Consider the following 57,671-nt stretch of genomic DNA (forward strand, 5'->3'; position numbering starts at 1 on the left):
CTCCGCCCCGGACCCCGCGCCTCAAACGCCGGCGAGGCTGGAGGTGCCCCCGGCGAGGCTGGAGGGGCTCCCGGCGCGGCGGCGAGGCCGGCTCGGCGCCGGGCCGCAGGGGATCCCGTCAAGGCCCTGCTGCACCGTCACCGGGAGCTGTGCGAGCGGGCCGTGGATCCGCTGGAGATCGCCGCCGGGCTGGAGGCCCACGGCATCACCGACCGCACCGCCGCGCGGTTCCGCCACCGGGACGTCTTCTCGCTCGCCGAGGAGCTGTACGCGCGCAGCCCCCACGAGGCGGTCTCCGCCGCCGCGCCCGCCCTGGTCCCGGCGGGTCCCGCAGCCTTCCGGCGGTTCGGCTACGCGCTGCTGCCCGCCGCCCTCGCCTGCGCCGCGGCCGCCGCCGGGCAGGAGTGGGCCGGAGCCGCCGCCGTGGTGGCCGTGGCCGCCGCCCTGGTGTGGCCCGGGAGGGCCGCCGGGGGCCGGTTCCCCTACGTGGCACACCTGCTGGCCGCGGTCGTCGCCGGCTGGGCCGTGCACCGGCACGGCACCACCCTCGCGGTCGGCCTCGCGCTGGCCGTCGCCCCCGGGCACCTGGCCGCCGCCGCCTTCGCCGCCGGGGCCCGGGCCCGGCTCGACGCGAGCCGCGCCCTGGAGGACTTCGCGGACCGGGCCCGTCCGCTGCTGCTGGCGGTCGTCGTCGTGTTCACCGCGGCCGCCGCCACGGTCGCCGCACTCGCCGGGACACCGCTCCCGGTGGCCGTTCCGCTCGCCCTGCTGTTCTTCCTGACCCGGCTCCTGCTCCGGCACGGAGCCCACCGCGCCCCCGTCGGCGCCGCCCTCGCCCTCGCCCTGGTCCCCGTACCGGCGGCGGTCCTGGCCGCCGCTGCAGGACTCCTCGTGCACGCCGTTCTCGCCCTGTCCCGCGCGTCCGCGCATGCGCGGCCCTGACGTCCCCGGGACGTCCCCAGACCTTCGGAGCCGACGCCGAGGCGCATTACCCGTACCCCGCCCCACCCGACCGTCCACCCGTCCGCAAGGAGAAACAGACATGACCGGCCAGCCAACCAACCAAGGGGTCACGCGATGAGGGTGCTGCTGATCGGAGCCAACGGATACCTCGGCCGCTACGTCGCCGACCGGCTGCTCGCCGACCCCGCCGTCCAGCTCACCGCGCTCGGCCGCGGCGACGACGCCGACGTCCGCTTCGACCTTGCCACCGGCAGCCCCGGCGCGCTCACCCGCTTCCTCGACGCCGTCCACCCGGGCGTCGTCATCAACTGCGCCGGAGCCACCCGGGGCGGGGCCCGGGAACTCACCCGGCACAACACCGTCGCCGTGGCGACGATCTGCGAGTCGCTGCGCCGCAGCGGCTGCGGGGCCCGGCTGGTACAGCTCGGCTGCGCCGCCGAGTACGGGCCCAGTCAGCCCGGATCGTCCACGGCCGAGGACGCCGTGCCGAGACCCGGTGGACCGTACGGCGTGAGCAAACTCGCCGCCACCGAGCTGGTCCTGGGCTCCGGACTGGACGCCGTCGTCCTGCGGATCTTCTCGCCCGTGGGTCCCGGCACCCCCGCCGGATCGCCGCTCGGCCGGCTCGCCGAGGCGATGCGCCGCGCGATGCAGGCGGGTGACGGCGAGCTGAAGCTCAGCGGGCTCGGCGTGCAGCGCGACTTCGTGGACGTACGGGACGTGGCGCGGGCCGTGCACGCCGCCTCGCTGTCCGCCGCCCAGGGCGTGGTCAACATCGGCACCGGCCGCGCGGTCCGGCTGCGCGACGCGGCCGCCGTCCTGGCCCGGGTCGCCGGGTACGGGGGCGCCCTGCACGAGCTGGACGTCCCGCACGGCGGACCGCAGCAGGCGCACGGGCACCCCGGCCGCCCGGCCGGACTCGCCACCATCGGCTCGCCCCGCTCCGAGGCCACCGCCGAGCAGATCGCCGCCGCGGCCCCCCAGCCGTACCCCTACCCGGACGGCTGCGGCGCCTGGCAGCAGGCGGATGTCCGTACCGCCCGGGACCGGCTCGGCTGGCGGCCCCGGATCAACCTGGAGGAATCCCTCGCGGACATCTGGATGGAGGCGGCGTGCCGTATCTGACGACCCCGCCGGGTGCCATGACCGCCGCCGCGACCGAGGCCGGCCGCCTCGGTCTGGGCATCCCCGGCTACGCGCACCCGCTGCTCGCCCCCGTCGAGTGGGCCGAACTGACCCGCCCGGGCACGCCGCTGCACTGGGCCGTGCTCAACGTGGCGGACGGCCCGGGCGGGCGGCCCGACCCGCACTGCACGGAAGCGGCCGCGAAGCTGCGGCGCGCGGGCGGCACCGTCCTCGGCCATCTCGCGATGCGAGACGGATCGCGGTCGTTCGGGGAGCTGATCTCCGACGCCCACCGCTTCCGGGACTGGTACGGGGTCGGTGGCTTCTACCTCGCCGGGGCCCCGGCCGACCGGGCGGACCTGGCCTCGGTGTGCCGGGTCGTCGACACCCTGCGCGGTCTGGGCGGGGACCTGCGGATCGTGCTCGGGCACGGCACGCATCCGTACGAGGGCTATGTGGAGGCCGCCGACCAGCTGGTCACCTTCTCCGGGTCCTGGGCCGACTACCGCTGGTCGCACGTGGCGGAGTGGACGGCGGACCACCCGGCGGAGCGGTTCTGCCACCTGGTCCACGGGGTGCCGCGCACGCACCTGGAGGAGGCGATGCGGATCGCCCGCTGGCAGGGAGCGGGCACGATCTGGTTCACCGACCGGCGCGGTGCGCGCGGCAGCGACCCGTGGGCCTCCATGCCCGCGTACTGGGACGAAATCGTCTCACGCATCGGGACAGGTGTCTTGGAATGAAGACGGGCGTGGCAGTGTTACGGGGAGAACAACCATTCAGTTCGCTCCCTGCACCTGCGGGGATGCTCCCACCTCCGGAGTGCCCGTGTCGCTGCCACCGCTGGTCGAGCCAGCAGCTGAGCTCACCGTTGACGAGGTCCGCCGGTATTCGCGGCACCTGATCATCCCGGACGTCGGGATGGACGGCCAGAAGCGCCTGAAGAACGCCAAGGTGCTGGCCGTGGGCGCCGGCGGTCTCGGCTCGCCCGCCCTCATGTACCTGGCCGCGGCCGGCGTCGGCACGCTGGGCATCGTGGAGTTCGACGAGGTCGACGAGTCGAACCTGCAGCGCCAGATCATCCACAGCCAGGCGGACATCGGCCGTTCCAAGGCCGAATCGGCCCGCGACAGCGTGCTGGGCATCAACCCGTACGTGAACGTGGTCCTTCACGAAGAGCGGCTCGAGGCCGAGAACGTGATGGAGATCTTCAGCCAGTACGACCTCATCGTCGACGGCACGGACAACTTCGCCACCCGCTACCTGGTCAACGACGCCTGCGTGCTGCTGAACAAGCCGTACGTGTGGGGTTCGATCTACCGCTTCGACGGACAGGCCTCGGTCTTCTGGTCCGAGCACGGCCCGTGCTACCGCTGCCTCTACCCGGAGCCCCCGCCGCCGGGCATGGTCCCGAGCTGCGCCGAGGGCGGCGTGCTGGGCGTGCTCTGCGCGTCCATCGGGTCCATCCAGGTCACCGAGGCCATCAAGGTCCTCACGGGTGTCGGCGAGCCGCTGGTCGGCCGCCTGATGATCTACGACGCCCTGGAGATGCAGTACCGCCAGGTCAAGGTCCGCAAGGACCCCGACTGCGCGGTCTGCGGTCCGAACGCGACCGTCACCGAGCTCATTGACTACGAGGCCTTCTGCGGCGTCGTGTCGGAGGAGGCCCAGGAGGCGGCCGCCGGTTCGACGATCACTCCCAAGCAGCTCAAGGAGTGGATCGACACCGACGAGCCCATCGAGATCATCGACGTCCGCGAGATCAACGAGTACGAGATCGTCTCGATCCCCGGCGCGAAGCTGATCCCCAAGGGCGAGTTCCTGATGGGCACCGCCCTCCAGGACCTGCCGCAGGACAAGCGCATCGTCCTGCACTGCAAGACGGGTGTCCGCAGTGCGGAAGTCCTCGCGGTCCTGAAGTCCGCGGGCTTCGCGGACGCGGTGCACGTCGGCGGCGGCGTGATCGGCTGGGTCCACCAGATCGAGCCCGAGAAGCCCGTCTACTAGCCCGGGCCACCGGCAGCAGCCCGAAGGGGCCGCACCTCGATCGCGAGGTGCGGCCCCTTCGGCGTGCGCTCTCCCGGGGCCGGATCAGACGGCCGGCGGCGGCTCCGACGCCCCGGGCGGCGCCGTCGGGTCGGCCGCCGCGGTGCACACGGTGCCCTCGGCCGGCGTCTTCCCGTCCAGCAGGTACGTGTTGACCGCCTTCTGCACGCACGGGTCGCCGCTGTTGTACGCGCCGTGCCCCTCGCCCTTGTAGGTCAACTCCACGCCCACGCCGGGGCCGAGCCGCTCCACCATCTTGCGGGCGCCCTCGTACGGGGTGGCCGGGTCGCCGGTGTTGCCGATCACCAGGATCGGGTCGGAGCCCGGTGCGGAGACATCGGGGGTGTCCCAGGTGCCGGCGACCGGCCAGCCGGTGCAGGACATCATGGCCCAGCCGAGGAGGTCCCCGAAGACCGGCGAGGCGGCGCGGAAGGTCGCCAGCTTCGCCTTCGTCTGCTCCAGGGTGTAGCGCTCCTTGTCGTCCACGCAGTTGATGGCGGTGTTCGCGGCGCCGATGTTGCTGTAACGCCCCTGCTGGTCCCGGCCGTTGAGTGCGTCCGACAGGGCCATCAGCAGTTGCCCCTGGCCACCCTCCGCCTCGTCGAGGCCCTGTTCCAGCAGCGGCCACAGCTCCTTGGAGTACAGGGCCTGCGCGATGCCGTTGGTCGCCTGGGTCTCGGTGAGCATCCGTCCCCCGATGCCCGGGATGGGTTTGACGGCCAAGGCCTTCTGCAGCTTGATGATGTTGTCCTCGATCTCCTTGGGCGTGCTGCCCTGGAGCCGGCACTCGTCGCCGCGGTCCACGCAGTCCTGGGCGAAGTTGCCGAGGGCGAGCTGGAAGCCCTTGGCCTGGCCCAGGGCGCTCTCCTCGGCGGTCTTGGTCGGGTCCACGACGGCGTCGAAGACGGCCCGGCCGACGTTCTTCGGGAACAGGTGGGCGTAGACCCCTCCGAGTTCGGTGCCGTAGGAGATGCCGAAGTAGTTCAGCTTCTCGTCGCCGAGGGCCTGACGGAGGCGGTCCAGGTCGCGGGCGGCGTTCTCGGTTCCGACGTGGGGGAGCAGTTCGGCGGAGTTCTTCTCGCAGGCCGCCTGGTACTGCCGGATGTTCTCGACGAAGGCCTTCTCCTCCTCCGGGGTCTCGGGGGAGGAGTCCTCGCCGAAGTACTGGTCCAGCTGCTTGTCGTTCTTGCACAGGACGGGGTCGCTGCCGCCCACCCCGCGGGGGTCGAAGCTGACGAGGTCGTACCGGGCGCGCAGGGCCTCGTACTCCTTCGCGGCGCCCGGCAGCGTACTGATCCCGGAGCCGCCGGGGCCGCCGAAGTTGAAGATCAGCGAGCCCAGCCGGTTCTTCTGGTCGCGCGCCTTGGCCCGGATCAGGGCGATCGGGATGGTCTCGCCCTCGGGCTTCGCGTAGTCGAGCGGGACGTCGAGGGTGGCGCACTGCCAGTCCTTCGGCGGGGCCTGACCGCCGCCCTGGGCAGCGGTCGGAGCCTCGCAGTCACCCCACTTCAGGGGCTTGACCTCCGGGGTGCCGTCGGCCGTCGTCTTCTTTCCGTCGCCGTCGTCGGAGCAGGCGGCCGTGGTGAGCAGCCCGGCGGCGAGCGCGGCGGCGGCGGTGACCCGCCAGGCGTGTGTCGGCATGTCCCCATCCTGTGCGCCCGGCGGCGACCCCGCCCGCGCGCTGACCCGAACGGGGGGCGCACCCGGCGGTCGGCAGCGCAGTGTCCGGCAGCCGTGTTGTCCGGGGGCGAGAACTCCCGGTGGAACCGGTCCGGGCGCGAGGGGGTGGCAGGATGAGGCGGTGTCCGACTCTCTGCGTGAACTCTGGCTGCGCGGCGTCGCCTTCAACCCGGCGGCGCCCTCCGACGTACTGATACGCCTGCTGGATCAAACGACCGGTGAGCTCGGCCGGCTGGTGTGCAAGGACCGCGACCTGCCCGACGCCGTCATCGACGCAGCCCTGTCCCACCCGGAGTGGCGGATCCGCGGCGCGCTCGCCCGCAACCAGCACGTGGACCCTTCGCGACTCGCCCCCTTGGCAACGGACCCGTCGGGACTCGTCCGCGCGCGACTCGCCAACCCCCACCTCCGGCCCTGGTCCTTCTGGGTCCGACCGCTGCCGGACGACATCCTCGTCGCCCTCCTGACCGCCCAGGACGGGGGAGAGGACGGCAAGGTCACCGCGAGAGAGATCGTCTCGGAGCTCGAATCGTCCCGGCAGATCCCGCTGCCCTTCTTCCGCTCCCTGGCCGGGCACGAGGACCCCGCACTCCGGATGAAGGCCACTTGGCGGTGGGAGTCGCTCACTCCGGCGCAGCGGGCGGGGCTGCTCGACGATCCGGACCCCGCGGTCCGTGAAGCGGCGGAGGACAGGAACTGGAAGCTGGACCCCGAACGGGTGGAGGCCGAGCTGCCGTCCATCCGTCCGAGCAGCAGGCCGTTCGTGCTCGACAGGTGCGCCCTGTCGCCCGCGCTCGTCGAGCAGTGCTTCGCGGACGGCACGGTGCACCCCCTGGCCCGGAACCCCCACACTCCGGCCGACGCCGTCGCCCGGCTCGCCCGGCATCCCGAGGCGAAGGTCCGCGAGACGGTCGCCTCCCGGCCCGACCTGGGACCGGACCTGGTGGCGGAGCTGAGGGAGGACCCGGACGAGGACGTGCGGTTGCGCGCCCGCCTTCACCCCTTTCCCCGCACCTGGGCCGAGTACGACGTGATCGACCTGGTCATCGGGCACGGTCCCGAATGCATCTGCCCGATCACCGAGCCCGAGCCCGACCCGGCCGGCGTGCCGTCGCCCGACTGGTTCGCCGCCTGCGCGGTGTCCGGGGAACCGGTGCTCCGCCGGGTTGCGGCGAGCTGGCCCGGCCTGCCCGCGGAACTCGTCGAATCACTCGCGCAGGACGGAGACGAGGAGGTCCGGATCCGGCTGGCCTGCCGCCACCCGCTGGCTCCGCCGCACCTCCTCCTGGAGGTCTTCGTCACCCGCCCGGACCACCGTTCGCACCTGCTGACGCTGCCCGGCTTCCCGCGCACCGGCCGGACCCACCTCATCGACCACCCGGATCCCGAGGTACGCGCCCTGGCCGCAGCCGATCCGACCCTGCCCGAACCCCCGGTGGAGGATGCCGAGGAGTCGGTGCGCCGGGCGGCCGCCGCGAATCCGATCCTGACGCCCGAAGTCCTGGAGGCCCTGCTCGCGGACCCCCGCACCGCGGAGGGCGCCGCGGCCAACCCGTCCCTCCCCGTCCCGCGCATGCACGCGCTCCTCGACCGCTGCCTGAACGGCGCCGCCGCCGCACCGGCGCCGTACGTACCGGCCGGAGGCGAAGCCGAAGCTGAAGCTGGGGGCGAAGGCGAATCCGCAGACCGGGCCGGAGGCTAAATCGCTTCCTTGCGGGTCAGGAAGTTGAACGAGATCCACCCCGGCAGCACCGGCAGCCAGAAGGTCATCAGGCGGAACAGCAGCACCGCCGAGATCGCGACCTCCTTCTCCAGCCCGGCCGCGATCAGCCCGAGGGTCAGCGTGGTCTCCACCGCTCCCATGCCGCCCGGCGTGGGAGCCGCCGAGCCCAGCGCGTTGCCCGCGAGGAACACCACCGCGATGCTCGCGTAGCTGATGGCCTCGCCGCCCCCGAACGCGCGGATCGACGCGTCGAGACACATCACGAAGCAGCCCGTCAGCAGCAGCATTCCGCCGATGCCGGTCATCAACTTCTTCGGTCGCTGGAGCACGTCCAGCATGCGCGGCACCACGCCCGCGAACAGCGCCCGGACCCGCGTCACCACGAACTTCCGCATGAACGGGACCGCCGTCACCACCAGCACCAGCACGGCCACCGTCAGCAGACCCGCGATCACCGCCCGGGACGGGGTCATCTCCGGGGTCTTCTCGGTCCCGGTCAGATAGCCGAAGGACAGCAGCAGCACGATGTGGCTGGCCAGTCCGAACAACTGGGAGGCGCCCACGCTCGCGACCGCCAGCCCCGGCCGGACCCCCGCCCGCTGCAGGAAGCGCGTGTTCAGCGCGACACCGCCGACGGCCGCCGGGGCCACCAGCTTCACGAACGACCCCGCCACCTGCGCGACCACGGTCCGCAGGAAGGACACCCGCTCCGGCACGAAACCCAGCAGGCTCATCGCCGCCGCGAAGTACGTCAGTGCCGAGAAGGCGAGCGCCGCCCCGACCCAGCCCCACTCCGCCTGGCCGATGATCGTCGCGAAGTCCACGTGGGCCAGCTGCGTGAGCAGGAAGTACGCACCGAACGCGCCCGCGATGAACGAGACCAGCGTGCGCGGCCGGATCCGCTCCAGCCGGGCCGGCTCCACCGGAGCCTGCGGGCGGATCAGCAGCACCTGGTGGCGGATCTGCGTCAGCAGGTCCTCCTCGCGCGCCCCGTCCAGCGCGTCCTCCAGGGCCTTCTTCTCGGCCTTGCGGTCGGCGGCGGCCGACGCGGAGATGGGGGTCGCGGAGGCCGCGGACTCCGCCTCGCGCGCCGCCTTCGCCGCCCGCGAGGACTCCAGTACGGCTTCCCGCTGCCGATCGGCCCGCTCCCGGGCCAGTTTGCGCAGGGTCGCCCGGGTGGAGCGGCTGAGCGCGATCGGCTGGAGCAGCGGCAGGCAGTCCGCCACCGCGTCCGGGCCGAGCACCGACACGGCCGAGGCCACCGCGCGCTCCGCGCCGACCCGCAGGCCGACCGTGGTCAGCAGCTGGGCGATGTCCATCCGCAGCACCAGGTCGCCCGCCGCGATCTCACCGCCGCGCAGGTCGGTGAGGATGACATTGCCGGAACGATCCACCACCAGGGCGTCCCCGGTGAGCCGCCGGTGGGCGATCCGCCGCGACTGCAGGGCCCGTACCTGCTTCCACGTGCTGTGGATCAGCTCGTCGGTGATCTCCTCGTCGGCGAGCGCGTCGAGCGGCCGGGCGTCCAGGTGCTCGTACACGAGCATCACCGCGTCCGGGCCGAGCTCGGAGGTGGCGATCAGCTTCGGTGCGTTCGCCCCGGCCGCGATGGCCGCGTACGCGAGCAGCGCCTCCTGCTCCAGCGCCTGGCGCAGCGACTGCAGGCTGCGGCCCGTGGTGATGCCGCGCAGGGTGAGCCGGCGCCAGACCCGGTAGAAGAAACCGTGGGCCTGCTGCTCGCGGTCGACGATCGTGACGTCGAGCGGCGGCCCGTCCTCCAGGGGCACGTGGTAGCGGCGCCCCCGGTCGTTCGCCTCGGACGGCTCGGGGCCCTCGGGCAGCTCGGCGCGCATCGCGCTGACCGGCTGGAAGCCGACCCGGCGCAGCCCGGCGAGCAGGTGCTGCCCGGTGGGGCGCACGTTGGGCGAGCCGACGGCGTACAGGGTCCCGTAGGCGACGCTCCAGCCGATCAGCACGGTGAGGATGATCGAGAAGGGGGTGGTGTACCCGTTGACCAGCATGGCCAGGGCGTTCAGCAGCAGGACCACCCACAGCGCGACGCGCCAGTGGGGTCTGCGGGTCATGCCGACCGCGGTCATGTACGCGATGACGGGTGCCAGGTAGCCGTGAACCGGGTCGGTGAGGGTCCCGCCGGCCGCGGGGCGGGTGAGGGCGTCCTGGATGGTGTCGGGGGCGGCCTGCGAGACCCACAGGTCGGTGGCGAGGGTGACGCCGTGAGCCAGGACGGCGGCGAGCACGCCGTCGGCGATGCGCAGCCCGTCGCGTTTGATCAACCGCTCGATGGCGAAGGCGACGGGCAGCAGCAGCACCGCGATGCTGGACACCAGCGCGGCGACCTTGATCAACAGGGCGGGCGCCTGGCCGGTGCCCTTGCTGATGTCCTCCTCCAGGCCGACGGTGGTGCCGTGGGCGAAGGCGGCGATGGCGAGGAGGACGGCGATGCCGAGGATGCCGACGAGCAGGCGTACGAGGTCGGAGGGGCGGTGCACGCGGGCGGCGAGCAGCGGTTCGTCGACCTCGACCCGGTCGGCGGCAGTGGCGGCGTGGCCGTGGGACCCCTCGACCTCCGGGCCCTCCGCCGCTCCCGGTTCCCCGGACGCTCCTGCCGCATCGGCCCCGTCGGCGCGCGGGGGCTCAGGACGGGGCTCCGGGACGGGCTCGCGGTGGGAGGCGGGGCCGTCGTCAGGGCGTGCGCCGTCGTCGGGGCGTGCCCCGTCGTCCGTCGCCGCGCCGTCCGGAGGGCTCACACCCTGCTCCTTCGTCGTCACTTCCATCTCTTCTTGATCACGTATCACCAGTCACCGCCCGGAAGATGGTGGCACGGACCGACGGGCCTGCGGGGCATCAGGGTGCGCGCCGGTGCGGAAGCGAGACCTCCGCCGGAGTGCGGCCGACGTACTGCACCATGTGCCGAATGAGTGAGGAGCTGCCCGCCTACGCGGAGCGCGTGCTGGAGGTGGTCGAGCGTATTCCGCCCGGCCGGGTGATGACGTACGGGGACGTCGCCGAGTGGCTCGGCGAGGGAGGACCGCGTCAGGTCGGGCGTGTCATGGCCCTGTACGGGGGAGCCGTGCCCTGGTGGCGCGTGGTGCGGGCGGACGGGCTGCCGCTCCCCGACCACGAGGTGCGCGCCCTGGAGCACTACCGGACCGAGGGCACCCCACTGCGCCTGACGGCGGGCGGCGAGCCGCGGCTGGACATGCGCCGGGCGCGCTGGGACGGGTCCTCCGGACAGGCCGGCGGGCAGGACGGCACACGCGACGAGGCTCACACCTGACAGCTTCGGCCATGCGGGGCCGGGGCGGGCGATCGGGCGACGGTCCGAACGCCCGTCCGGGGTACCCGGGGGGACTGCGCGGCGTCGGCGGGTTGCCGTAGCGTGGCCCCTTCGGCTTCCGACTCGGCTGCTGCCTCGGCCTCCGCGCGAGCCGTCACGGCAACACCGCCACACCCCGCAGACCCACCAGGACCGGCACCCCACGTGATCACCTCTTCCTCCGACCGCACCGAACGGCGGCGTACGCGGACCCCCGACGCGTACCGCCTCGTGCGCACCGGGCCGGAACGGGTGGATCCCCCTGAGCTGGACGCAGCGCAGCGGGCCGTGGTTGACCACACCGGCGGACCACTGCTGGTCCTCGCCGGACCCGGCACCGGCAAGACGACCACGCTGGTCGAGGCCGTCACCACCCGGGTGGAAGCGGGCACCGACCCCGCCCGCATCCTCATTCTCACCTTCAGCCGCAAGGCGGCGGTGGAACTGCGCGACCGGGCCGCCCTGCGCCTCGGCGGCGCACGGGCCCCGCAAGCCACCACCTTCCACTCCTTCTGCTACGGACTGGTCCGTGCCCACCAGGACACCGACCTCTTCGCCGACCCGCTGCGGCTGCTGTCCGGCCCCGAGCAGGACGTGATGGTCCGCACCCTCCTGGAGGGCCAGCGCCGGATCCGCTCCATCCGCTGGCCGGACGACCTGCGGGCGGCGCTGACCACGCGCGGCTTCGCCGACGAGGTCCGTGCGGTGCTGGCCCGCGCCCGCGAACTGGGTCTCGGCCCGCAGGCGCTCTCCTCGTTCGCCGAGCGCATCGGCCGTCCGGACTGGAAGGCGGCGGCGGCGTTCCTCTCCGAGTACCTGGACGTCCTGGACATGCAGGGCACGCTGGACTACGCGGAGCTCCTGCACCGCGCCGTGCTCCTCGCGGAACGCACGCCGTCCCTCGCCTCGGCCCACGACGTGATCTACGTCGACGAGTACCAGGACACGGACGCCTCCCAGCTGCGGCTGCTGCGGGCCCTGACCGGCCCCGGCGGCACCCTCGTCGCCTTCGGTGACCCCGACCAGTCGATCTACGCCTTCCGCGGCGCCGACATCAACAACATCCTGGACTTCGAGTCGGCCTTCCCGGGCGCGCGGGTCAAGGCCCTGACCGTCGGCCGCCGCTCCGGCGCGGCCCTCGTGGCCGCGACCCGCCTGCTCACCACCCGGATGCCGGTCCCGCGCCTGCCGTCCGAGGCGGTGCGCGCCCACCGGAACCTCGCGCCCGTGCGGGAGGGCGGCCGGGTGGAGGTCCTCACGTACCCGACGGCGGGTGCCGAGCTCGACAACATCGCGGACATCCTGCGCCGGGCCCACCTGGAGGACGGCGTGCCCTGGCAGGACATGGCCGTCCTGGTCCGCGCCGGCGGCCGCACCCTCCCGGCGATGCGCCGCGCCCTGATCTCGGCGGGAGTCCCCACCGAAACGGACGCCACGGACACCCCCCTCCGCCACGAACCGGCGGTCGCCCCCCTCCTGACGGCCCTTCGCATCACGGCCACCTCGGCGGAAACGGAGCCGCGCGAACCGTCGGCGGGGCGAGCCTCCGACGACGCCGGCCCCGAGGCCCCCACCGGCTCCGCCGAGGCCGAGGACCGGGCCGACGCGGTCGGGCCGGACCCGCAGACCCCCGTCGGCCCCACCGCGGGCGAGCCGGGCCCGGACCGGAACCCCGAGCCGGCCGACAGCCTTGCGCTGCCCCTGGCCGCCGGCGCGGACGCCACCGGGGCCGAGCCCGACGCCGTCGGGGCGGGCCCGGAACCGGGCCCCGAGGCACCGGCCGGCCCCGCCGGCGCATCCCCGGTTGCCCCGTCCGACCCGCACGCTCAGCCCGCCGCGGGCGTGCCGGGCGCGGACCGGGATCCCGAGGCGGCCGACAGCCCGGCGGTGCCGCTCGCGGCCGACGCCGTCGAGCCCGGGACCGATCCCGAGGCGCCCGTCGGTCCCGCGGACGGCCCGGGGGCCGGGGCCGGGGACTTTGCCGACCCCGTCGCAGGCGTCACCGTCGAGGCGGCCCTCACCCTGCTCGCCTCCCCCCTCGGCGGGATGGACGCCGCCGACCTGCGGCGGCTCGGCCGCGCCCTGCGCGACGAGGAGCGTGCCGCAGGAGTCAAGGTGCCCGCGCCCTCCGACGTACTGCTCGCCCGCGCCCTCGCCGAGCCCGAGCGGCTCACCGCGCACGACCCCGCCTACGCCCGCGGCGCGCAGCGCCTCGGCCTGCTCCTGCGCAAGGCCCGCGAGCTGCTCCAGGGCGGCGGCACCGCCGAGGAGGCCCTCTGGGTCCTCTGGGACGGCACCCCCTGGCCGCAGCGGCTGGAGCGCAGCGCCCGCCGCGGCGGCGCGGCCGGCCGCAACGCCGACCGCGACCTCGACGCCGTCTGCGCCCTCTTCGACACCGCCGCCCGCGCCGAGGAGCGCACCGGAGGCCGCGGCGCGCTCAACTTCCTCGAACAACTGGAGGCGGAGGACATCGCCGCCGACACGTTGACGGCCCGCGCCACCCGCTCCGACGCCGTCCGCCTGATGACCGCCCACCGTTCCAAGGGCCTGGAGTGGTCCCTCGTCGTCGTCGCCGGCGTCCAGGAGGGCCTGTGGCCCGACCTCCGCCGCCGCGGCTCCCTGCTGGAGGCCGACCGCATCGGCCGGGACGGTCTCGCCGAGCCCCTCACCCCCGGCGCGCTCCTGGCGGAAGAGAGAAGGCTCTTCTACGTCGCCGCCACCCGCGCCCGCGACCGCCTCGTCGTCACCGCGGTCAAGGCCCCCGCCGAGGACGGCGACCAGCCCTCCCGCTTCCTCACCGAGCTCGGCGTCGCCCCCCGCGACGTCACCGGCCGCCCGCGCCGCCCCCTCGCCGTCGCCGCGCTCGTCGCCGAGCTGCGCGCCACCACCGTCGACCCCGACGCCTCGCCCGCCCTGCGCGACATGGCCGCCCGCCGCCTCGCCCGCCTCGCCGCGCTCTCCGACGACGAGGACCGCCCCCTGGTCCCCGCCGCGCACCCGCAGCGCTGGTGGGGCCTGTACGAGCCCACCCGCAGCAGCGTTCCGCTGCGCGACCGGGACCGGCCCGTCGCCCTGTCCGGCAGCGCGCTGGAACAGCTCGCCAACACCTGCTCCCTCCAGTGGTTCCTCGGCCGCGAGGTCAAGGCCGACGCCCCCTCCACCGCCGCCCAGGGCTTCGGCAATGTCGTCCACGTCCTCGCCGACGAGGTCGCCTCCGGTCGCACCCCCGCCGACCTGGCCGTCCTCATGGAACGCCTCGACTCGGTGTGGGACGCCCTCGCCTTCGACGCCCCCTGGAAGTCCCGCCAGGAGAAGGACAACGCCCGCGCCGCCCTGGAGCGCTTCCTGCGCTGGCACACCACCGACCGCGGGGGCCGGGAGGCCGTCGCCACGGAGCACGAGTTCGACGTCACACTCGAAGCCGGTGACGTCGCCGTTCGCATCCGGGGCTCCATGGACCGGGTCGAAGCGGACCCGCAGGGCCGTGCGTACGTCGTCGACTTCAAGACCGGCAAGTCCGCGCCCACCCGCGACGAGGTGGCCCGCCACCCCCAGCTCGCCGTCTACCAGCTGGCCGTGCGCGAGGGGGCCGTCGACGAGGTCTTCGACGGCCTGCGCCCCGCCCCCGGCGGCGCCGAGCTCGTCCAGCTCCGCCAGGGCGCGCCGATCCGCGAGGGCGGCGACACCGTGCCCAAGGTCCAGGCCCAGCAGCCGCTCGACGGCGAGTGGGTCGGCGACCTGCTGGCCACCGCCGCCGGCCGGGTCCTGGACGAGCGGTTCGCGCCCGCCGCCGGCCGCCACTGCGACCACTGCTCCTTCCGCAGCTCGTGCAGCGCCCGCCCGGAGGGCCGCCAGACGGTCGAGTGAGCCGAGGGCCTTTCTCTCGGACCGGACCGGGCCCTGCAGGCGGTCGGGCGAGCTCGGCGGTCGGGGTTGTCGGTGGGGGCGGCTAGCCTTTTTGGGTGCCCGCGCGTCCGCCCGCCCTCTCCGACCCCGAGCAGCTCAAGGAGCTCCTCGGGATCCCTTTCACGCCCGAGCAGATGGCCTGCGTCACCGCCCCGCCCGCCCCGCAGGTCGTCGTCGCCGGTGCGGGATCCGGCAAGACCACCGTCATGGCCGCCCGCGTGGTCTGGCTCGTCGGCACCGGCGCGGTCGCGCCCGAACAGGTCCTCGGCCTGACCTTCACCAACAAGGCCGCCGGTGAACTGTCCGAGCGGGTACGCAAGGCACTGGCGCGGGCCGGCATCACCGACCCCGATCCCTCCCCGGCCGACGCCGACGCGGCCGTCGGCGAGCCGCGCATCTCCACGTACCACGCCTTCGCCGGGCAGCTCCTGAAGGACCACGGCCTGCGCATCGGCCTGGAGCCCAGCTCCCGGCTGCTCGCCGACGCCACCCGCTTCCAGCTCGCCGCGAAGGTGCTGCGCGAGGCCCCCGGCCCGTACCCCTCGCTCACGAAGTCCGTCCCCGACCTGGTCGGGGACCTCCTCGCGCTCGACGGGGAGCTCTCCGAGCACCTGGTCGAGCCCGAGCGGCTGCGCCTCCACGACACCGAACTGCTGGGTGTGCTCGCCGGCACCAAGCTCACCAACGAAGACCTCCGCAAGGTCCCGGAGGCCGTGCGAGGCCGCCTCGAACTGCTGGAACTGGTCGCCCGCTACCGCACCGCCAAGCGCTCCCGCGACCTCTTCGACTTCAGCGACCAGATAGCCCTCTCCGCGCAGCTCGCCACCACCCGGCCCGAGGTGGGGGCGATGCTGCGCGAGGAGTTCCGGGTGGTCCTGCTCGACGAGTACCAGGACACCTCCGTCGCGCAGCGGCTGCTGCTGTCCGGCCTCTTCGGCGCGGGCTCCGGCCACGCCGTGACCGCCGTCGGCGACCCCTGCCAGGCGATCTACGGCTGGCGCGGGGCCTCCGTCGCCAACCTCGACGACTTCCCGGAGCACTTCCCGCACGCCGACGGGACCCCCGCCACCCGGCTCTCCCTCAGCGAGAACCGGCGCAGCGGCGGCCGCCTGCTCGACCTGGCCAACGGCCTCGCCGCCCCGCTGCGCGCCATGCACGAGGGCGTGGAGGCGCTGCGCCCGGCGCCGGGCGCGGAGGCCGCCGGGCAGGTCCGCTGCGCCCTGCTGGAGACTCACGCGCAGGAGCTCGACTGGCTCGCCGACTCCGTCGCCCACCTGGTCCGCACCGGGACGGAGCCGCGCGAGATCGCTGTACTGTGCCGCTCCGCCGGGGACTTCGCGCAGATCCAGGCCGTGCTGGTGGACCGGGACGTCCCGGTGGAGGTCGTCGGGCTCTCCGGGCTGCTGCACCTGCCCGAGGTCGCCGACCTCGTCGCCGTCTGCGAGGTCCTCCAGGACCCCGGAGCCAACGCCTCCCTGGTCCGGCTCCTGATCGGCCCGCGCTGGCGGATCGGCGCCCGCGACCTGGCCCTGCTGGGCCGCCGGGCGCGGCTCCTCGTGAACCGTTCGCCCGCCGGCTCCGACCCGGACGAACGCCTCGCGGCGGCCGTGGAGGGCGTGGACCCGGCCGAGATCGTGTCGCTGGCCGATGCCCTGGAGACCTTCCTCGACGGCGCCGGACAGGCCCCGGACGACCTCCCGTTCTCGGCGGAGGCCCGGATCCGCTTCGCGCACCTCGCCCAGGAACTGCGCGACCTGCGGCGCTCCCTCGCGGACCCGCTGATGGACGTCCTGCACCGGGTGCTGACCGCCACCGGCCTGGAGGTGGAGCTGTCCGCCTCCCCGCACGCGCTGGCGGCCCGCCGCCGCGAGACCCTGTCGAACTTCATGGACGTGGCGGCCGGCTTCGCCGCCCTGGACGGCGAGGCCACACTGCTGGCCTTCCTGGCCTTCCTGCGCACGGCCGCCCAGTACGAGAAGGGCCTGGACCACGCCCTGCCGGGCGGCGAGAACACGGTCAAGGTGCTCACCGCCCACAAGTCCAAGGGCCTGGAGTGGGACGTCGTGGTGGTCCCGGACCTGTGCGCGGGCGCCTTCCCGAAGGAGAAGCCGCCGGAGGCCTGGACCTCGTACGCGAAGGTGCTCCCGTACGCACTGCGCGGCGACGCCCCCACCCTGCCCGGGGATCCTGCCTGGACCTCGGCGGGTCTGAAGTCCTTCAAGGCCGAGCTGAAGCACCACAAGTCGGTGGAGGAGCTCCGCCTCGGCTACGTGACCTTCACCCGGCCACGCTCCCTGCTGCTGGCCTCGGGCCACTGGTGGGGGCCGAGCCAGAAGAAGCGCCGCGGCCCGTCGCAGTTCCTTCAAGCCCTGTACGAGCACTGCGCGGCCGGTTTCGGCGAGATCGAGGCCTGGGCGGACGAGCCCGACCCCACCGCCGAGAACCCCGCGCTGTCCGGCGAATCCACGCCGGACCACTCCTGGCCCCTCCCGCTCGACCCGTACTCACTGACCCTGCGCCGCGCGGCGGCCGCCCTGGTGGAGTCCTACCTCGCGGCTCCGCCCCCGGAGGAGGACGACTCCTACCTCTGGCCCCCGGACTGCGAAGACCCCTCGTACGAGGAGGAACCCTGGCCGGACGACGCCCCCGGGCCCGACTACCCGTGGGACGAATCCCCACCCGCGCCCGCACCGCCGGCCGGGCCGCCCACCGACGCCCCCGCCGCGCCGCTGGACGACGACCTCTGGCCGGAGGCGGCCCTCCGGGTCCCCGCCCCGCCGGACGAAGACCTCTGGCCGGAGACCGACGCCCGGCCCGCTCGTGGCGGCGGCGCAGCCCTGCCGCCGGGCACCGGCGCGGCCCGCAACGGCGGCGGCGCAGCCGGACCGGACCTGTCCCCCGAGGAGGCGCGGGCCGTCGCCTCCTGGGACCGTGACCTCGACGCCCTGGAGGGCGAGCTCCGCCGTGCCCGCGCTGCCGTCCGCGACGTCGAGCTGCCGTCCGCCCTGTCCGCCAGCCAGCTGCTCCGGCTCGCCGCCGACGAGCAGGGCTTCGTACGCGACCTCGCCCGCCCCATGCCGCGGCCCCCGCAGCCCGCCGCCCGCCAGGGCACCCGGTTCCACGCCTGGGTCGAGTCCCGCTTCGACGAGCTGCCGCTGCCGTTCCTCGACGTGCTCGACCCCGTCACCGACCTCCCCGGCGCCGGCTCCGACCAGGAGATCGCCGACGAGGCCGACCTCGACTCCCTCAAGGCGGCCTTCGAGCGCAGCCCGTACGCGGACCGGCCCCCGCACCGCATGGAGGCCCCGGTCCAGCTCACCCTCGCCGGCCGGGTCGTCCGCGGCCGGATCGACGCCGTCTACCGGAACGAGGACGGCTCGTACGAGATCGTCGACTGGAAGACCGGCCGCACCACCGAGGCCGATCCCCTCCAGCTGGCCGTCTACCGCGTGGCCTGGGCCGAGGCCACGAACACCCCCCTCGACCGGGTCTCCGCCGCCTTCCTGCACGTCCGCAGCGGCCGCGTGATCCGCCCCCGCAACCTCCCGGACCGAGCCCGCCTTGAGCGGATCCTCCAAGGCGAATCGGACCCGGACGGTGACCATCAGGCGGACAGCTAGGCTCGTGGGCATGAGCGACACCCCGCCGGACAACGTCGTCCGCACGTACATCGACACCCACCGCGCCGCCTTCCTCGACGACCTCGCCGAGTGGCTCCGGATTCCCTCCGTCTCGGCCCAGCCCGAGCACGCGGGCGACGTACGCCGCAGCGCCGAATGGCTCGCGGCGAAGCTCAAGGAGACCGGCTTCCCGGTCGCCGAGGTGTGGGAGACCCCCGGCGCGCCCGCCGTCTTCGCGCACTGGCCGAGCGAGGACCCGGACGCCCCGACCGTCCTCGTGTACGGGCACCACGACGTGCAGCCCGCCGCCCTCGCCGACGGCTGGCACACCGACCCGTTCGAGCCGGTGATCCGCGACGGCCGCATGTACGGGCGCGGCGCCGCCGACGACAAGGGCCAGGTGTTCTTCCACACCCTCGGGGTGCGGGCGCATTTGGCGTCCACCGGCGCCGCCGCCCCCGCCGTCCACCTCAAGCTGATCGTCGAGGGCGAGGAGGAGTCCGGCTCCGCCCACTTCCGCGATCTCGTCGAGACCCGCGCCGCCGAGCTCGCCGCCGACGTCGTGATCGTCTCCGACACCGGCATGTGGTCCGAGACCACCCCCACCGTCTGCACCGGCATGCGCGGCCTCGCCGACTGCGAGATCGACCTGCACGGTCCGGACCAGGACATCCACTCGGGCGCCTTCGGCGGGGCCGTGCCCAACCCGGCCACCGCCGCCGCCCGCCTGGTCGCGGCCCTGCACGACGCCGACGGGCGGGTCACGATCCCCGGCTTCTACGACAACATCGCCGAACTCACGGACGCGGAGCGCGCGCTCATCGCCGAGCTGCCCTTCGACGAGTCCGAGTGGCTGCGTACGGCCAAGTCCCACGCGGCCGCGGGCGAGGCCGGGTACTCCACGCTGGAGCGCGTCTGGGCCCGCCCCACGGCCGAGGTCAACGGCATCGGCGGCGGCTACCAGGGCCCCGGCGGCAAGACCATCGTGCCCGCCTCCGCCCACCTGAAGCTTTCCTTCCGCCTGGTGTCCGGACAGGACCCGTACGAGGTCGAGGCGGCCGTCAGGGACTGGGTCGCGGCCGGGATCCCGGACGGAATCCGCCACTCCATCACCTTCGGCGCACCGACCCGGCCGTGCCTGACCCCGCTGGACCACCCGGCCCTCCAATCGGTCGTCCGGGCCATGGGCCGCGCCTTCGGCGAGAAGATCCGCTTCACGCGGGAGGGCGGCTCCGGCCCCGCGGCCGACCTCCAGGACGTTCTGGACGCGCCCGTCCTCTTCCTCGGCATCTCGGTACCGTCCGACGGCTGGCACGCGCCGAACGAGAAGGTCGAGCTGGACCTCCTGCTCAAGGGCGTCGAGACGAGCGCCTACCTCTGGGGAGACCTCGCCGCCGCCCACCACCGCACCACCGCCTGACACCCGACGCACACACCTGCCGTACCGAGCCTGCCTGTCCCACCACCGGGGGAGTTGGAAGTACCTGTGAGCACCCATACCGAGCGCCCTCTCACCGAGCGCCCTCTTTCGCTCGCCGCGCCCAGCGGGATCGACCGCGCCGCGCACCACCGTCTCGACGAGGCGTGGCTCGCCGCGGCCTGGAGCCACCCGACGACCCGCGTCTTCGTCGTCTCCGGCGGCCAGGTCCTGATCGACGACACCCCCGACGGCGGCACGGGCATCGTGATGACCCCGGCCTTCGAGGCCCCGGTCACCGAGACCCACCGCTACTTCCTGGGCACCGACGAGGACGGCGTACGGTACTTCGCGCTGCAGAAGGACGCCCTGCCCGGCCGCATGGACCAGTCGGCCCGCCCGGCCGGCCTGCGCGAGGCCGGACTCCTGCTGTCCCCGCGCGACGCCGGGCTGATGGTGCACGCGGTGGCGCTGGAGAACTGGCAGCGGATGCACCGCTTCTGCTCGCGCTGCGGCGAGCGCACGGTGGTCGCGGCCGCCGGGCACATCCGCCGCTGCCCGGGCTGCGGCGCCGAGCACTACCCGCGCACCGACCCGGCCGTGATCATGCTGGTCACGGACGACCGGGACCGGGCGCTGCTGGGCCGCCAGGTGCACTGGCCGGAGGGCCGCTTCTCGACCCTCGCGGGCTTCGTGGAGCCGGGCGAGTCGATAGAGCAGTCCGTCATCCGCGAGGTGTGGGAGGAGGCGGGCGTCAGGGTCGGCGAGGTCGAGTACGTGGCCAGCCAGCCGTGGCCCTTCCCGTACAGCCTGATGCTGGGCTTCAGGGCCCGCGCCACCACCTCGGAGATCACGGTGGACGGTGAGGAGATCCAGGAGGCCCGCTGGTTCTCGCGGGAGGAGCTGCGCGCGGCGTTCGCGTCGGGCGAGGTGCTGCCCCCGTCGGGCATCTCCATCGCCGCCCGGCTGGTCGAGCTCTGGTACGGCGAGCCGCTGCCGAAGGCGGCCGCGTAACCTTCGTCACTTCGGCGTTCGCCACTTCCCCGTTCGTCGCGCACCCGCTTCGTGACACAGCGGAGGGCCCCCGCCTCGGCGGGGGCCCTCCGCTGTGTCCGTCACCGGGGCCGGTCAGACGGCGAGGGCCTGCTTGACCTGGGCCAGGCTCGGGTTCGTCATGACGGACTCGTTGCCCGCGGCGGACGTCACCAGAACGGTGGGAACGGTCTGGTTGCCGCCGTTGGCCTTCTCCACGAACGCGGCGGACTCCGGGTCGAGCTCGATGTTGATCTCGTTGTACGCGATGCCTTCCCGGTCCAGCTGGGTCTTCAGCCGACGGCAGTAGCCGCACCAGGTCGTGCTGTACATCGTGACGGTGCCCGTGTCCTGCATGCTGCGCTCTCCTTCGTGAGGGCTCGGTGGTCCGAGTACACGAACGTACGGGACCCGGCGGCCATTCCCGTACGGTCGCCTCCGGGCACCCGGTGTGACCGATACGACTGATACGCACTGCCTGTGGACAACTTTCCCGCCCGACCCACGAGACCTGGCAGCATGGCGGGGTGACAGCAGCAACGCACTCCTCATCGTTCCCGGGTGGCCCCGCCTCCGCCGACTCGGCCGACGCGGTGCTCCTGGGCCTCGACCCGGAGCAGCGCGAGGTCGCAACGACCCTGCGCGGACCGGTGTGCGTACTGGCAGGTGCCGGCACCGGCAAGACCCGCGCGATCACCCACCGCATCGCCTACGGCGTCCGGTCCGGGCAGCTCATGCCGGCCAGCGTGCTCGCCGTCACCTTCACCAACCGCGCCGCGGGCGAGATGCGCGGACGCCTGCGCACCCTGGGCGCGGGTGGGGTGCAGGCCCGCACCTTCCACTCCGCCGCCCTGCGCCAGCTCCAGTACTTCTGGCCCAAGGCGGTCGGCGGGGAGGTGCCCCGGCTGCTGGAGCGCAAGATCCAGTTCGTCGCCGAGGCCGGGGCGCGCTGCCGTATCCGCCTGGACCGCAACGAGCTGCGCGACGTCACGGGCGAGATCGAATGGGCCAAGGTGACCCAGACCGTGCCCGCCGACTACCCGGTGGCCGCCCTCAAGTCGGGCCGCGAGGCACCCCGGGACCTGGCCGAGATCGCCCAGATCTACGGGACGTACGAACAGCTCAAGCGCGACCGAGGCATGATCGACTTCGAGGACGTGCTGCTCCTGACCGTCGGCATCCTCCAGGACCGCCACGACATCGCCGAGCAGATCCGCACCCAGTACCAGCACTTCGTCGTCGACGAGTACCAGGACGTCAGCCCGCTCCAGCAGCGGCTGCTGGACCTGTGGCTCGGCGAGCGCGACAGCCTCTGCGTCGTCGGTGACGCCAGCCAGACCATCTACTCCTTCACCGGGGCCACCCCCGACCACCTGCTGAACTTCCGCACCCGCTACCCGCAGGCCACGGTGGTCAAGCTGGTCCGCGACTACCGCTCCACCCCCCAGGTCGTCCACCTCGCCAACGGTCTCCTGAACCAGGCCAAGGGCCGCGCCGCCGAGCACCGGCTGGAACTGATCTCCCAGCGCGAGACCGGCCCCGACCCCGTCCACGCCGAGTTCGCGGACGAGCCCGCCGAGGCCGAGGGCGTCGCCAAACGGATCCGCGACCTGATCGCCGCGGGTGTCCCGGCCGGCGAGATCGCCGTGCTCTACCGCATCAACGCCCAGTCCGAGGTCTACGAGCAGGCCCTCGCCGACGCCGGGGTGCCCTACCAGCTGCGCGGGGCCGAGCGGTTCTTCGAGCGCCAGGAGGTCCAGAAGGCGCTCCTCGCGCTGCGCGGAGCCGCCCGCTCCGGCGGGAACGACCCGCTGCTCGACGACGTCGTGGAGCTGGGCTCGCAGGTCCGGGCGGTGCTCAGCTCGACCGGCTGGACCACCGAGCCGCCCGCCGGCTCCGGCGCCGTGCGCGACCAGTGGGAGTCGCTGGCCGCGCTGGTCCGGCTCGCCGAGGACTTCGCCCGCAGCCGGCCCGGGGCCACCCTGGCGGACCTCACGATCGAACTGGAGGAACGCAAGGCCGCCCAGCACGCCCCGACCGTCCAGGGCGTGACGCTGGCCTCGCTGCACGCGGCGAAGGGCCTGGAGTGGGACGCCGTGTTCCTCGCCGGCCTCACCGACGGCATGATGCCGATCACCTATGCGAAGACCGACGAGCAGGTCGAGGAGGAACGGCGACTGCTCTACGTCGGCGTCACCCGGGCGCGGGTGCACCTGACCCTCTCCTGGGCCCTCTCCCGCGCTCCCGGCGGCCGGGCCTCCCGGCGGCCCAGCCGCTTCCTGAACGGCCTGCGGCCGGGCTCTGCGGCCCCGGGCGCCGGGTCGGGCTCCGCGGACGGGCGAGCGCCGCGGGGGCGCGGCCGCCGCGGTCCCGCGCTGTGCCGGGTCTGCGGCAAGACCCTGACCGAGGCCGGCGAGCTGAAGTTGATGCGCTGCGAGGACTGTCCGTCCGACATGGACGAGGGCCTCTACGAGCGGCTGCGGGAGTGGCGCGCGGCCCAGTCGAAGGAGCAGGGCCTGCCCGCCTACTGCGTCTTCACCGACAAGACGCTGATCGCCATCGCGGAGGCCGCGCCCTCCGAGGAGGGGGAGCTCTCGATGATCTCCGGAGTGGGCGGTCGTAAGCTTGATCGGTACGGAGCCGATGTCCTGGCCATCTGCGCAGGTCAGGAGGTTGGGGCCGGGCGTCCTGACGACGCGTAGAAACTCGTCGGAAAAATAGTTTGCACATGCCCAGCGAAGACCCATAGGTTCTTAGCAACGGAAACGGTGGCTTCTCCGAAGCCCTGGATCCGTGCTGTACTTATCCGAATACGCATGGGACAGGCCCTCGGGCCGAGTCCCCGAGACGCCGAGAGGAGGCGAGACCAGTGACCAGCTTCATGACCTTCACCAAAATGACCGATCGCTCGGTCGACGCTTCCTGCCTGCTCGGTTCCGTCTCCCTCCTGGGTACCGGTGTGTCCGCGATTTCCGCCGACCGCCCCGCCCTGCTGGCGACCCTTCCGGTCAGTGAGCGCAATGAGCGACCGACCCAGGCACCGGTGGCAGTACTGGCAGCAGAAGCGCAGACGCATGGCGCCTATGGATTCGCTGCCGCAGCCGGTGCCGGATCCCTGAAGAAGCAGACGAAGCAGCAGCACCACCTGATGTGGGCCTTCCGCGGGCTCGAACCCTGGAGTGATCCAGCCTGATCGCATGATCAGGCCGGCGCCTTCAGGGCCGCGGAACCCCACCCGGGATCCGCGGCCCTTCTGTTTGTCCCCGACCGGGGGCGACGGAGCGAAGGGGTCTCGGGACTGGCAGAGCCAGTCGGTGTGAGAGCACAACCCAGCCGAACCCGGCCGACCGGCCGGAACGACTAGCCGAACAAGACGAGGAAGAAACCACCGTGCAACTCGAAGCGCACGCCCCGTCCGTACCGCAGACCCAACTGATCTCCCCGCCCGCAGTCCCGGAGGACCACACCTTGACCCCGCTCACCGCGCTGACCGCGCTCGACGACGCCATCGAGAACCTCGGTGTGCCCGTTCCCTGCCGCACCTTCGACCCCGAGGTCTTCTTCGCCGAGTCCCCGGCCGACGTCGAGTACGCCAAGTCCCTCTGCCGCACCTGCCCGCTGGTCGAGGCCTGCCTCGCCGGGGCGGCCGAGCGCCGCGAGCCCTGGGGTGTCTGGGGTGGCGAGCTCTTCGTCCAGGGTGTCGTCGTAGCCCGCAAGCGTCCCCGTGGCCGTCCGCGCAAGAACCCGGTTGTCTCGGCATGACCGCCATCGGAACCATCGACCGCCCCCTGACGCACGACCCCTTGAAGCAGGCCCTCATGACCGCCCACACCACGAGCGAGCAGCCCCACGGCGCCGCCCACGCAGACTTCATCACCGCCGGCGCGATGACCTCGCGTCAGAACAGGACCCGCGAAATGCAACTCATCCCAGAAGCCCTGGCTCGTGCCCATATGGACGAGCGCATGCGTGAGGCGGACGCCGAGCGTCACGCCGTGCGCCTGGTCGCCGCCCGCCGCATGCAGCGGCGTGCCGAGCGCGTCTCCATGCGCGCCCGGCGTGCGCTGGCCATGGCCGTCATGCAGTAAGAGCTGAAATCAACAACCCCGGGGGGACCGGTCCGCACGGACCGGTCCCCCCGGTGCGTTGCGGCCCGTTGTCCGCCCCGGACGGGGATATCGTCTGGAGGTGGACCAGCCGACTCCCCATCCCGGCCCGTCGGGGTCCGAGGCCCAGCCCGTCGTCTGCGCGAGCTGTGGCACGAGGCCCCCGGGCGAGATCCCGCCCACCTGGACCTGCTCCGTGGAGAACGGGACCAGACAGTACTTCTGCGTCGACTGCGCGCGCGCCAACCTCCGGGCGATCGAGGGCAGGCTCGACTCGTCCTGGTGGTGACGCCAAGGTCTTGCCCCGGAACCGTCACTCGGCCGAGGCGAACCCCGGCAGCCAGGCGTCCAGTTCGTCGCGCAGCCGCACCGTCGCGCCCAGCTGGCACAGCACGCCGATGGTGCTCAGCGTCACGCGGTGGATCAGCAGGTACGAGGGCGGCAGATTGATCTGGCGGCCCAACTGGTGTGCGGGGGAGCGGGGATCCGCGATCCTCGCCGCCTGGCCGCGCAGCCACGGCCGGGTGAAGGTGAACTCCTCGGCCTCGGCGGGCTCGATGATCGGCTTCAGGTAGTCCAGCACCGCGTCGGGGTCCAGCTCGATGGACTCCTTCACGAATCCCTCGGCGCACAGGTGCCCGTAGACCCCCTCGGCGTCACCGTCCAGCGTCATCCGCAGCGACCTGCCGATGGACTTGGGCCAGCCGCCGGGCAGCCGGTCGACGGTGCCGAAGTCCAGGACCCCCAGCCGCATCCGGCCGTCCGCCCCCGGTATCAGCCGGAAGTTGCCCGGGTGCGGGTCCGCGTGCAGCAGGCCGGTGCGGGCCGGCCCGGAGAACAGGAACCGGGACAGCAGCTGTCCGGCGCGATCCCGCTCCTCCTGGCTGCCGTCGGCTATCACCTCCGACAGCGGGGTCCCCTCCATCCACTCGGTCACCAGCACCTGGTCGCCCTGGTGCACGACCTCCGGCACGAACACGTCCGGGTCGTCCACGAAGGCGTCCGCGTGCGTCCGCTGGGCCTCGGCCTCCAGCTCGTAGTCGAGTTCCTCGGCGACCCGGTCGCGCAACTCCTTGATCAGCGGCTTGATCTCCATGCCGGGGATCAGCGGCCCCAGCAGCCCCGCGAACCGGCCCAGCTGCTTCAGGTCCGACAGCAGCGCCTCACCGGCCCCCGGGTACTGGACCTTGACGGCCACCTGCCGCCCGTCGTGCCACACCGCCCGGTGCACCTGCCCGATGGAGGCCGCCGCGGCGGGCTTGTCCTCGAACTCCTCGAACATGTCGCGCCAATCGGCGCCCAGACGGTCCGTCAATACCTGATGCACCGTCGCCGCGGGGAGCGGCGGGGCCGCCTCCTGAAGCTTGGTCAGCGCTGCCCGGTAGGGCCCCGCGACCTCCTCGGGCAGCGCCGACTCGAAGACCGACAGGGCCTGCCCGAACTTCATCGCACCGCCCTTCAGTTCCCCGAGCGTGCGGAACAACTGCTCGGCGGTGCGCTGCTGGAGCTCGCGCGCCACGATCTCCGCGGACTTGCCCCCGATCCGCTTGCCCAGCCCCCACGTGGCCCGTCCCGCGATGCCGAGCGGCAGCGCGGCCAGCTTGACGGTACGGGTGACCGCCTTCCGGGGAAGATCAGACATACGCCCCTCCATGTCCCAGACTGCTGCGCCGCGAACAGCGGTGCTCCGCATCCTGTCATGGCCTCCTCGCGGCTCGGAGGAGGGCACCTTCCCCCGGTCCCTGCGGGGTGGCCGTGCGCTCCGCGGCAGCCCCGCAGGGGCAGTCGGGATGGGGGTGCACCGGGGTGTGCTCCCAGTGGAGGGTGGGGAGGGCCGCCTCCCAGCGGGCGGCCGTGGACGCGGGGAGCCGGCCGTCGAGGAAGGCGAGGGCGTGGGCCGCGGCCAGGCCGGCCACCGCAGTGGACAGGCCCAGGTCGCACGCGGCGCCCGCGCGGCGGCGGTGGGCCGAGCGCCACTGGACCAGCATCCTCGGCCAGGCCGCGTCCCGGTCCACGCGGTCGCGCTCCATGCACCCCGCGCAGGCCGTCGTGCCCGGCAGTACCAGGGGTCCCACCAGGCCCGTGCCCTCCAACACCCCTGCGTACAGGTGGGGGATGCCCGCGCAGACCCAGTCGGCCGCGGTGTCCGGGTCCGGGGCCCAGGCCTGCAGGCCGTCCCGGGGCGCGACCACCACCAGGGCCAGCCCCGGCTCCGACCCTTCCTCCTCCCCGGCCCGCGGGGCACGGCCCGGAGCCGACTCGCGGACCAGTCGGCCCGCGGACTCCGCCCGCGGCCGGCCCACGCTGCCGGGGTCCAGCCCGCCCGGTGCCACGTCCGCCGGCTCCACCCGGCCCCCGTCGAGCACCTCGACCCGGCCCACGCCCGCTCCCGCCAGGACCGCGGCGATCACGGCCCCCACCCGGCCGCTCCCGCGCACCCGGACCCGTACCGCCCGGCGGGCGGCGATCCCCCGTAAGTCCCCGCCCGGCTCCCGGTGGACCAGTGACAGCGAAGCCAGATCGGGCCCCAGTCGCTCCACGGTCTCCGGATGCCCCCGCAGGGCCTGGGCCCGCGGGCCGCCCGCCGTGGCGTCGTCGAGCAGGCCGGCCCCCGCGAGCGTCCTGACCACCTCGTCGACCCGGCCGTCCGGCAGTCCCATCCCGCAGGCCTCGGCCCGCAGCAACTCCATCCCCCGGGTCCCGTCGATCCGGTCGATCAGCGCGCCCGTCGCCGTGTCCACCGGGCCGAGCACCACCGCATGGGCGGGCGTCACCCCGAACTGAACCGTCTGCAGATCCCGCCATGCCCGCGCGAGCGCCGGCTTCACCTTCGGATACATGTCCCGTCCCCCTCGATCCCGATCTCGATCCCGATATCCCGAGCGCATGCGCGCCGCCCGTTTCCCGTTCTTCCGCAACAGTGCCCGCCCGCCGGAATCCATGCAGGAATTTGTCCACAGGTGGGAGCTATTAGGCATATGAGATGAAGGGAAATGGAGTTCCGGAAATCGGCCGCGAATCCCTCGTGTTCGACCCCGGACGGGCGGGACTTCCGCCGCCACGACCGGGTACCGTCGTGGCGTGTCCGCCGACCCACAGCAGCGCGCCGTCGAAGTCCGCCGGAGCGCGCGCCGCCGCAGGACCGTATCGGCCTATCGCGAGGGTGACCGTACGGTCGTTCTCATCCCTGCCCGGATGTCCGAGGCGGAGGAGCAGCGCTGGGTGGGCGTCATGCTCGACAAACTGGCCGCGCAGGAGAGCAAACGCACCTTCGGGGACGCGGAACTCACCGAGCGCGCCGCTCAGCTGTCCGAGCAGTACTTCGACGGCCGCGCCCGCCCCCGTACGGTCCGCTGGGTCACCAACCAGAACACCCGCTGGGGCTCCTGCACCCCCGCCGAGGGCAGCATCCGCCTCTCCCACCGGCTCCAGGGGATGCCCGAGTACGTCGTCGACTACGTGCTCCTGCACGAGCTGGCCCATCTCCTCGTACCCGGCCACGGCCCCCGATTCTGGGAACTGCTCGAGGCCTACCCGCGCACCGAGCGGGCCCGCGGCTACCTGGAGGGCGTGGTCGCCGCCGAGCGGCTGCCGAAGGTCCCGGCCGCCCGCGAGGAGTGAGCCCGCGGCGGGCGACGGCATTCGTCACGTCACGCAGAGTGTTTTGTACCGGGTCGGTACCGGCTTGGCCGGATGTCGGCAGTTGCCGTTAGCCTGAGCGGCACGCATTCACAGTCGGGATGGGGGACGGTCGTACGTATGGCCAGGGAATTCCAACGCGGCCACAAGGCCAAGATCAGTGATCTCACCGCGGGCACCGATCTGTACGTAGGTGTCCAGATCGCCGGGTCCGGACTCGCCTTCGACATCAGCTGTTTCGGCCTGGACGCCAATGAGCAGCTGTCGGACGACCGTTACTTCGTCTTCTTCAATCAGCCGAAGTCGCCGGAAGAGTCCATTCAGCAACTCGGTGCGCAAGCGGGCGACACCGAATCCTTCCGGGTGACGCTGGACCGCATTCCGGCGTCCATCCACAAACTGTCCTTCACCGCCACCATCGACGGCGCCGGGCAGATGTCGCAGATCGGCCCGGGCCACATCCGGATCGTGGCCGGCGGCGAAGAGGTCGTCCGGTACGCGTTCACCGGTGCGGAGTTCACCACCGAGCGGGCCGTGATGCTCGGCGACTTCTACCTGAAGGACGTGTGGCGCTTCGCCGCCGTCGGCCAGGGCTTCGACGGCGGACTCGACGCCCTGCTGCGGAACTTCGGCGGCGAGGTCGCCGAGGAGGCGCAGCCGGAGCAGCAGGCCCCGGCCGCCGCCTCGCCCGGATTCGCCCCGCCGCCGCAGGCGGCCGCCCCGGCCCCGTCCTTCGGCGCCCCCGCCCCGGCGCAGCAGGCCCCCCAGGCCCCGGCTCCCGCGCCGTCCTTCGGCGCACCCGTGCCGGCGCCCGGCGCCGCGCCGCAGCCGCAGTACCAGCAGCCCGCGGCCCCGGCTCCCGCCCCCGCCCCGGTGCACGCCGCGCCCACCATGGCCGCGCCGCTCGCCCCACCGGCCCCCGCGCCGTACGGCCAGCCGCAGCAGCCGCAGCAGCCCTCGTACGGCCAGGTCCCCGGACAGGTGCCGGGCCAGGTCCCCGGTCAGTACCCCGGCCAGGTCCCGCCGCCCGCCCCGGCCCCCGCCCCTTACGGGCAGCAGCCGGGCTACGGCCAGGTCCCGGGCCAGCCCCCGGCCCAGCAGCCCGGGTACGCCCCGCAGGGCGTACCCGCCACCGGCGCCGGTCTCGCCGCCGCGCTCCAGCCGTACAAGGAAGCCCCCACCGGCACCCGCTGGACCCCGCAGAACGCGCAGCTCATGCGCGTCGACCTCGCCATGGGCGGCCAGGCCGTCCTCGCCCGCCAGGGCAGCATGGTCCTCTACCAGGGCAAGGTCGACTTCAGTTACAAGGGGGCGGGCTTCGCCGGGCGCATCGTCGGCAACGCCACCGGCCAGGAGATGCAGCTCATGCGCTGCACCGGCCGCGGCCAGGTCTTCCTCGCGGAGGACGGCGCCCACCTGCACGCCATCGAGCTCCAGGGCGACGGGATCTGCGTCTCCGCCGAGGCCGTCCTCGCCTTCGACGAGTCGCTCCAGCACGAGGTCCGCCGCATCGAGGGCCACGGCATTCCCGGCGGCGCGCTGTTCACCATGCAGTTCCAGGGCACGGGCACAGTGATCGTCAAGACGCACGGCGTTCCGGTGGTCCTGCCCGTCACCCCGACCACCTTCGCGGACAGCAACGCCATCGTCGCGTGGTCCTCCGCCTCGCAGGTGATCATCTCCAGTCAGGTCCGGCTGCGGCGCAACGCCTACCCCGGCCACAGCGGGGAGACCGTGAACCTCCAGTTCCGCGGCGCTCCCGGCAACTTCATCGTCGTCCAGCCGTACGAGGTCTGAGGGAGCCCGACATGAACGCAATGAACCAGCAACTCGCGGGCTTCGCCCCGACCCCCGTCACGGCCCGCATGGAGAACCACGGCCGGGCCATGCTCAAGGTCGCCATGCAGAGCGGCCAGGACCTCTTCGCCCGCACCGGCTCGATGGTCGCCTACGAGGGCTTCGTCCAGTACGAGCCGAACCCGCCGGCCGTCCGCCAGATGGCCTCGCAGTGGGTCACCGGCGAAGGCGCACCGCTGATGAAGTGCACCGGAGACGGCCTGCTCTACCTGGCCGACTACGGCGCCGACGTGGTCGTGATCAACCTCAACAACGACTCGCTCTCGGTCAACGGCACCAACCTGCTCGCCTTCGACGCCCACCTCCAGTGGGGCGTCGAGCGGGTCAAGGGTCTCGCCAAGTTCGCCGGTCAGGGCCTGTTCAACGTGCAGATCGCGGGCACCGGGTGGGTCGCGCTGACCTCCCGCGGGACCCCGATCGTGGTCGACTGCGGCCGCGGCGAGGACGAGACGTACGTCGACCCCGACGCGCTCGTCGCCTGGTCGCCGAATCTCAAGGTCAAGGGCAAGCGCAGCTTCAAGGCCTCGTCGATGATCGGCCGGGGCAGCGGGGAGGCCTACCAGATGGCCTTCTCCGGCCAGGGCATCGTCGTCGTACAGCCCAGCGAGGACAGCACCGACCGGCTCCGGGCCCGGGGCTGAGGGGGAGCGGACACATCATGCAGAGCGCACTTTTCGCCCACACCGAGGCGCAGTCCCAGGACCGGTACGCCATCCAGAACCCGCAGCTGCTGCGGGTCTCGCTGACCGGCTCCGACGACGTACTCGCCCGCAAGGGCGCGATGGTCGCCTACCAGGGCATCATCGACTTCGACGGCGAGTACCAGAGCACGAGCCAGCGCAATGCCCGCCGCCGCACCGGCGAGGGCCTGGACCTCATGCGCTGCTCCGGCCAGGGCACGGTCTACCTGGCCAACCTGGCCCAGTACGTGCACGTCGTGGACGTGGACCAGGACGGCCTCACGGTCGACAGCAGCTACGTGCTGGCCCTGGACTCCACCCTGCACACCGAGGTCATCGCGGTGGACAGCCAGTACGGGATCTCCGGCTCGGGCAAGTACCAGCTCAACATCTCCGGCCGCGGCAAGGTCGCCCTGATGACCTCCGGTCAGCCGCTGATGGTGCACGTCACGCCCGACAAGTACGTCAACGTCGACGCGGACGCGATCGTCGCCTGGTCCACCTCGCTCCGGGTGCAGATGCAGGCCCAGACGCACTCCAGCGGCGTGTGGCGGCGGCGCGGCAACACCGGCGAGGGCTGGGAGCTGAGCTTCCTCGGCACCGGCGTCGCGCTGGTGCAGCCCAGTGAGGTGCTGCCGCCGCAGAACGCCCAGCTCGGCCAGGGCGTCGCCGCGCAGTTCGGCATGGGCCAGCACGGCTCCCACGCGCAGAACCAGAACAACGCCTGGAACTGACGCTCCCGGCACGGCGAAGGGGCGGTCCCCTCGGGGACCGCCCCTTCGCCGCGTCCGCGTCCGCGTGCTCAGCCGCTCAGCGGATCGGTCGTTCAGCCGCCCAGCCGCGCCAGGGTCGCCTCCAGCAGCCGTACGACGGACGTGTCGGCCACCGCCGCCACCTCCTCGTACGGGAACCAGCGCAGGTCCAGGGACTCCTCGCTGATCTCCGCCACCGCGCCGGCCGGGGCCAGCGCCGCGTACTGCACGTCCAGGTGCCAGTGGCACGGAGCCGGGATCGCATGCCGGTCCAGGCGCACCGGGCCGCCGTCGAGCAGGGTCACCCCCGAGGCGATGCCCGACTCCTCGCGGGCCTCGCGCAGCGCCACCTCGGCGAGGGACCGGTCACCGGGCTCGCAGTGGCCGCCCATCTGGAGCCACATGCCGAGCTTCTTGTGCAGGGTCAGCAGTACGCGCCCCCGCGCCGGGTCGATGACCAGCGCGCTGCCCGTGACGTGCCCGGCCCCGCAGGGCTTGTAGACCCCGTCCGGGTGGGCCGCCAGGTGCTCCAGGTAGAGATCGCGCAGTTCCGGCTGGTCCTCGTACGCCTTCAGGACGAGGACCGCGTCTTCGTGCAGGCTCACTTCTTCTCGTCGCCGTCCTGTTCGCGCTTCTCGGCGGCCTCGCCGAGCATCTTGTCGATCTCCGAGAAGTCCAGCTGCTCGCGGTGCACGAAGCCATCCGGGTCGTCCAGGTCGGAGGCCGTCGGCAGCATGTCCGGGTGCTCCCACAGGCCGTCGCGGCCGTCCACGCCCCGGGCGTCGGTGAGCGAGGCCCACAGCCGCGAGGCGTCCCGCAGCCGGCGCGGACGCAGCTCCAGGCCGATGAGCGTCGCGAAGGTCTGCTCGGCCGGGCCGCCCGAGGCGCGCCGCCGCCGCATGGTCTCGCGCATGGCGTCCGCCGAGGTCAGCCGGGGCTTGGCGGCCTCGTGGACCACCGCGTCGACCCAGCCCTCGACCAGCGCGAGCGCCGTCTCCAGGCGGGCCAGGGCGGCCTTCTGCTCGGGGGTGTCCTGCGGCTGGAACATGCCGCCCTGGAGCGCTTCCTGCAGCTGCTCCGGGTTGGACGGGTCCAGCTGGCCGACCACGTCCTCCAGCTTCGAGGTGTCCACCTTGATGCCGCGGGCGTAGCCCTCGACCGCACCGAACAGGTGCGAGCGCAGCCACGGCACGTGCGCGAAGAGCCGGGCGTGGGCCGCCTCGCGCAGGGCCAGGTAGAGCCGCACCTCGTCCGAGGGCACGCCCAGGTCCTTGCCGAAGCTCTCGATGTTCAGCGGCAGCAGCGCGGCCTTACCGGCCGGGCCCAGCGGCAGGCCGATGTCCGTGGAGCCGACGACCTCGCCCGCGAGGGTGCCCACGGCCTGGCCGATCTGCTGGCCGAACATGGCGCCGCCCATGGAGCGCATCATGCCGAGCAGCGGGCCCGCCATGGCCTGCATCTCCTCGGGCAGGACGCCGCCCATGGCCGCGCCGACCCGCTCCGCGACCGGGTCCACGAGCTCCTTCCACACCGGGAGGGTCGCCTCGACCCACTCGGCGCGGCTCCAGGCCACCGCCGTGGTGGCGCCCGAGGGCAGCGAGGTCACCCCGTCCAGCCAGTGGTCGGCGAGGCGCACGGCCTCCTCGACGGCGGACTTCTCGGCGATGCCGACGCTCGTGTCCTTCACGCCGTCCGCGGTGCCCTGCGCGACGGTCTGGCGGGCGATGTCCTTGGCCATGTCCCAGTTCACGGGACCGCCCTCGTAGCTGAGCATCTGGCCGAGCTGCTGGAACGCGGCACCCAGGTCGTTCGGGTTCATCGAACCGAACATCGCGGCGAACGGGTTGTCCGCTCCGGGAGCGCCCGCCCCGCCCGGCAGGCCCATGCCGGGGAACCCGAAGGGATTCGCGGGGCCGCCCTGACCGCCCTGATTGCCCTTCTTCTTGCCTTCGTCGCCGTCTTCCGGCTCCTCCGGCGGAAGGCCGAATCCGAATGGGGTGTCGCTCACGGGTTTCCTCGGCTCGTAGGGCCGCCGGCGGGAGCCGACGGGCAATGGTCCGACAACACCACCCAGCGTAGACACCGCGGCCGCATCCGGGCTCGGTGCTCCGCCGACTCCTGGGCTGCGGCAGGATGGACATCACCTGGTGGGTACGCGTCACGGCGCGTCCCTACTGAAGACAACCGCTGGAGACGCCCGGTGAGTTCCCCAGATCCGCAGTTTCGCGCGATGCCCGACGACGAAAACAGCTCCGAGCACGGTGACGGCGCCCCCGGCGTTCGCCAGCCGCGAAACCCGGCGGAATTCCGCCGGCGCAGCCCCGTGATCGCCGTGACCGGGGCCGCCTCCGGGGTCGGCGCGGCCCTCGTGAGCCGCCTGGCCGCCTCCGACGAGGTCAAGCAGGTCGTCGCAATCGACGAGCGGCGGGGGGACTGTGCCGCCGCGCAGTGGCACATTCTGGACGTACGGGACCCCGCGATCGCCGAGAAGCTGCGCGGGGCGGACGTCGTGGTCCACCTCGCCCTCGACCTCGACCTGGAGACGGATCCGGCGGCCCGCACGGCGTACAACGTGCGCGGCACCCAGACCGTCCTGACGGCGGCCGCCGCGGCCGGCGTGCACCGGGTCGTGCTCTGCACCTCGGCGATGGTCTACGGGGCCCTGCCGGACAACGACATCCCGCTGTCCGAGGACTCCGAGCTGCGGGCCACCGCCGAGGCGACCGGCGTCGGCGACCTGCTGGAGATCGAGCGGCTCGGCCGTCGCGCCCCGCGCGCGCACCCGGGACTGAACGTCACGGTGATCCGCCCGGCCGTCCTGGTCGGCGGCACCGACACCGCCCTGACCCGGTACTTCGAGTCCCCGCGGCTGCTCGTGGTGGCCGGATCCCGCCCGACCTGGCAGTTCTGCCACGTGGACGACCTGGTCAGCGCCCTGGAGTACGCGGCCCTGGAGAAGGTCGAGGGCGAGCTGGCCGTGGGCTGCGAGGGGTGGCTGGAGCAGGAGGAGGTCGAGGAGCTGAGCGGCATCCGCCGCATGGAGCTGCCCTCGGCGGTCGCGCTGGGCGCCGCCGCCCGGCTGCACCGGATCGGCCTGACCCCGTCACCGGCCGGGGACCTCGCTTACACGATGCACCCCTGGGTGGTCAGCGTCAGCGGCCTGCACGCGGCGGGCTGGCGACCGCGCTGGACCAACGAGGAGGTGCTCGCCGAGCTCCTCCAGGAGGTCTCGGGCCGCCACACGGTCGCGGGCCGCCGGCTGGGCCGCAGGGACGCCGCCACGGCCGCGGGTGCGGCGGGCGCCACGGTGGCTCTGCTGGGCGCGGCCGCGGCGGTCCGCCTGGCCCGCAAGCGGCGCGGTATCTGACCGGCCCGGATCCGCGGCAGCCCGCCGTTCGCCCGGGTGGACCCCGGGCCTGCGCCGGCCTGTCCTGTAGGAGGCTCCCAAGGCGGCGGGCCCGCCCCGGGCGAATCTGCTATTTCGTCGTGTCAGCGGCTAGGGCACGATGAAGGCATGGCACCGCACTTCGACCACCCCGGTGAGCAGGCCGCTTCGGACCCGATCCGGCTGCTCCAGATCCGCGAGACCGCCCTGTCGATCGACGAGGTCTTCCAGGCCGTCGGCGACGACGCCTCGGGCGGTACGACGCTCTTCGTCGGCACGGTGCGCAACCACGACAGCGGGGCGGACGTCGACTCGCTCGGCTACTCCTGCCACCCGACCGCCGAGGCCGAGATGCGCCGCGTGGCCGAGCGGGTCGTGGCCAAGTTCCCGGTCCGCGCCCTGGCGGCCGTGCACCGCGTCGGTGACCTGGCCGTCGGCGACCTGGCCGTCGTCGTCGCGGTGTCCTGCCCGCACCGCGGCGAGGCCTTCGAGGCCGCCCGGATGCTGATCGACGACCTCAAGCACGAGGTCCCGATCTGGAAGCACCAGACCTTCAGCGACGGCAGCGAGGAGTGGGTCGGCGCCTGCTGAGGCCGGGCCGCGCAGGTCGTCGGACGGAGTCCGGCACGGCCGGGCGAAGCCCGTGAGGCGCTCCGGCGCCGAGCGGTGCGAGTACGGCCCGCAGAGAAGGTGACCTTCGGCGACGGCAGCGAGGAGTGGGTCGGCGCCTGCTGAACCCCCGGTCGGGGAACGGCACCCGGAAGGCTGTACCCTCGCACCCGTTCGGCCGCGCAACACGCCCTCGATTTGCGTAACCCCCCCACGGGCACGAGCGTTGAAGCCACCAACGAAACGTACTTCGGGGTAGGGAGGCAGGCCCATGGCGTCTTTGGCGTGGTTGCTGATTCCGCTGTTCGCCGCGATCGGAGCGGCGATATGGGGCAGCTGGGCGGCACGCGACCGCACACAGGGTGACATATCCGAGCTGGCGGGCTACGCGCGATTCCGCGAAGCCATGGCCAATGCCGATCAGCCCCGGGCCGCGGCGGACGCCCATTCCGCACACCCCGCCCACTCCGCCTCCGATGCCGTCTGACCCCGTGCGACGCCCGTCCGGCGCTGTGCGACGACGCCCTGCCGACGCTCCGCGTACGTCCCGTTCCGGACCGCTGCCGATCCCGCCGCCTTCGGTGAGATTCCGCTGAGAGTTTCGCGGGCGGCCCCCGTACGGACCGGCCCCGAGGGCCGCCCGCCAGGGCCGTCCCGTACTGTCGGATCCATGCCACGCCGCACCGCGACGATGCTCGCTTCCACCCTGGTGCTGTTCGCGCTGCTCTGCGCAGGGGTGTTCATCAAGGTCCCGTACTCCGAGATGAGCCCCGGCCCGACCGTGAACACCCTCGGGGACTCGCACGGCGCGCCGGTCCTCAACATCTCGGGGCGCAAGACGTACCCGACCAGCGGGCACCTCAACATGACGACGGTCCGCGTCACCGGCGCGGACTACGACATGAGCCTGGTGGAAGCGGTGTACGGCTGGCTGGCCGGCGACAACATCGTCGTCCCGCACGAGAACCTCTACCCGAACGGCAAGACGGACGCGGAGTCCACCCAGGAGAACGCCGAGGAGTTCAGCCAGTCGCAGCAGAGCGCCAAGGTGGCGGCCCTGAAGCAGCTCGGCATCCCGGTCACCGCCCGGGTGATCGTCTCCACCGTGGTCAAGGACAGCCCCTCCGAGGGCCGGCTGCACGCCGGTGACGTGATCAAGGCAGTGGACGGCGCCGCCGTCACCGCCCCCGAGGACGTGGCCAAGCTCGTCACCAAGCACAAGCCGGGTGAGCCGGTGGAGTTCACCATCGTGCCCGCCAAGGACGCGGCCGAGGCGGCGAAGGCGAACGACAGCGACCCCGCCACCTCGAAGGTGATGATCACCGCGGGCAAGGCGGAGGGCGACGGCCACGCCATCGTCGGCATCCGGGCGGGCACCGACCACGCCTTCCCGTTCACGATCGACATCAAGCTCGCCGACGTCGGCGGGCCGAGCGCCGGTCTGATGTTCGCCCTCGGCATCGTCGACAAGCTCACCCCGGAGGACCTGACCGGCGGGAAGTTCGTCGCGGGCACCGGCACCATCGACGACGCGGGCAAGGTCGGCCCCATCGGCGGCATCCAGATGAAGACCATCGGAGCCCGTCAGGCCGGCGCCCAGTACTTCCTGACACCCGCCGAGAACTGCGCCTCCGCGGCCTCGAACGTGCCCGACGGGCTGACCCTGGTCAAGGTCGCCACCATCGACGACGCCACGAAGGCGCTGCAGAAGATCAGCAAGGGGGACACGGCCGGGCTGCCGCAGTGCAAGCCCTGACCGCTCCGTCCCCCCGACCGCTCGTCCCCTGACGTGCCGCAGCCGTGCCGGCCGGCGATCTACGAGAAGGTGGCCGCCAGGGCCTCCGCCAGGCCGGGCACCAGGCCAGCACCGGTGAGGACCTCCGTGGAGGAGTCCTTCTCGCGCAGCCGTACGGCCGACTCGCGCGAGCCGTCGCGCAGCACGGCCACGGTCAGGCGGACCTCCTGCCGCTCCGGGTGACCGGCGACCCACTTCGACAGCTGCTTGTCGTTCAGGCCCTCCGGTACGGACGCCTCCGCCGACGGCGGCAGCATCAGCCGCTCCACCGTCAGCGCGCAGCCGACGACCGCGTCGGGCCAGGCGATGGTGCCCAGGAACTTGTCGAGCGGGGTCCCCTTCGGGACCTCGTCCTGCTCGATCGGGGTCAGCGAGGACTTGCCGGCGTCGTCCTGGTCGAGACCGAGCTGGCCGGCGAGCCGCGGCTCCTGCTTCTTGAGCCGGGCGGTGTCGACGAGCGCGAAGAGCCGCGCGGGCTTGTCCCAGCCGAGGCCGGCCGCGTACTCGTCGATCTCGAGGCAGGCGCGGGTCAGCGGGCCGGCCGCCATGGGGGTGCCGGGGGAAGGCGAAAGGTTGGACATGGGCAACATCCTGCCTCCTTTCCACCGGATACCGGGAACTGACCGAAGCCTCAGTAAGTTGCATGAGTGGGCTCTACGATCGGGGGCCCGTTCATTACCAGACTCAGCGACTTTCGAGGTGCGCACCTTGGCTTTCCAGATGCCGGACCGCGGCGGAGGCCCCTCCGGGCCACGGATGAGAGTCGGCCGCCCCTCCCGGCGGGCCAGAACTCTCCTCATGACCTTGGGCGTGTTGGCCGTCCTGGCCATGCTCTTCATCATGTTCGCGGGCTTCTGGACTGACTGGCTCTGGTTCCGCTCCGTGAAGTACTCCACCGTCTTCACCACCACGCTGTGGACCAAGATCGGCCTCTTCGCCGTGTTCGGTCTGCTGATGGCGGGTGCCGTCGGTTTCAACATCTGGCTGGCCCACCGGCTGCGGCCGCCGCTCAGCGCGATGTCGATGGAACAGCAGAGCCTCGACCGCTACCGGATGAGCATCGCCCCTTACAAGAAGTGGCTGCTCCTGGGCATCGCCGTGCTCGTCGGCCTGATCGCCGGCGCCTCGGCAGCCGGTCAGTGGAAGACCTGGCTCATGTACGTGAACGGGGTGACCTTCGGTACGAAGGACCCGCAGTTCCACATGGACGTGTCCTTCTACACCTTCGACCTGCCCTGGTACCGCTTCCTGCTCGGCTTCGGCTTCGCCGCGGTCGTGCTGTCGGTGATCGCCGCGGCCGTCGTGCACTACCTGTACGGCGGACTGCGCGTGACCAGCCCGGGCGCCCGGGCCACCGCCGCCGCGACCGGGCACCTGTCGGTGCTGCTCGGCCTCTTCGTCACGCTGAAGGCGGTCGCCTACTGGCTCGACCGCTACGGGCTCGCCGTGAAGTCCAGCGACTTCAAGGCCGCCGACAACTGGACGGGCCTGCGCTACGTCGACGCGAACGCCTACCTGCCGGCGAAGACGATCCTCGTCGCCATCGCCGCGATCTGCGCGGTGCTGTTCTTCGCGACGCTGTGGCGCCGGACCTGGCAGCTGCCGGTCATCGGCTTCGGCCTGATGGTGCTCTCGGCGATCCTGATCGGCGGGCTCTACCCGGCGATCGTGCAGAAGTTCCAGGTCCAGCCGAACGAGCAGGCCAAGGAATCCCCGTACGTCCAGAAGAACATCAAGGCCACGCGCGACGCCTACGGCATCGCAGGCTCCGAGGTCACGGACTACCCGGGCGTCCCGCAGACGGAGGACCGGGGCAAGCTGCGGCCGCAGGCCGACACCACGGCCAGCATCCGCATCCTCGACCCGAACATCGTCTCGCCGGCCTTCCAGCAGCTCCAGCAGGTCAAGGGCTACTATGCTTTCCCGTCCACGCTCGCCGTGGACCGGTACAGCGGCCAGGACACGGTCATCGGGCTGCGCGAGCTGAACATCGGCGGCATCCCGAAGAACAACTGGATCAACGACCACTTCAAGTACACGCACGGCTACGGCGTGGTCGCGGCCAAGGGCACCACCGTGAAGGACGGCGCTCCCGACTTCACGCAGTCCGACCTGCCCTCCAAGGGCATGTTCGGCACGGACTTCGAGCAGCGCATCTACTACGGCGAGCAGACGAAGCAGTACTCGATCGTCGGCGGTCCGCAGAAGGAACTCGACTACTCGGACGACAAGGGCGAGAAGGAGACGAGCTACAAGGGCGACTCCGGCGTCAATCTCGACAGCCCGGTCAACCGCGCCGCCTACGCGCTCACCTTCAACGAGCCGCAGATCCTCTACTCGGGTGCCATCGGCGACGGTTCGCGGATCCTCTACAACCGCACGCCCAAGGAGCGCGTCGAGGCGGTCGCCCCGTGGCTGACCATCGACGGCGCGCCCTACCCGGCCGTGATCGACGGCCGGATCAAGTGGATCGTGGACGCCTACACGACCACCAACGGCTACCCGTACGCCTCGCGCACCACCCTGGGCCAGAGCACCGCGGACTCGCTGACCAACAGCCAGCGTGCGGTGGTCGCCCAGGAGAACCAGGTCAACTACATCCGCAACTCGGTGAAGGCGACCGTCGACGCGTACGACGGCTCGGTCGACCTGTACCAGTGGGACACCCAGGACCCGGTCCTGAAGACCTGGATGAAGGCGTTCCCGGGCACGGTGAAGCCCAAGGCGGACATCGCCAAGCCGCTCATGGACCACCTCCGGTACCCGCAGGACCTCTTCAAGGTCCAGCGCGAGCTGCTGACCCGGTACCACGTCACCGACCCGCAGACCTTCCTCAGCGGCAGTGAGGCGTGGGCGGTCCCGGACGACCCGACGACCAAGGCCGGTACGGCCGTTCCGCCGTACTACCTGTCGATGAAGATGCCGGGCCAGAAGGAGAAGGACCAGGTCTTCTCGCTCACGACGACGTTCACGCCGAACGAGCGGCCCAACCTGAGTGCCTTCATGGCCGTCAACGCCGATCCGGGCACCCCGGACTACGGCAAGATCCGCATTCTGAAGATGCCGACGAGCAAGCCGCCGGACGGCCCCGGTCAGGTGCAGAGCAAGTTCCAGTCCGAACCGAAGATCGCCGAGTCCATCCGCCTGCTGCGCGGTGGTGACTCGGAGATCGAGTACGGCAACCTGCTCGCGGTGCCGCTCGACGGCGGGATGCTCTACGTCGAGCCGGTCTACGTCCGCAGCTCCGGGCTCAAGTACCCGCTGCTGCGCAAGGTGCTCGTGACCTACGGGAACCAGACCGCCTTCGAGGACACGCTGGAGAAGGCGCTCAACGTGGTCTTCGGGGCCGAGGCGCCGACGGTTCCGGTGCCCCCGGACCAGCCGCCGGGCGACGGCACCGTCACGCCGCCGACCATCACGGACCCGACGGTCAAGGCGGCGCTCGGCGACGCGCAGAAGGCCATCGAGGATGCCGAGAAGGCCCGCCAGGCCGGCGACTGGGCGGCCTTCGGCAAGGCCCAGGACGAGATCAAGGCGGCGCTGAAGCGGGCGATCGACGCCGAGGCGAAGCTCACGACGCCCGCGCCGTCGGGCCAGTGATCAATGGGTAATGGCTCCACCCCGTGTCGTGATACTGTGGTTTCACCGACGCGGGGTGGAGCAGCTCGGTAGCTCGCTGGGCTCATAACCCAGAGGTCGCAGGTTCAAATCCTGTCCCCGCTACTGAAGATGAAGGCCCGGATCCATGGGATCCGGGCCTTCGTCGTGCCCAGGGCCAACACGCGGTAGCCGGGGAGGGTGAGTTGTCGGTGGAGCGTGTTTGACTTACCCCACTGTGGGCATGTCGACAAAACGCTGTAGTGACCTCACTGACTGCGACATACCAGGTGTACGCGGGTAGCAGGTGATGCGACGATGGGATTTATGGGGGACAGGTCAACTCTGCTGGAGACAGGGCGGTTTGTGAGGGCGGAGTCCGGGACGGACACAGAGGCCGAGGGGGCGGCTCCGGTCGTCGACGCGCAGACCGCACTGACCGATGCGGATTTCGCGGAGGAGATGTTCGCCGAGACCGACGCGGCGAGTGACGCCGAGCTCGAAGCACGGCACCGGATGGCCGCCGACAAGGGCGACCCCGGCGCCATGAGCGTGCTCGGCGCGCTGCTGCTGCGCCGCGGCGACCTCGACGGCGCCGAGCCCTACCTGCGGGGAGCCACCGGTGAGGGCGACCGCGCCGCCGCCAACAACCTGGGCGTCCTGCTGCACCAGCGCGGCTACCCCGAGGACGCCGCCGGCTGGTGGCGGGTCGCCGCCGTCGCCGGATCCGCCCCCGCCGCGCACGCCCTGGGCCGCTACTTCCGCGAGCGCGGGGACGAGCCCGCCGCCGAGTACTGGATGCGGCAGGCGGCCGAATCCGGCCACGCGCTGGGTGCGTACGGACTGGCCGACCTGCTGGAGCACCGCGGGGACAAGGGCGTCGAGCGCTGGTTCCGCGCCGCCGCCGAACAGGGGCACCGCGAAGCCGCGTACCGGCTGGCGAGGCACCTGCGCAAGGGCGACCCCGCCGAGGCCGAGCAGTGGTACCGGCAGGCCGCCGCGCGCGGGCACCGGCGTGCCGCGCTGCACCTGGGCGCGCTGCTGGAGGCGCGCGGCGAGCTCAAGGAGGCCGGGCGCTGGTACCTGACCTCCGCCAAGCAGGGCGAGGCGCGGGCGGCGTGCGCGCTCGGCTTCCTGCTGCGCGACGCGGGCGACGAGGAGAGCGCGGCCGTGTGGTGGCACCGGGCGGCGCAGGACGGCGACGGCAACGCCGCCAACGCGCTGGGCGCGCTGCACGCCGCACGCGGTGAGACCCAGACCGCGGAGCGCTGGTACCGGACCGCCATGGACGCGGGCGACCAAAACGGGGCGTACAACCTTGCACTGCTGTGTGTCGCACAGGATCGGACCGCGCAGGCCGAGCAGTGGTACCGGCGCGCGGCTTACGCCGGCCACCGCGAAGCGGCCAACGCGCTGGCGATCCTGCTGCTCCAGGGCGGGGACGCGGCGGGCGCGGAGCCGTGGTTCTCGAAGGCGGCGGAGGCGGGCAGCGTCGACGCGGCCTTCAACCTCGGGATCCTGTTCGCCAGCCGCGACGAGGACCGGACCGCGCTGAAGTGGTACGAGCGGGCCGCATCGGCCGGGCACACCGACGCGGCACTGCAGGTCGGCATCGCCCTGGTCCGGGACGGCGAGGACCGGGCGGCCGAGCGCCACCTGCGCTGCGCGGCGGGCGGCGGCAGCGCGGAGGCGGCGTTCCGCCTGGCCGCGCTGCTGGAGTCGCTGGCACCGCCGCCGGAGCCGGTGGCGCTCGGGGAGCCCGTGGGCGGCGCCCCGCGCACCGAGAGCGAGGAGTGGTACGAGCGGGCCGCCGAGCTGGGGCACCGCCGGGCCCAGGTGCGGGTCGGCATGCTCGCCGCCGCCCGCGGTGACCTGGCGGTCGCCGCGCGCTGGTACCGGGAGGCGGCCGAGGCCGGCTCCCGCAACGGCGCCTTCAACCTCGGGCTGCTGCTGGCCCGCGAGGGCAACGAGCCGGAGGCCGCCCTGTGGTGGACCCGCGCGGCGGTGGCGGGACACGGCCGCGCGGCCCTGCGCCTCGGCCTGCTGGCGGCCCGCCACGGGGACCTCGCGGAGGGCCAGAAGTGGTGCGTGCGCGCCATGGAACTGGGCCCTGCCGAGGTCTCGGAACGCGCGGCCCGACTCCGCGAGGCCCTGGCCGAGGAACTCTCGGCCTAGGCGGCCCCTTTCGGATCCTGCCGGACCCGCGGGCCCGGCAGGATCCGAAAGAGATCGCCCGGGCCGGTGCGCGGTCCGCCGCGGCTCTCAGCGGTAGAGCCAGGAGGTGGAGCGGGCGTAGACGTGCCGGAAGGCGAGCGGCATCAGCAGGTCGTTGACGCGGCGCTGCACCGTGCCCGGGGTCTTCGAGGCGCGGTTCGTCGCCGCTGCGCGGGTCATCCGGGCCACCCGGGGGCGCCGCACGCGGGTGTACTCGGCCAGGGCGCCCGCCACATCCGGTACCCCGGCCACGCAGCGGGCCAGGGCCACCGCGTCCTCGATCGCCATCGACGCGCCCTGACCGGCTCCCACCGGGTGGGCGGCGTCGCCTATCAGCACGGTGCGCCCGTCGTGCCAGACGGGCACGTCCGCCAGCCGGTGCATCGGCATCGGGCGGTCGACGCGGGTCGCCGCCCGGATCAGGGAGAGCGGCAGCTCCTCCTTGCCGTACAGCTCCGCCAGCAGGCCCCGGGTGACGTCCGCCGGATCCGGGGGCTCCGGTGAGGGCACCTGGGCCGACCACCAGACCGTGCCGTCGGCCGCCGGGACGCACAGGAAGGCGCCGCGGCGCCCGAAGACGAAGTGATAGGTGCCGGGGGTGAGCCGCACGCCCTCGGAGACCCCCGACACGCTGTAAAGGCCCGCGTACCGCACCTGCGGCGCCGCCGGGTCCAGCACGGTGCGGGTCGCGGACCGGATGCCGTCGGCCGCGACCACCAGGTCCGCGTCCAGGTCCGCCGGGTCCACCCGCCGCCCCGTCTCGATCCGGGCGCCGGCGCGCACCGCCTCGGCGCGCAGCAGCTCCACCAGCCGCCCGCGCAGCAGGGTCGTGCTGTGCAGGCTGTCCGAGGCCCGCCGGCCGCGCGGCACCTCCCCGAGCAGCTTGCCCGAGGCGGACCACATCCGCTGCAGGGCGACCGGGAAGCCCGCGGCCTGAACCTCGGCGAGGCAGCCCAGCGCATCCAGCCCCCGCAGTCCGTTGACGGCGAGGCTGAGGAACGAGCCCACCTGGCCGGCCGGATCCTCGTACGCCTCGTGGACCGTGACCTCCGCGTCGGTCGCACGCCGCAGCGCGATCGCGCTCGCCGCTCCGGCCACTCCGCCCCCGATGACTGACACACGCATGCCCGACCCCTTTCGCTGAATTCTCATTCACTGAATATCGATTCGGTGAAACCCGGTTCAGTATGATGAGACGGAGAAGACGGCGTCAAGCGGGAACGGGGATCGCGGTGGGAGTGCGCAAGGAGCGGGCGGCCGGCACGGAGGCGGCGCTCAAAGAGGCGGCGCGGGCCCTCTTCCTGGAGCGCGGCTACGCGCAGACGAAGATCACCGACATCACCAGGGCCGCCGGTCGGTCCACCGGGTCCTTCTACGAGCACTTCGCGGGCAAGGACGAACTGCTGGACGCGCTGCTCGCGGACATGGGAGCCCAGGTGGACGTGGAGGTCGGCGCGCACGATCACCCCCGCGAACACGATCTCGCCGACCGGGCGCAGCTGCGGACGCACGTGGCGGTCACCTGGCGCGTCTTCCGGGATCACCTGCCCGTCGTGGTCGCCCTCTTCCAGAAGTCCATGGCCGAGCCGCCCGGCTCGGGGCAGGTCTGGGGGCGGCTCCTCGAGGACACCGCGCCGCTGCGCGAGCACCTCGCGTACATGCGCGAGCGGGGTCGTGAGCTGCCCGGGGATCCGGAGCTGGTGGCCGCGGCGATGGGGGCGATGATCTCGATGCTCGGATACGCCGCCATGACCGGCGGGGCCGGGCTCGACGACGACGAGGTGGTGGACACCCTGACCGCTCTGCTGCACCGGGGTCTGGCCGGTTAACCGATTTGCATCTGCCGGGGGCCTTCACGTAACGTTGGGTTTACCGACGCGGGGTGGAGCAGCTCGGTAGCTCGCTGGGCTCATAACCCAGAGGTCGCAGGTTCAAATCCTGTCCCCGCTACTGAAGACTCAGGGCCCGGATCCAATGGATCCGGGCCCTGAGTCGTTTCCGCCTGCCAAGAGCGCGAACAGAAGTCGAACGCGGAAGGGCCCGAACCCCCAGGGGTCCGGGCCCTTCCGCGTCGGTGGGCTCAGGCGCCGGCGCAGTTCGGGCAGACGCCGCGGTACGTCACCTCGACCGCCGAGACCACGAAGCCGAAGCGCTCCGCGTCGGGCAGATCGGCCAGCGGGTTGCCCGCCGGGTGCACGTCGCGGATCGCGCCGCACTGGGCGCAGACCAGGTGCTGGTGGGGCCGGTGCGCGTTCGGGTCGTACCGCTTGGCGCGGCGGTCCGTGGAGACCTCCAGGACCTCGCCGAGGGTGACGAGCTCGCCCAGGGTGTTGTAGACGGTCGCGCGCGAGATCTCGGGCAGTTTGGCCACCGCGAGCGCGTGCACCTCGTCCGCCGTCAGGTGCACGTGGTCACCGTCGAGCACCTCGGCCACGACGCGCCGCTGCGCCGTCATGCGCCAGCCGCGTCCGCGAAGTCGATCCAGCAGGTCACTCATAGACATCAGCCTAACAGTGAGGGATTCGGTGTAACTCCCGAATCAGTGCGGACTTGGATCCTTACTTGACTTAGACAAAGTCCATCGTAGGATCGAGTACGGCAAACGCCAAGGACAGGGCATGCAGGGATGACGCAGGAGGCGCACGTGACGCAGGGACCGCTCACCACGGAGGCCGGAGCGCCGGTCGCCGACAACCAGAACAGCGAGACCGCCGGCATCGGCGGCCCCGTCCTGGTCCAGGACCAGCTGCTGCTGGAGAAGCTCGCGCACTTCAACCGCGAGCGCATCCCGGAGCGCGTGGTGCACGCCCGCGGCGCCGGTGCCTACGGCACCTTCACGCTGACCCGCGACGTCTCGCAGTGGACCCGTGCCAAGTTCCTGTCCGAGGTCGGCAAGGAGACCGAGACCTTCCTGCGCTTCTCCACCGTCGCCGGCAACCTCGGCAGCGCCGACGCGGTCCGTGACCCCCGCGGCTGGGCGCTGAAGTTCTACACCGAAGAGGGCAACTACGACCTCGTCGGCAACAACACCCCGGTGTTCTTCATCAAGGACGCCATCAAGTTCCCCGACTTCATCCACACCCAGAAGCGCGACCCGTACACGGGCTCGCAGGAGGCGGACAACGTCTGGGACTTCTGGGGCCTGTCGCCCGAGTCGACCCACCAGGTGACCTGGCTGTTCGGTGACCGCGGCATCCCGGCGTCCTACCGCCACATGAACGGCTACGGCTCGCACACGTTCCAGTGGAACAACGAGGCCGGCGAGGTCTTCTGGGTCAAGTACCACTTCAAGACCGACCAGGGCATCAAGAACCTCACCCAGGCCGAGGCCAACGCCCTCGCCGGCGAGGACCCCGACTCGCACCAGCGCGACCTGCGCGAGGCCATCGAGCGCGGCGACTTCCCGACCTGGACCGTGCAGGTCCAGATCATGCCCGCGGCCGAGGCGGCCGAGTACCGCTTCAACCCGTTCGACCTCACCAAGGTGTGGCCGCACGAGGACTACCCGCCGATCGAGATCGGCAAGCTGGAGCTCAACCGCAACCCGGAGAACGTCTTCGCCGAGGTCGAGCAGAGCATCTTCAGCCCGGCGCACTTCGTCCCCGGCATCGGCCCCTCCCCGGACAAGATGCTCCAGGGCCGCCTCTTCGGCTACGGCGACGCCCACCGCTACCGCGTCGGCATCAACGCCGACCACCTGCCGGTGAACCGCCCGCACGCCACCGAGGCGCGCACCAACTCCCGCGACGGCTACCTGTACGACGGCCGTCACAAGGGCGCGAAGAACTACGAGCCGAACTCCTTCGGCGGCCCGCACCAGACGGACCGCCCGCTGTGGCAGCCCGTCCCGGTCACCGGCGGCACGGGCAACCACCCGGCTGCCGTCCACCGCGAGGACAACGACTTCGTCCAGGCGGGCAACCTCTACCGCCTGTACTCGGAGGACGAGAAGGCCCGCCTGGTCGAGAACCTGTCCGGCTTCATCGCCAAGGTCTCCCGCGACGACATCGTCGAGCGCGCGATCAACAACTTCCGTCAGGCGGACGGTGACTTCGGCAAGCGGCTCGAAGCCGCGGTCCAGGCCCTCCGCGGCTGATCCCGGATCGCTTGTCGTAGCAGGACGCCGGGCCGGTACCCAGCAGCGGATGACGTCCCGTACGGACACGATGCCGACCGGTCCGCCGTGCTCCAGCACGATCAGGTGCCGGAAACCGCCGTGGGCCATCGCCTCGGCGGCCTCCTGCACCGTGGCCTCCGGGGTGCAGAACACGACGTTGTTGGTGGTGTGCGCGCCCACGGACTCCCGGTCCGGATCGTGGCCCGCGCCGATGGAGTTGAGGATGTCGCGCTCGGTCAGGATGCCGATTCCGCTGTGGTCGGGGTCGAGGACGACGGCCGCGCCGACGCGCCGGCCGGACATCAGGCAGGCCGCCTGCCGGAGGGTGTGTGCGGGTCCGAGGGTGAGGATCACGGTGCTCATTGCGTCACGGACGAGCATGAAGAGAGCCACCTCCTGGGGTGAGTCCCCCCGCCCGGGTGGGTGCGCCGAGTAGCCCTGGGGCAGCAGGCCTCCAGTGAAATGCTTCACAAGCGCACAAGCGTGGGGAGTATCAGATTCCCACGGACCCGGAGGGCCGACAAGAAGGCGCGGGGCGGAGCGTGAGCAGCGCGCGGCGCACTCAGGCGCGCGGGCGCAACAGGCCCAGCATCTCCTCGTGGAGCAGTCCGTTCGAGGCGGCGGCGTTCCCGCCGTGCACCCCGTCGACTCCGTCCAGGCTGGTGAAGCGGCCGCCCGCCTCCTGGACCACGACCGCGATGGCCGCCATGTCCCACAGGTTGAGCTCCGGCTCCGCGCACAGGTCCAGGGAGCCCTCGGCGACCATCATGTACGGCCAGAAGTCGCCGTAGCCACGGGTGCGCCAGCACGCGCGCGTCAGGTCCAGGAACCCGGCGAGCCGGCCCCGCTCCTCCCAGCCGCTCAGCGAGGAGTAGGCGAACGAGGCGTCACCCAGTCCGGCCACCTTGGACACGCCGATGGCCGTGGTCGCGCCGAGCGCGCCGCCCGCGTACGCGCCCCCGCCGCTGGTCGCCCACCAGCGGCGGCCCAGAGCCGGCGCGGACACCACCCCGACCACGGGGCGGAACTCGCCGTCCTCGCCCTCGGCCATCAGGGAGATCAGCGTCGCCCAGACGGGCACCCCGCGCACGTAGTTCTTCGTGCCGTCGATCGGGTCCACCACCCAGCGGCGCGGACCGCTGCCCTTGAGCCCGTACTCCTCGCCCAGGATGGCGTCGTCGGGCCGGGCGGCCGTGATGCCGGCCCGGATGATCTCCTCGGCGGCCTTGTCGGCCTCGCTCACCGGGGTCATGTCCGGCTTCGTCTCGACCTGCAGGTCGAGGGCGCGGAACCGCTCCATCGTGGCGGCGTCCGCCGCGTCGGCGAGATCGAGGGCAAGGCGCAGGTCATCGTCATACTCGGGCATGTCCGAACAGTATCGAGACTCCCGGACCCCGACCAACGCTGTCCACGGTGCGGCCCCGATGCGCCCTTGACAGGATCTGGCGACCCGTCAACTCTGGCCGGAGAGAGCCGAACGGGGAGGCGCGGATGCCGGCAGCCCGGGAGTCCTTGCTGGAGGCGGCGGGAGCGGCGCTCTCGGCGCGCCCCTGGCCGGACGTGCGCATGGTCGACGTGGCCGCCGCCGCCGGGGTGTCCCGGCAGACCCTCTACAACGAGTTCGGCGGCAAGGCGGGCCTCGGCCGCGCCCTGGTCCGCCGTGAGGCCGACCGCTACCTCGACGGGGTGGACCGGGCCCTGTCCACCCCGGCCCGGGCCACCGAGCGGCTCGTCGCCGTCGCGGAGTGGACGGTACGGGCGGCCCGCGCGCAGCCCCTCGTACGGGCCCTGCTCACCGGAGCCTGGGACGCGGGCCTGCCCGCGGCGGGCGGCCGGGCGCCCGGACCCGGTGAGCTGGCACGGGCCGTCCGGGACCGGGCGGCCGCCGCACTGACGCCGGGGGAGGACCCGCAGCGCTGCGAGCTCGCCGTGCGCCTCGCCCTCTCCTACGTGATCGCTCCGGGGGAGGAGCCGGGGCCGGGCGAGCTGCGCAGGATGCTCGGTGGGCTCAGTGCGCAGAGCCGGACAGCTGGAGCCCGATGACGCCCAGGATGACCAGCGAGATCGAGACGAGTTTGAGGGTGGAGACCAGGTCGCCGAGGAAGACCATGCCGTAGATCGCCGTCCCGGCGGCCCCGATGCCCGTCCACACCGCGTACGCCGGGCCCACGTCCAGCTTCTTGAGCGCCAGCGTCAGCAGACCGAAGCTGCCGAGCGCGAAGCACGCGAAGGCGACGGTCGGCCACAGCCGGGTGAACCCGTGGGAGAGCTTGAGGCAGACCGCGAAACCGGTCTCCAGGAGTCCCGCGACCACGACCAGCAGCCACGCCATGTCGAATGCCTCCCCGCGTCACGTGACATTCCGTCACTTGGTGCGATTATGCATTTATCCAGACAGGGCCCTCGACAAACGCGGCCGAGCCCCGCCCGGACGGTCAGTCGCCCTCGCGGCGTTCGCGCGTCTCCAGCAGCCGCCGCAGCGAGTACAGCCGCGCCGGGTCCGCGTGGCCGTCCTCCACCCACTTGTCGAGCGCGCAGTCGGGCTCGTCGTGGCTGCACGCGCGCGGGCACTCCTCGGTCCCCGGCACCAGGTCCGGGAAGGCCAGGATCACCCGGGACGGGTCCACGTGGTGCAGGCCGAAGGAGCGCACACCCGGGGTGTCGATGACCCAGCCGTCACCGCTCGGCAGCGGCAGTGCCAGCGCCGAGGTGGTGGTGTGCCGGCCGCGGCCGGTGACCGCGTTGACGTGCCCGGTGGCGCGCTGGCGGCCCTTTGCGACGAGCGAGTTCACCAGGGTGGTCTTGCCGACGCCCGAGTGCCCGACGAAGGCGGTGATCCGGCCGTCGAGCCGCTCGCGCACCCGGTCGGCCGCGTCACCCGTGGCCAGTTCCTCGCGATTGGTCACCACGTAGTTCACGCCGAGCGTCGAGTAGATCTCCAGGATCTTGTCCGCGGAGGTCAGGTCCGACTTGGTGAGGACCAGCAGCGGTTCCAGCCCCGCGTCGTACGCCGCCACCAGGCAGCGGTCGATCATCCGGGGCCGCGGCTCCGGATCGGCCAGGGCCGTGACGATGGCCAGCTGGTCGGCGTTGGCGACGACCACCCGCTCGTACGGGTCGTCGTCGTCGGCGGTGCGCCGCAGGACGGACCTGCGCTCCTCGATCCGCACGATGCGGGCCAGCGTGTCCTTCTTGCCGGACAGATCACCGACGATCCAGACCCGGTCACCGACCACCGCAGCCTTGCGGCCCAGTTCGCGGGCCTTCATGGCGTGCACCGTGCGGTCCTCGACCAGGCAGGTCAGCCGTCCGCGGTCCACGGTGAGGACGAAGCCCTCGGCCGCGTCCTCGTGCTTGGGCCGGATGCTGGTCCGCGGCCGGTTGCCCTTGGGGTTGGGGCGCTGGCGGATGTCGTCCTCGTCGGTGTGCTTGCCGTACCTGCGCATGACGGGCCCTACGCTCCCGCACCCGCTCCGGGTGCCCCGGCCCCGCCGACGTCCCCGGCGAGCATGTCCGCCCACATCGCCGGGAAGTCCGGCAGGGTCTTCGCGGTCGTCGCCACGTTCTCGATCTGCACGCCCTTCACCGCCAGGCCGATCACCGCGCCCGCGGTGGCCATCCGGTGGTCGTCGTACGTGTGGAACACGCCGCCGTGCATCCGGCGCGGCCGGATGTGCAGACCGTCGGCGGTCTCGGTGACATCGCCGCCGAGCGCGTTGATCTCCTTGGTCAGGGCGGCCAGCCGGTCGGTCTCGTGCAGCCGCAGGTGCGCGACACCGCGCAGCACCGACTCGGAGTCGGCCAGGGCCGCCACCGCCGCGATGCCCGGGGTGAGCTCGCCGACCTCGCTCAGGTCCACGTCGATGCCGTGGATCTTGCCGGTGCCGGTGAAGACCAGGCCCGCGTCGGTCAGCTCGCAGGAGCCGCCCATCTCCGTGAAGATCCGGCGCAGTGCGTCACCGGGCTGCGTGGTGCGGCGCGGCCAGTCCGGGACGGTGACCGTGCCACCGGCGATCAGGGCCGCGGCCAGGAAGGGCTGCGCGTTGGAGAGGTCCGGCTCGACGACCATGTCGCGGCCCAGCAGCGCGCCGGGGGTGACCCGCCAGACGTTCTTCTCGCCGCCCGCCTCGGGGGTGTCGACCTGGGCGCCCGCCGCGCGCAGCATCTCCACGGTCATCCGGATGTGCGGCATCGACGGCAGGTTGCCGCCCACGTGCCGGACCTCGACGCCCTGGTTGAAACGCGGGGCGGAGAGCAGCAGCGCGGAGACGAACTGGGAGGAGTTGCTGGCGTCGATCTCGACCGTGCCGCCCTCCAGGGCCCCGCCGCCCAGGACGGTCATGGGCAGCGCGCCCCGGCCGTCGTCGTCGATACGGGCACCGAGGGTGCGCAGGGCGCTGATGACCTGGCCGAGCGGGCGCTCGTAGGAGCGCGGGTCGCCGTCGAAGCGGATGTCACCGTCGGCGAGGGTGGCGACGGGCGGCAGGAAGCGCATGACCGTGCCCGCGTTGCCGACGTCCACGGTCGTCGGGCCGTGGAGGGCCGCGGGGATGACCCGCCAGGCCTCGCCGCCCACTGCGCCGTTGAGGGAACCGGCGGAGCTGGAGGAGACGGTCTCCTCGATGCCGACGCCCATCGCGCGCAGCGCGTCGGACATCAGCCGGGAGTCGCGCGAGCGCAGCGGGCGGCGCACCCAGCCGGGCTCGGAGGCGAGCGCGGCGAGCACGAGGGCCCGGTTGGTGACCGATTTGGAGCCCGGCACCGTGACGGTGGCGTGGACGGTCCCATCGGCGAGCGGAGCGGGCCAGAGGGCAGGGAGCGCGGGGGTCTCGGTCATGGCCCCCACTTTAGTGGCTTCCCCCGACCCCAGATCTTGATCCCGGTCCCGTCTCAGGGAGCGGTCACAGGTCGAGCAGCCAGCGGCCGCCGCCGATCAGCGAGCTCAGAGCGACCACGTGGAAGAAGAGCAGCCACACCACCGGGTGCAGGTGCGTGAGCCGGCCGAGCTGGTCGGCGTCGGAGTCGGGTGCCCCGCCGCCCCGGCGCTTGGCACCCAGCTCGAACACCGGCCGGACCCCGCCGAGCAGCAGGAACCACACGACCAGGTACACAAAGGCGGCCTGCACCTCGGCCGGGGTCAGCCAGGACACCAGCAGGAAGGTTCCGCCGGTCAGTACCACCGTGAGTGCCCCGTAGGCGTTCCGGATCATCACCAGCATCGCCAGCAGCAGGGCGGTGGCCACCCACAGCAGCAGGGTGATCCGGTGCGCGGACAGCAGCGCCGCGCCGCCCAGCCCGAGCAGCGAGGGCGCCGTGTACCCGCCCGCGGCGGTCAGGATCATCCCGAGCCCGGTCGGCCGCCCCCGGCTCACGGTGACCCCGCTGGTGTCGGAGTGCAGCCGTATCCCGCTCAGGCGCCGCCCGGTCAGCAGCGCCAGCAGGCCGTGCCCGCCCTCGTGCGCGATGGTGATCGCGTTGCGTGACAGCCGCCACAGCGGGCGGGGTCCCACCGCTGCCAGGGCGACCAGACCCGTCGCGATCACCAGCCACCGGTCGGGCACGGCCTGTATGCCCGTGAGTCGGTCCCACAGGCCGGCCGTCGTGCTGCTGTCCATAAGGTGGCGGACTCCTTGCGGTGGTGTTCCGGGGGCACCACCCAGCGGTAGCTGGGGGCGGCATGGCAGTGTGACAGCCATGTGTGGACGGTATGCGGCGAGTCGTAGGCCCGAGGACCTCGTGGAGGCCTTCGGCATCGAGAAGTGGGAGCCGGAGGAGGCCCTGGCCCCCGACTTCAACGTGGCGCCGACGAAGGAGGTCCACGTGGTCCTCGACCGTCCCCTCAAAGACGCTTCGCACTCCCGTCCGGTTCGCCAGCTGCGCGTCCTGAAATGGGGGCTGGTCCCCTCCTGGGCCCAGAACCCCGACGGCGCCGCCCGGATGATCAACGCCCGGTCCGAGACCCTGCACGAGAAGCCCTCCTTCCGCCGGGCCTTCGCGCAGCGCCGCTGCATCGTCCCCGCCGACGGCTACTACGAGTGGGTCACCGCCCACGACGAGCGGCAGCTGGAGGTGGAGGGGAAGAAGAAACGGACCCGCAAGCAGCCCTACTTCGTGCTCCCGTCCGACGGCTCCGTCTTCGCCATGGCCGGGATCTACGAGTTCTGGCGCGACCGGACCCTGCCCGACGAGCACCCGCTCGCCTGGTGGGTCACCTGCTCCGTGATCACCACCGAGGCCGAGACCACCCCCCTGGGCGTGGCCCCCGCCGAGGGCCCGCGCTCGCTCTCCGAGATCCACCCGCGGATGCCGCTGATGCTGACCCCGGACCGCTGGGACGCCTGGCTGGACCCCGCGAACACCGACACCGAGGGCTCCCTGCGGGACCTGCTGGCACCGCCACCGGGCGGGCTGATGCGCGCCTACCCGGTGTCCACGGCCGTGAGCAGCGTGCGCAACAACGGCCCCGAGCTGCTGACGGAGCTCGCCGCGCCGGAGGAGGCCACCCTCTTCTAGACCGTCTCTCCCGATCCCGCCCGGCAGGATGGGACGCATGACCACGCGTACCGAGAGTGTCGACACCACGGCGGGCGAGGCCCGCATCACCTGGCACCGGGCGGTGAAGCCGAAGCCGAAGCTCGTGCTCGCCGTGAGTCACGGTGCCGGCGGTGGCATCGAGGCCCGCGACCTCCAGGCGCTGGCCGCCGCCCTGCCCGCCCGCGGGATCACCGTGGCCCTGGTCGAACAGCCCTGGCGGGTCGCCGGGAAGAAGGTCGCCGCCGCGCCCAAGGTGCTGGACGAGGGGTGGCGCGGGCTGTGGCCGGCGCTCACGGAGCCCGGGCTGCCGGTGGTCGCGGGCGGGCGCAGCGCCGGGGCCCGGGTGGCCTGCCGGACCGCGGCCGAGCTGGGCGCCGCCGGGGTGCTGGCACTGGCGTTCCCGCTGCACCCGCCGGGCCGGCCGGAGAAGTCCCGCGCCGGGGAGCTCACCGGGGCCGGCCGGCCGACCCTGGTGGTCCAGGGCGGCCGGGACCCCTTCGGGCGGCCCGAGGAGTTCCCGGAGCCGGGCGGGCAGGACCCGTACGAGCTCGTGGAGGTCGCGTACGGGGACCACGGCTTCGCGGTGCCGAAGAAGGCGGACACCACCCAGGAGGACGCCCTCCTGACGATCACCGAAGCGGTGGCTGAGTGGCTCGGGCGGCTCCCCGTGTGAGGGCGCCCGCCCGGCACCCGGAGCGAGCCGAAAACGCGCCGGGCGCCCGGGAATGCCCTGCCCGCCCCCTCTGTTGTCTCGGATGTCGGAACGTACGGGAACTCGTCGGAGGAGAGGGAGCGCATGACCCAGGTCATCAGCCAGAACCGTCGGCAGGCCGCTGACCTGGACTGGACCGTGCTGCCCGCGCCCAAGCGCAGCTCGCTTCGGGCGGCGGAGGGCCGGGAAGGTCGACTATTCTCCGATTCGAGCGGATCCGCTTTCGGAGCCGCCACGCTGTCGGAGGAGGTGGGTCCTGTCGCTGGGACCGACGAAGGCCACGCGGAGGAGACGACCCTGGAGCGCAATGCGCGCTTCGAACGGGACGCCCTCGGCTACCTCGACCAGATGTACTCGGCCGCGCTGCGCATGACGCGCAATCCGGCCGACGCCGAGGACCTGGTCCAGGAGACGTACGCGAAGGCATACGCGTCCTTCCACCAGTTCCGCGAGGGCACCAACCTGAAGGCGTGGCTGTACCGCATTCTGACCAACACCTTCATCAACTCCTACCGCAAGAAGCAGCGTGAGCCCCAGCGCAGCGCCGCGGAGGAGATCGAGGACTGGCAGCTGGCGCGCGCCGAGTCGCACATGTCGACCGGACTGCGTTCCGCCGAGTCGCAGGCGCTCGACCACCTGCCCGATTCGGATGTGAAGGAAGCGCTGCAGGCCATTCCGGAGGAGTTCCGCATCGCGGTCTACCTTGCCGACGTAGAGGGCTTTGCGTACAAGGAGATCGCGGACATCATGGGTACACCCATCGGTACGGTCATGTCCCGACTGCACCGTGGCCGCCGTCAACTCCGCGGAATGCTGGAGGACTACGCCCGTGAGCGCGGGCTGGTTCCCGCGGGCGCGGGAGAGTCGAACGACCGGAAAGGCTCGGGCTCATGAGCTGCGGAGAGCCGCACGAGACAGAGTGCTCTGAGGTCCTGGATCACCTGTACGAGTTTCTCGATCAGGAGATGCCGGACAGTGACTGCACGAAGTTCGAGACGCACTTCGGCGAGTGCAATCCCTGTCTGGAGAAGTACGGCCTGGAACAGGCCGTGAAGAAGCTGGTGAAGCGCTGCTGCGGGTCGGACGACGTGCCGACCGACCTGCGGTCGAAGGTCATGGGCCGGATCGAGCTGATCAGGTCCGGTCAGGCGGTGCCCGACCACGACGTCACCGCCGACAATCCTGCTCCCGGCTGACCCGCGTCGGTATCCGGTATTGGCGATCGGTGATCGGTAACCGGCCCGGAGATTGAACAACCGCCCCCGGAAGGGCAGTCCATTCACCCGAATGTGCTAATCCGGGGGCGTCCGCATGGCCCAATGCGGAAAAATGGCCCGCCGCGCTCCGGGCCCCACCTATTCTCCCCAATCGGTGCTGGTTCGATTCGGCACCCGGTGTGCACGGCACAGGGGAGGAGAGCGCCATGCGGGCACTTCCGCCGGGGGCGCGCGCCTACATCCTGTGCGCCGTCCTCGTGGCCGCCGCGTGCGTCACGCCCGCCCTCACGGATTCCGGTACGCCGTGGGCGGCCGTGGCCGTGCTGGCCGTTCTCTACCTCGGCTGCGAACTGCTCAGGTTCTGCCCGCTGCCGGGCAGCCGGGTGCCCGAAGGCATCGGCTCCTTCCTCCCCGTGGTGCTCGCCGGCGTCTTCCTGCTGCCGCCCGCAGCCGCCGCGCTCGTGGCCCTGCCCGGCGCCTTCGCGGGGACCGTCGTCCAGCGGCCCGCGGGGGTGCGCCGGGTGTGGCACGCCGCGCAGCAGGCGACGGCCGCCTGGGTCGCGGGGCAGGCGTACGGGCTGCTGCGCGGCCCGGCCGCGCTCGGCGGCGGGCCCGCCGCCGGGTCCGGGCCTCCCGCGGCGCTCGCCGACTTCCCCTACGTACTGCTTCCCGCGGCCGTCGCCGCCGTCGCCTTCAGCCTCGTGCTCACCGCCCTGGACGGCGGCATCCTGGCCCTCGCCGAACGCCGGCCCGCCGCCACCGCCTGGAGCGGTCTCGCGACCCGGTCCCTCGCCCCGCACTGCGTCCACGGCCTCGCCGGACTGATGATGGCCGTGATGTGGCGCAGCCCGTACGGGCTCCCGGCCGCGCTGCTCGTCCTGCTGCCGATGTACATCTCCTGCTGGCTCTTCGCCCAGTACCACCGCGAGCGCGGCGCCCACCGGGCCACCATCCGCGCGCTCGTCCACGCCGTCGACATCAAGGACCGCTACACGCGCGGCCACAGCGAGCGGGTGGGCCAGGCCTCCACGATGATCGCCCGCGAGCTGGGCATGACCGAGGACCGGCTGGAGACGGTGCGCATCGCCGGGATCCTGCACGACGTCGGCAAACTCGGCGTCCCCACCCGGCTGCTGCGCAAGGACGGGCCGCTCACCCCGCAGGAGCGCCGGATCATCGAGCTGCACCCCGAGTACGGGCACGAGATGGTGCGCGGCATCGGCTTCCTGGGGGAGGCCCGGTCCGCGATCCTGCACCACCACGAGAAAGTCGACGGCTCCGGCTACCCGTACGGGCTGACCGGCGAGCAGATCCCGGTACTGGCCCGCGTGGTGGCGGTGGCCGACGCCTTCGACGCGATGACCTCGACCCGCTCGTACAGCCGGGCCCGGCCGGTGCCGGTCGCCCTGGCCGAGCTGGAACGGTGCGCGGGGGCGCACTTCGACCCGGCGATGGTACGGGCACTGGTCGAAGCGATCGGCCGGACCGGCTGGCACCCGGTGGTGACCTCGGACGAGGACCTCCAGGTGATCCCGGCGAGGGCCGCCCCCGCGGGGGACGAGGCGACGCCGGAGCCCGGTCCGGAGCCGGAGCGCCCCGGTGTGCCCG

General features: G+C 72.5%; 48 protein-coding genes, 2 tRNA genes and 1 pseudogene (1 of these 51 running past the window's edge). 35 read left to right on the forward strand and 16 right to left on the reverse strand.

The annotated features are described in order from the left end of the window. The 4 genes from IE257_RS25350 to moeZ form a co-directional block, all read left to right on the forward strand. On the forward strand, positions 1-942 hold a 942-nt coding region (locus IE257_RS25350; protein ID WP_229920652.1), incomplete at its 5' end, for a hypothetical protein. Between the two features lie 135 nt (positions 943-1,077). Beyond that, positions 1,078-2,088: an NAD-dependent epimerase/dehydratase gene (locus IE257_RS25355; RefSeq protein ID WP_189972237.1), complete on the forward strand. Its 1,011-nt coding sequence runs from the start codon at positions 1,078-1,080 to the stop codon at positions 2,086-2,088. Further along, positions 2,076-2,831: a spherulation-specific family 4 protein gene (locus tag IE257_RS25360; RefSeq protein WP_189972238.1), complete on the forward strand. Its 756-nt coding sequence runs from the start codon at positions 2,076-2,078 to the stop codon at positions 2,829-2,831. Before IE257_RS25355 ends, IE257_RS25360 begins: the two co-directional genes overlap by 13 nt. 85 nt (positions 2,832-2,916) lie before the next feature. Then, entirely contained in the window at positions 2,917-4,095 is a 1,179-nt protein-coding gene (gene moeZ, locus IE257_RS25365; protein WP_030011110.1) for an adenylyltransferase/sulfurtransferase MoeZ, read from the forward strand. A gap of 84 nt (positions 4,096-4,179) precedes the next feature. On the opposite strand, the gene IE257_RS25370 is transcribed toward moeZ, so the two are convergent. Next, positions 4,180-5,775: an alpha/beta hydrolase gene (locus IE257_RS25370; protein ID WP_189972239.1), complete on the reverse strand. Its 1,596-nt coding sequence runs from the start codon at positions 5,773-5,775 to the stop codon at positions 4,180-4,182. Positions 5,776-5,935: 160 nt separating this feature from the next. Between IE257_RS25370 and IE257_RS38995 the strand changes: the two genes are divergently transcribed. Continuing rightward, the gene (locus IE257_RS38995) at positions 5,936-7,516 is read left to right on the forward strand and encodes a hypothetical protein (protein WP_189972240.1); all 1,581 of its coding nucleotides are present in this window, start codon (positions 5,936-5,938) and stop codon (positions 7,514-7,516) included. On the opposite strand, the gene IE257_RS25380 is transcribed toward IE257_RS38995, so the two are convergent. Continuing rightward, entirely contained in the window at positions 7,513-10,332 is a 2,820-nt protein-coding gene (locus IE257_RS25380) for a lysylphosphatidylglycerol synthase transmembrane domain-containing protein (protein ID WP_189972241.1), read from the reverse strand. The two genes, IE257_RS38995 and IE257_RS25380, sit on opposite strands and share 4 nt — an antisense overlap. 140 nt (positions 10,333-10,472) lie before the next feature. Between IE257_RS25380 and IE257_RS25385 the strand changes: the two genes are divergently transcribed. The 5 genes from IE257_RS25385 to nudC all read left to right on the forward strand — a co-directional run bounded on the left by IE257_RS25385 (position 10,473) and on the right by nudC (position 20,831). After that, complete coding sequence (locus tag IE257_RS25385; protein ID WP_281064117.1) at positions 10,473-10,835, forward strand: MGMT family protein; 363 nt, start codon at positions 10,473-10,475, stop codon at positions 10,833-10,835. A gap of 270 nt (positions 10,836-11,105) precedes the next feature. Further along, a complete protein-coding gene (locus tag IE257_RS25390; protein ID WP_443728826.1) occupies positions 11,106-14,741 on the forward strand; it encodes an ATP-dependent helicase in 3,636 nt (1,211 codons plus the stop codon). Positions 14,742-14,836: 95 nt separating this feature from the next. Beyond that, a complete protein-coding gene (locus tag IE257_RS25395; RefSeq protein ID WP_229920654.1) occupies positions 14,837-18,400 on the forward strand; it encodes an ATP-dependent helicase in 3,564 nt (1,187 codons plus the stop codon). 10 nt (positions 18,401-18,410) lie between these two features. Continuing rightward, complete coding sequence (locus IE257_RS25400; protein ID WP_189972244.1) at positions 18,411-19,820, forward strand: dipeptidase; 1,410 nt, start codon at positions 18,411-18,413, stop codon at positions 19,818-19,820. A gap of 54 nt (positions 19,821-19,874) precedes the next feature. Continuing rightward, a complete protein-coding gene (gene nudC / locus IE257_RS25405) occupies positions 19,875-20,831 on the forward strand; it encodes an NAD(+) diphosphatase (RefSeq protein WP_189972245.1) in 957 nt (318 codons plus the stop codon). Between the two features lie 114 nt (positions 20,832-20,945). On the opposite strand, the gene IE257_RS25410 is transcribed toward nudC, so the two are convergent. After that, positions 20,946-21,206 (reverse strand): mycoredoxin, encoded by a 261-nt coding sequence (locus IE257_RS25410; protein WP_030850057.1) that lies wholly within the window; start codon positions 21,204-21,206, stop codon positions 20,946-20,948. Positions 21,207-21,316: 110 nt separating this feature from the next. Here IE257_RS25410 and IE257_RS25415 point away from each other — a divergent pair, with 110 nt between their 5' ends. The 5 genes from IE257_RS25415 (at position 21,317) to IE257_RS25435 (ending at position 25,244) form a co-directional block, all read left to right on the forward strand. Then, the gene (locus tag IE257_RS25415; protein ID WP_372453135.1) at positions 21,317-23,551 is read left to right on the forward strand and encodes an ATP-dependent DNA helicase UvrD2; all 2,235 of its coding nucleotides are present in this window, start codon (positions 21,317-21,319) and stop codon (positions 23,549-23,551) included. A gap of 167 nt (positions 23,552-23,718) precedes the next feature. Beyond that, the gene (locus IE257_RS25420; RefSeq protein ID WP_371588414.1) at positions 23,719-24,042 is read left to right on the forward strand and encodes a hypothetical protein; all 324 of its coding nucleotides are present in this window, start codon (positions 23,719-23,721) and stop codon (positions 24,040-24,042) included. A gap of 197 nt (positions 24,043-24,239) precedes the next feature. Continuing rightward, entirely contained in the window at positions 24,240-24,611 is a 372-nt protein-coding gene (locus tag IE257_RS25425) for a WhiB family transcriptional regulator (protein WP_189972247.1), read from the forward strand. Next, complete coding sequence (locus IE257_RS25430; protein WP_189972248.1) at positions 24,608-24,937, forward strand: putative WhiB-interacting protein; 330 nt, start codon at positions 24,608-24,610, stop codon at positions 24,935-24,937. The genes IE257_RS25425 and IE257_RS25430 overlap by 4 nt, the downstream gene beginning before the upstream one ends. A 100-nt stretch (positions 24,938-25,037) precedes the next feature. Then, on the forward strand, positions 25,038-25,244 hold the full coding sequence (locus IE257_RS25435) for a hypothetical protein (protein WP_189972249.1): 207 nt from the start codon (positions 25,038-25,040) through the stop codon (positions 25,242-25,244). Positions 25,245-25,268: 24 nt separating this feature from the next. Here the strand turns inward: IE257_RS25435 and IE257_RS25440 are convergent, their stop codons facing one another. Together IE257_RS25440 and IE257_RS25445 are read right to left on the reverse strand one after the other, a co-directional pair. Then, a complete protein-coding gene (locus IE257_RS25440) occupies positions 25,269-26,597 on the reverse strand; it encodes an ABC1 kinase family protein (protein WP_189972250.1) in 1,329 nt (442 codons plus the stop codon). 55 nt (positions 26,598-26,652) lie between these two features. Further along, on the reverse strand, positions 26,653-27,795 hold the full coding sequence (locus tag IE257_RS25445) for a TOMM precursor leader peptide-binding protein (RefSeq protein WP_189972251.1): 1,143 nt from the start codon (positions 27,793-27,795) through the stop codon (positions 26,653-26,655). A 241-nt stretch (positions 27,796-28,036) separates the two neighbouring features. Here IE257_RS25445 and IE257_RS25450 point away from each other — a divergent pair, with 241 nt between their 5' ends. From IE257_RS25450 to IE257_RS25465, 4 genes are all read left to right on the forward strand, one after another. Continuing rightward, the gene (locus IE257_RS25450; protein WP_189972252.1) at positions 28,037-28,576 is read left to right on the forward strand and encodes a M48 metallopeptidase family protein; all 540 of its coding nucleotides are present in this window, start codon (positions 28,037-28,039) and stop codon (positions 28,574-28,576) included. 138 nt (positions 28,577-28,714) lie between these two features. After that, entirely contained in the window at positions 28,715-30,391 is a 1,677-nt protein-coding gene (locus tag IE257_RS25455) for a TerD family protein (RefSeq protein WP_189972253.1), read from the forward strand. Between the two features lie 20 nt (positions 30,392-30,411). Beyond that, positions 30,412-31,092, forward strand: coding sequence for an AIM24 family protein (locus tag IE257_RS25460; protein ID WP_189972367.1), 681 nt, complete (start codon positions 30,412-30,414; stop codon positions 31,090-31,092). A 17-nt stretch (positions 31,093-31,109) separates the two neighbouring features. Next, on the forward strand, positions 31,110-31,865 hold the full coding sequence (locus IE257_RS25465) for an AIM24 family protein (protein ID WP_189972254.1): 756 nt from the start codon (positions 31,110-31,112) through the stop codon (positions 31,863-31,865). A gap of 92 nt (positions 31,866-31,957) precedes the next feature. Here IE257_RS25465 and IE257_RS25470 read toward each other — a convergent pair whose 3' ends face one another. Both IE257_RS25470 and IE257_RS25475 read right to left on the reverse strand, forming a co-directional pair. Continuing rightward, positions 31,958-32,488 carry an NUDIX hydrolase gene (locus IE257_RS25470; protein WP_189972255.1) on the reverse strand — a complete coding sequence of 177 codons (531 nt, stop codon included), beginning with the start codon at positions 32,486-32,488 and terminating at the stop codon, positions 31,958-31,960. Then, positions 32,485-33,891 (reverse strand): zinc-dependent metalloprotease, encoded by a 1,407-nt coding sequence (locus IE257_RS25475; protein WP_189972256.1) that lies wholly within the window; start codon positions 33,889-33,891, stop codon positions 32,485-32,487. The genes IE257_RS25470 and IE257_RS25475 overlap by 4 nt, the downstream gene beginning before the upstream one ends. A 222-nt stretch (positions 33,892-34,113) precedes the next feature. Here IE257_RS25475 and IE257_RS25480 point away from each other — a divergent pair, with 222 nt between their 5' ends. The 4 genes from IE257_RS25480 to IE257_RS25495 all read left to right on the forward strand — a co-directional run bounded on the left by IE257_RS25480 (position 34,114) and on the right by IE257_RS25495 (position 37,633). Next, positions 34,114-35,250 (forward strand): SDR family oxidoreductase, encoded by a 1,137-nt coding sequence (locus tag IE257_RS25480; protein WP_245385654.1) that lies wholly within the window; start codon positions 34,114-34,116, stop codon positions 35,248-35,250. Between the two features lie 147 nt (positions 35,251-35,397). After that, complete coding sequence (locus IE257_RS25485; RefSeq protein WP_189972258.1) at positions 35,398-35,859, forward strand: molybdenum cofactor biosynthesis protein MoaE; 462 nt, start codon at positions 35,398-35,400, stop codon at positions 35,857-35,859. Positions 35,860-36,148: 289 nt separating this feature from the next. Continuing rightward, complete coding sequence (locus IE257_RS25490) at positions 36,149-36,364, forward strand: hypothetical protein (RefSeq protein ID WP_189972259.1); 216 nt, start codon at positions 36,149-36,151, stop codon at positions 36,362-36,364. A 183-nt stretch (positions 36,365-36,547) separates the two neighbouring features. Then, on the forward strand, positions 36,548-37,633 hold the full coding sequence (locus IE257_RS25495) for a YlbL family protein (RefSeq protein ID WP_189972260.1): 1,086 nt from the start codon (positions 36,548-36,550) through the stop codon (positions 37,631-37,633). A 59-nt stretch (positions 37,634-37,692) separates the two neighbouring features. Here IE257_RS25495 and IE257_RS25500 read toward each other — a convergent pair whose 3' ends face one another. Beyond that, positions 37,693-38,262 carry a PPA1309 family protein gene (locus IE257_RS25500; protein ID WP_189972261.1) on the reverse strand — a complete coding sequence of 190 codons (570 nt, stop codon included), beginning with the start codon at positions 38,260-38,262 and terminating at the stop codon, positions 37,693-37,695. 130 nt (positions 38,263-38,392) lie between these two features. Here IE257_RS25500 and IE257_RS25505 point away from each other — a divergent pair, with 130 nt between their 5' ends. From IE257_RS25505 to IE257_RS25515, 3 genes are all read left to right on the forward strand, one after another. Next, the gene (locus tag IE257_RS25505; RefSeq protein ID WP_229920666.1) at positions 38,393-41,272 is read left to right on the forward strand and encodes a UPF0182 family membrane protein; all 2,880 of its coding nucleotides are present in this window, start codon (positions 38,393-38,395) and stop codon (positions 41,270-41,272) included. Positions 41,273-41,321: 49 nt separating this feature from the next. Beyond that, a tRNA-Met gene (locus IE257_RS25510) sits at positions 41,322-41,395 on the forward strand. 192 nt (positions 41,396-41,587) lie between these two features. Beyond that, complete coding sequence (locus tag IE257_RS25515; RefSeq protein WP_189972263.1) at positions 41,588-43,444, forward strand: tetratricopeptide repeat protein; 1,857 nt, start codon at positions 41,588-41,590, stop codon at positions 43,442-43,444. Between the two features lie 87 nt (positions 43,445-43,531). Here the strand turns inward: IE257_RS25515 and IE257_RS25520 are convergent, their stop codons facing one another. After that, positions 43,532-44,608 (reverse strand): FAD-dependent oxidoreductase, encoded by a 1,077-nt coding sequence (locus tag IE257_RS25520; protein WP_189972264.1) that lies wholly within the window; start codon positions 44,606-44,608, stop codon positions 43,532-43,534. A 107-nt stretch (positions 44,609-44,715) separates the two neighbouring features. Here IE257_RS25520 and IE257_RS25525 point away from each other — a divergent pair, with 107 nt between their 5' ends. Next, complete coding sequence (locus IE257_RS25525; RefSeq protein WP_189972265.1) at positions 44,716-45,312, forward strand: TetR/AcrR family transcriptional regulator; 597 nt, start codon at positions 44,716-44,718, stop codon at positions 45,310-45,312. Between the two features lie 47 nt (positions 45,313-45,359). Next, positions 45,360-45,433 (forward strand) — tRNA-Met (locus tag IE257_RS25530). Between the two features lie 130 nt (positions 45,434-45,563). Here the strand turns inward: IE257_RS25530 and IE257_RS25535 are convergent. Next, on the reverse strand, positions 45,564-45,980 hold the full coding sequence (locus IE257_RS25535; protein ID WP_052873838.1) for a Fur family transcriptional regulator: 417 nt from the start codon (positions 45,978-45,980) through the stop codon (positions 45,564-45,566). Between the two features lie 129 nt (positions 45,981-46,109). Here IE257_RS25535 and IE257_RS25540 point away from each other — a divergent pair, with 129 nt between their 5' ends. Then, positions 46,110-47,579, forward strand: coding sequence for a catalase (locus IE257_RS25540; protein ID WP_189972266.1), 1,470 nt, complete (start codon positions 46,110-46,112; stop codon positions 47,577-47,579). Between the two features lie 18 nt (positions 47,580-47,597). On the opposite strand, the pseudogene IE257_RS25545 reads toward IE257_RS25540, so the two are convergent. After that, positions 47,598-47,981: pseudogene (locus tag IE257_RS25545) on the reverse strand (CBS domain-containing protein); the annotation flags it as partial. A gap of 181 nt (positions 47,982-48,162) precedes the next feature. Then, on the reverse strand, positions 48,163-48,966 hold the full coding sequence (gene hisN, locus IE257_RS25550; protein WP_189972267.1) for a histidinol-phosphatase: 804 nt from the start codon (positions 48,964-48,966) through the stop codon (positions 48,163-48,165). A 125-nt stretch (positions 48,967-49,091) separates the two neighbouring features. On the opposite strand from hisN, the gene IE257_RS25555 reads away from it, so the two are divergent. Next, positions 49,092-49,643, forward strand: coding sequence for a TetR/AcrR family transcriptional regulator (locus IE257_RS25555; protein ID WP_189972268.1), 552 nt, complete (start codon positions 49,092-49,094; stop codon positions 49,641-49,643). On the opposite strand, the gene IE257_RS25560 is transcribed toward IE257_RS25555, so the two are convergent. From IE257_RS25560 to IE257_RS25575, 4 genes are all read right to left on the reverse strand, one after another. Then, positions 49,609-49,932: a DMT family transporter gene (locus IE257_RS25560; RefSeq protein WP_030011402.1), complete on the reverse strand. Its 324-nt coding sequence runs from the start codon at positions 49,930-49,932 to the stop codon at positions 49,609-49,611. The two genes, IE257_RS25555 and IE257_RS25560, sit on opposite strands and share 35 nt — an antisense overlap. A gap of 103 nt (positions 49,933-50,035) precedes the next feature. Continuing rightward, complete coding sequence (rsgA, locus tag IE257_RS25565) at positions 50,036-51,046, reverse strand: ribosome small subunit-dependent GTPase A (protein ID WP_189972269.1); 1,011 nt, start codon at positions 51,044-51,046, stop codon at positions 50,036-50,038. Between the two features lie 8 nt (positions 51,047-51,054). Next, entirely contained in the window at positions 51,055-52,437 is a 1,383-nt protein-coding gene (aroA, locus tag IE257_RS25570) for a 3-phosphoshikimate 1-carboxyvinyltransferase (protein ID WP_189972270.1), read from the reverse strand. Positions 52,438-52,501: 64 nt separating this feature from the next. Next, positions 52,502-53,215 (reverse strand): M50 family metallopeptidase, encoded by a 714-nt coding sequence (locus tag IE257_RS25575; protein WP_189972271.1) that lies wholly within the window; start codon positions 53,213-53,215, stop codon positions 52,502-52,504. Positions 53,216-53,294: 79 nt separating this feature from the next. Between IE257_RS25575 and IE257_RS25580 the strand changes: the two genes are divergently transcribed. From IE257_RS25580 to IE257_RS25600, 5 genes are all read left to right on the forward strand, one after another. Next, the gene (locus IE257_RS25580) at positions 53,295-54,113 is read left to right on the forward strand and encodes an SOS response-associated peptidase (RefSeq protein ID WP_189972272.1); all 819 of its coding nucleotides are present in this window, start codon (positions 53,295-53,297) and stop codon (positions 54,111-54,113) included. Between the two features lie 37 nt (positions 54,114-54,150). Continuing rightward, positions 54,151-54,807, forward strand: a complete 657-nt coding sequence (locus IE257_RS25585; RefSeq protein WP_189972273.1) for an alpha/beta hydrolase family protein — start codon at positions 54,151-54,153, stop codon at positions 54,805-54,807. A 288-nt stretch (positions 54,808-55,095) separates the two neighbouring features. After that, entirely contained in the window at positions 55,096-55,740 is a 645-nt protein-coding gene (locus IE257_RS25590; RefSeq protein ID WP_030385954.1) for a sigma-70 family RNA polymerase sigma factor, read from the forward strand. After that, positions 55,737-56,042, forward strand: coding sequence for a mycothiol system anti-sigma-R factor (gene rsrA / locus IE257_RS25595; protein ID WP_030012982.1), 306 nt, complete (start codon positions 55,737-55,739; stop codon positions 56,040-56,042). The genes IE257_RS25590 and rsrA overlap by 4 nt, the downstream gene beginning before the upstream one ends. 227 nt (positions 56,043-56,269) lie before the next feature. Next, on the forward strand, positions 56,270-57,671 hold the 5' portion of the coding sequence (locus tag IE257_RS25600) for an HD-GYP domain-containing protein (RefSeq protein ID WP_189972274.1). Its footprint extends 62 nt past the window's final position; 1,402 of the gene's 1,464 nt are visible here — the first part of the coding sequence; its start codon is at positions 56,270-56,272; the stop codon falls past the right edge of the window.

Source organism: Streptomyces avidinii, assembly GCF_014650695.1.
In the GTDB taxonomy this organism is placed as follows: Bacteria; Actinomycetota; Actinomycetes; order Streptomycetales; family Streptomycetaceae; genus Streptomyces; species Streptomyces avidinii.

Coding starts and splice junctions, on each gene's coding strand:
- IE257_RS25355 (WP_189972237.1), top strand. CDS start 1,078: ATGAGGGTGCTGCTGATCGGAGCCAACGGATACCTCGGCCGCTACGTC.
- IE257_RS25370 (WP_189972239.1), bottom strand. CDS start 5,775: ATGCCGACACACGCCTGGCGGGTCACCGCCGCCGCCGCGCTCGCCGCC.
- IE257_RS25380 (WP_189972241.1), bottom strand. CDS start 10,332: ATGGAAGTGACGACGAAGGAGCAGGGTGTGAGCCCTCCGGACGGCGCG.
- IE257_RS25385 (WP_281064117.1), top strand. CDS start 10,473: ATGAGTGAGGAGCTGCCCGCCTACGCGGAGCGCGTGCTGGAGGTGGTC.
- IE257_RS25400 (WP_189972244.1), top strand. CDS start 18,411: ATGAGCGACACCCCGCCGGACAACGTCGTCCGCACGTACATCGACACC.
- IE257_RS25410 (WP_030850057.1), bottom strand. CDS start 21,206: ATGCAGGACACGGGCACCGTCACGATGTACAGCACGACCTGGTGCGGC.
- IE257_RS25430 (WP_189972248.1), top strand. CDS start 24,608: ATGACCGCCATCGGAACCATCGACCGCCCCCTGACGCACGACCCCTTG.
- IE257_RS25440 (WP_189972250.1), bottom strand. CDS start 26,597: ATGTCTGATCTTCCCCGGAAGGCGGTCACCCGTACCGTCAAGCTGGCC.
- IE257_RS25445 (WP_189972251.1), bottom strand. CDS start 27,795: ATGTATCCGAAGGTGAAGCCGGCGCTCGCGCGGGCATGGCGGGATCTG.
- IE257_RS25455 (WP_189972253.1), top strand. CDS start 28,715: ATGGCCAGGGAATTCCAACGCGGCCACAAGGCCAAGATCAGTGATCTC.
- IE257_RS25460 (WP_189972367.1), top strand. CDS start 30,412: ATGAACCAGCAACTCGCGGGCTTCGCCCCGACCCCCGTCACGGCCCGC.
- IE257_RS25465 (WP_189972254.1), top strand. CDS start 31,110: ATGCAGAGCGCACTTTTCGCCCACACCGAGGCGCAGTCCCAGGACCGG.
- IE257_RS25480 (WP_245385654.1), top strand. CDS start 34,114: ATGCCCGACGACGAAAACAGCTCCGAGCACGGTGACGGCGCCCCCGGC.
- IE257_RS25485 (WP_189972258.1), top strand. CDS start 35,398: ATGGCACCGCACTTCGACCACCCCGGTGAGCAGGCCGCTTCGGACCCG.
- IE257_RS25490 (WP_189972259.1), top strand. CDS start 36,149: ATGGCGTCTTTGGCGTGGTTGCTGATTCCGCTGTTCGCCGCGATCGGA.
- IE257_RS25495 (WP_189972260.1), top strand. CDS start 36,548: ATGCCACGCCGCACCGCGACGATGCTCGCTTCCACCCTGGTGCTGTTC.
- IE257_RS25500 (WP_189972261.1), bottom strand. CDS start 38,262: ATGTTGCCCATGTCCAACCTTTCGCCTTCCCCCGGCACCCCCATGGCG.
- IE257_RS25505 (WP_229920666.1), top strand. CDS start 38,393: ATGCCGGACCGCGGCGGAGGCCCCTCCGGGCCACGGATGAGAGTCGGC.
- IE257_RS25515 (WP_189972263.1), top strand. CDS start 41,588: ATGGGATTTATGGGGGACAGGTCAACTCTGCTGGAGACAGGGCGGTTT.
- IE257_RS25520 (WP_189972264.1), bottom strand. CDS start 44,608: ATGCGTGTGTCAGTCATCGGGGGCGGAGTGGCCGGAGCGGCGAGCGCG.
- IE257_RS25535 (WP_052873838.1), bottom strand. CDS start 45,980: ATGAGTGACCTGCTGGATCGACTTCGCGGACGCGGCTGGCGCATGACG.
- IE257_RS25540 (WP_189972266.1), top strand. CDS start 46,110: ATGACGCAGGAGGCGCACGTGACGCAGGGACCGCTCACCACGGAGGCC.
- hisN (WP_189972267.1), bottom strand. CDS start 48,966: ATGCCCGAGTATGACGATGACCTGCGCCTTGCCCTCGATCTCGCCGAC.
- IE257_RS25555 (WP_189972268.1), top strand. CDS start 49,092: ATGCCGGCAGCCCGGGAGTCCTTGCTGGAGGCGGCGGGAGCGGCGCTC.
- IE257_RS25560 (WP_030011402.1), bottom strand. CDS start 49,932: ATGGCGTGGCTGCTGGTCGTGGTCGCGGGACTCCTGGAGACCGGTTTC.
- rsgA (WP_189972269.1), bottom strand. CDS start 51,046: ATGCGCAGGTACGGCAAGCACACCGACGAGGACGACATCCGCCAGCGC.
- aroA (WP_189972270.1), bottom strand. CDS start 52,437: ATGACCGAGACCCCCGCGCTCCCTGCCCTCTGGCCCGCTCCGCTCGCC.
- IE257_RS25575 (WP_189972271.1), bottom strand. CDS start 53,215: ATGGACAGCAGCACGACGGCCGGCCTGTGGGACCGACTCACGGGCATA.
- IE257_RS25580 (WP_189972272.1), top strand. CDS start 53,295: ATGTGTGGACGGTATGCGGCGAGTCGTAGGCCCGAGGACCTCGTGGAG.
- IE257_RS25585 (WP_189972273.1), top strand. CDS start 54,151: ATGACCACGCGTACCGAGAGTGTCGACACCACGGCGGGCGAGGCCCGC.
- rsrA (WP_030012982.1), top strand. CDS start 55,737: ATGAGCTGCGGAGAGCCGCACGAGACAGAGTGCTCTGAGGTCCTGGAT.